Origin of the sequence: Streptomyces sp. NPDC008125 (assembly GCF_042957125.1) — a bacterium.
Taxonomy (GTDB): domain Bacteria; phylum Actinomycetota; class Actinomycetes; order Streptomycetales; family Streptomycetaceae; genus Streptomyces.
The window spans coordinates 1-57,093 of sequence record NZ_JBIBHR010000002.1 but is presented as its reverse complement, the minus strand read 5'-3'; the positions used below and the strand labels follow the sequence as shown (position 1 = coordinate 57,093).

Genomic DNA, 57,093 nt, shown 5'->3' with positions numbered 1-57,093 from the left:
ACGTGCTGAACGAAGCGGCGCTCCTCACGGCGCGCGGCAACAAGAAGCTGATCGACAACTCCACCCTGGACGAGGCGATCGACCGCGTCGTGGCCGGACCGCAGAAGCGGACCCGGATCATGTCCGAGAAGGAGAAGAAGATCACCGCGTACCACGAGGGCGGACACGCCCTGGTCGCGGCGGCTTCCCCCCAGTCGGACCCGGTGCACAAGATCACGATTCTCTCCCGCGGCCGTGCCCTCGGTTACACGATGGTGCTCCCGGAGGAGGACAAGTACTCCACGACCCGCAACGAGATGCTCGACCAGCTCGCGTACATGCTGGGCGGGCGCGCGGCCGAGGAGCTGGTCTTCCACGACCCGACCACGGGTGCCGCCAACGACATCGAGAAGGCCAGTGCCACGGCCCGCGCGATGGTGACGCAGTACGGCATGACCGAGCGGCTCGGCGCGATCAAGTTCGGCGGTGACAACACCGAGCCCTTCGTGGGCCGCGAGATGGGTCACCAGCGCGACTACTCGGAAGAGGTCGCCGCGCTCGTCGACGAAGAGGTCAAGAAGCTCATCGAGACCGCGCACAACGAGGCGTGGGAGATCCTGGTCGAGAACCGGGACATCCTCGACACCCTGGTCCTCCAGCTCCTGGAGAAGGAGACCCTGGGCAAGGAGGAGATCGCGGAGATCTTCGCCCCGATCGTGAAGCGTCCGGCCCGCCCGGCGTGGACCGGTTCGGCCCGGCGCACTCCGTCGACGCGACCGCCGGTGCTCTCGCCGAAGGAGCTCGCCCTGACGAACGGCTCGGCGAGCGCCAACGGCTCGGCGAGCGCCAACGGCTCGGCGAGTGCCAACGGCTCGGCGGCGTCCACGGACACCACCGCCGGCAGCAAGGACATCTCCTCGGAGGACCGTCCGGAGAGCTGACCCCGTACCGCACAGGTGTGACGGCCCTCACCCGCCGCCCGCCCGTACCGGAATGGATGCCGCGCCCCCCAGGTTTTAGCCTGGGGGGCGCGGCTTTCCGTTGGGCCGTGCAGGCACCGCGCAGCCGGCGCGCAGAGGAACGAGGCACAGATGACCGACCCGGTGACGCTGGACGGCGCTCACGCGAACAGCCCGTACGGCGAGTTCGACGAGAAGCGGGCCGAGGCCGCCGTACGGGAGCTGCTGATCGCGGTCGGCGAGGACCCGGACCGCGAGGGACTCCGGGAGACCCCGGCGCGCGTCGCGCGGGCGTACCGGGAGATCTTCGCGGGGCTCTTCCAGGAGGCCGAGGACGTCCTGACGACCACGTTCGACCTGGGGCACGACGAGATGGTCCTGGTGAAGGACATCGAGGTCTTCTCCACCTGCGAGCACCACCTCGTGCCGTTCCGGGGGGTCGCGCACGTGGGGTACATCCCGGCGACCTCGGGGAAGATCACCGGGCTCTCCAAGCTGGCCCGGCTGGTGGACGTCTACGCCCGCAGGCCGCAGGTCCAGGAGCGGCTCACCACGCAGATCGCCGAGTCCCTGATGGAGATCCTGGAGCCGCGCGGCGTCATCGTCGTCATCGAGTGCGAGCACATGTGCATGTCGATGCGCGGGATTCGCAAACCCGGGGCGAAGACGATCACCTCGGCGGTACGCGGACAGCTCCGCGACCCGGCGACGCGGGCCGAGGCGATGAGCCTCATCATGGCGCGCTGACGCGTACGGCACTTCGCTCGGCGCGGCCGGGCCTTCAGGCCGCGGCCACGCTCTTGTCGTCGTCGTGGTCCTCGGGGAGCTTGCAGACGCGCTCCAGGAAGAGGGCCGCGGCGATGACGGCGAACGACGCCACCACGGCGGCGCCCGCGTAGATCGCCTGGTCGCGGCGGGGCGGCAGGTCCAGATAGCTCAGCAGGAACACGCCGGTGCCGCCGTACACCCCGGCGACCAGCGCGGCCACCAGGGCGCTGGCCTGGCCGAAAACGAGGGCCCGGGCCGCCATCAGCGGCTCGACGCCCTTGGCTCCGGGGCGGCGTTCGCGCTGGGCGCGCAGCCGGGACCTGAGCGAGAGGGCCGTCGCCAGCAGGACCGCGGCGATGGCCGCGAGCACGATCGGGGCGGCCAGCGGGACGCTCGGCAGGGTGCCGAGGGCGTTCCAGAGGCGCGCACCGGCCCAGGACAGCACGCCCGCGCCGGCGAAGAGCCCGGCCAGCACTCGGAGCCGTAGTTGCCTCACCGATCAAGCCGCCCTTCGCTGCCCGCGGTCCGTCCGCGATCCACCCGCGAGGTGTCCGCGGGGTCCGTCCGTACATGTCTGCCCAGGGCTGTCCGTGGTCCGGGTGGACCGGGGACAGCCCTCAGAGCCTAACGACTACTCGGGCAAGCGGAGTTCCAGGTCGGCCCGGGGCAGCACGCCGTCCCGTCCGATTCCGGCCAGCAGCTCGGCGACCGGGCCGGCGCCCGGCAGCTGCGCCTCGGGGTCCACGTCGTGCCAGGGCGCGAGGACGAAGGCCCGCTCGCCGGCCCGGGGGTGCGGCAGTGTGAGGTGCGGGTCGTCGGAGACCACGTCGGCGTACGCCACGATGTCGACGTCGATGGTGCGGGGACCCCAGCGCTCCTCGCGGACGCGGTCGAAGGCCTCCTCGATGGCGTGGCCGCGCTCCAGCAGCGAGGACGGCGGCAGCGTCGTCTTCACCACGACCACCGCGTTGAAGTACGACGGCTGGGAGCCGGGCTCGACCCCCCAGGGCTCCGTCTCGTACACCGGGGAGACCGCTTTGACCCGGACGCCGGGGGTGTCCTCCAGGGCGTCGATAGCGCCCTGGAGGGTCTCCAGGCGGTTGCCCAGGTTGGAGCCGAGCGAGATCACGGCCCGCTTCGGGTTGGAGAGAGTGATGTCGGCGTCGTCCACCTGCTGGACGACCGAGGCCGGCACCGGCTGGACAGTGGGATCGCTCTGCCCGCGGGCGGAAAATGCTGTCATGCTCGGCTCCGGGTGATGGTGATGGTCACGTCGTCGAAGGGGACCGTGATCGGGGCGTCCGGCTTGTGGACCACCACCTCGACCTCGTGGACTCCCTCGTGCTTGAGGCACTGCTGGGCGATGCGTTCGGCGAGGGTCTCGATCAGGTCGACCGGCTCGCCCTCGACGATGGCGACGACCTCTTCCGCGACGATGCCGTAGTGCACGGTCCGCGAGAGATCGTCGGCGGCCGCGGCGGCCCGGGTGTCCAGGCTCAGGGCCAGGTCCACGATGAAGACCTGGCCTTCTTCGCGTTCCCGGGGGAAGACGCCATGGTGTCCACGGGCCTTGAGGCCGCGCAGCGCGACACGATCCACGCGAATCACTCCTGCTGTTGTTGGTCCACGAGGCGCGGAAACCTTCCTTTCGGAGGGTGCCGGGACCGCGCGCCCCGGCATACCGGCACCGCGCCCCGGCGAAGACGCCTTCTGCCGAATCTACCCGCGAGCACCGACAGAGCGGGGCGTCGGGTAGGTGGGGCAGGTCCGGCGCCCGCCCCTGGTGGGGTGCGCACCGTTGCCGGGGGCGTTGGTGTCCGCGTATACCCGCTGTTCCCGGGGCTCAATCCCCCGCGCCGGGAGTGCCCACAGTGGCGTGAGCGCCGGGTGCGGCCGGTTCAGGCCGGGGACTCCCGCTCCGGCTCCTCGTCGGACTCGGTCAGGACCGGCGACCCGTGGTGCGACCAGAGCTTCCAGCCGTCCGGGGTGCGCCGGAACACGTTGGTCGCGACGACGAGCTGCCCGACCAGCGGGCCGACCGTGTCGTCGCCCTCGGCGGGGCCGCCGCTGAGGATGTTCTCCGTGCAGTTGACCAGGGCGGTGTCCCCGGTCATGGCGACGTCCACGTCGGTCAGGATGAACTGGATGTACTCGGTGTTCGCCATGATGAGCGCGTAGCTGCGCAGGACGTCGCCGCGGCCCCGGAGCGCCGGCCAGCCGGGGTGGACGCAGGAGACCGTGAGGTCCTCGCCGGGCAGCCAGAGGCCGGCGAGGTGTTCATAGTCGCCGCTCTCCATCGCCTCGTAGAAGTCGGTGTTCGCCTGTTCCACGGCGGCGACGTCGGTGGCCGCGTCGGGGATGCCGGGGGTGTCGTCCCCGCCGGAGTCCGCGGGGGGCGTGGTCACGCGGCTCCTTCGAGGGCACGGCACACGCGTACGGCGTCGGCGCTGGCCCGGACCTCGTGGACCCGGACCGCCCAGGCGCCGGCCAGGGCGGAGACCGTGGAGATCGCGGCGGTCGCCGCGTCGCGCTCCCGGGCCGGGGGCGGGGTGCCGTCCGGACCGGCGAGGGTCCGCCCGAGGAACCGCTTCCGGGACGCGGCCACCAGCAGCGGGCGGCCCAGCGCGCGCAGCGCGTCCAGGTGCGCGACGAGCGCCAGGTCCTGGGCGGTGTCCTTGGCGAAGCCGAGGCCCGGGTCGATCACGATGCGCTCGGGGGCGACCCCGCCCGCGACCACCGCGTCCACGCGCTCGCGCAGCTCGGCGACGACCTCGCCCACCACGTCCGTGTACACCGCGCGGGCGTTCATGGACTCGCTGAACCCGCGCCAGTGCATCACCACGAACGGTGCCCCGGTCCCGGCGACCACCCGGACCATGTCCGGGTCGGCCAGACCGCCGCTGACGTCGTTGACCAGTACCCCGCCGGCCGCGACCGCCTGCTCGGCGACGCGGGCCCGCATGGTGTCCACGGAGACGACGGCGCCCTCGGCGACCAGCCCGCGTACGACGGGCACCACCCTGCGCAGCTCCTCGTCCTCGTCGACCCGGCTCGCCCCGGGCCGCGTCGACTCGCCGCCGACGTCGATCAGGTCCGCGCCGTCGGCCATCAGGGCCAGTCCGCGCTTGATCGCGGCCGTGGTGTCGAACCACCGGCCTCCGTCGGAGAAGGAGTCGGGGGTCACGTTGACGACACCCATGACCGCACAGCGGTCCCACTCCGGCAGGCCCTCGACCGTGCCCCGTCCGCGCAAGCTACTCATGCGTCCAGCGTAGAGCGTGGCGGTGCCGGGGCGCGTACGGCTGCCGGCCCCGCCCCTGCGCCGTCAGTCGGCCCGCCCGCGCCCCGTCACTCGGCCCGCCCGGCCGTTTCCTTCGGCGGTACGGCCTCCGTCCCGGCCCGGTCCGCCGCGTCGGCACCGATCGAGCGGCGCAGGGCGGCGTGCAGCCGGTCGGGGGTGAGGGTGCCGAGATAGCGGCCGGACTCCTCGTCGTCCACGACGGCGATCCACCCCGCGTCGTGCCGGAGCATCGTGGCGAGGGCGCTGCGGAGCGGGGCGCCGAGCGGGAGGCGGGCGTCCAGGGGGCGCAGTCCGTCGCGGACGGTGGCGTCCTTACCGGCGGACGACGGTCCGGTCCCGGCGGGCAGCCAGCCCACCGGGCGGTCCTGGTCGTCCAGCACCACCGCCCACCGGGCGCCGTCCCCGGCGATCCGTGCGGTGGCGTCCCGGAGCGGTTCGCCGGGGCGGGCGACCGGGGACCGGTCGAGATCCGCCTCCGCCACGGGGGTGACCGAGAGCCGCTTCAGGCCGCGGTCGGCGCCGACGAAGTCCGCGACGTACGGGGTCGCGGGGGCGCCGAGCACCCGGGCGGGGGAGTCGAACTGCTCGATGCGGCCCTGTCCGTAGACGGCGATCCGGTCGCCGAGACGTACCGCCTCCTCGATGTCGTGGGTGACGAAGAGGATGGTCTTGCGGACCCGTTCCTGGAGTCCCAGGAACTCGTTCTGCAGGTGTTCGCGGACCACCGGGTCGACCGCGCCGAACGGCTCGTCCATCAGCAGGACCGGCGGATCGGCGGCCAACGCCCTTGCCACGCCGACGCGTTGGCGCTGTCCGCCGGAGAGCTGGTCGGGGTAGCGGTCGCCGTGCACGGACGGGTCGAGGCCGACCAGGTCCAGGAGTTCGGCGGCACGCTCGCGGGCCCTGGCGCGTTTCCACCCGAGGAGATGGGGAACGGTGGCGGTGTTCTCCAGGACCGTCCTGTGCGGGAAGAGGCCCACTTGCTGGATCACATAGCCGATACGACGCCGGAGCTCGACGGGGTCGACGGCGGATATGTCCTCGCCGTCGAGGAGCACGCGCCCCTCGGTCGGCTCGATCAGCCGGTTCACCATCTTCATGGTGGTCGTCTTGCCGCATCCTGACGGGCCGACGAGCGTGACGAGTTCACCCTCGGCCACCTCGAAGGAGAGCGAGTCCACGGCCGTCGTGCCGTCGGCGTACCGCTTGGTGACGTTCTCGAACCGGATCATGATTCCCCCTTGTGGCGCGCCCTTTGTGACGGGCGTGTTGCTGGAACGGGACGGCCTCCGTGCGGGTCCGTGGACGAGGATAGGCTCGCCGCCGTGCCCGCCGCCGGAAGGCCCGGGAAGGGCCCGTACCCCGGAATCGGGCCGGCACGGGGGATGGGGAGGTGGGGGCGGATGGCTGCGGCGGACTGCCTGCTGACGAACGACTGGATCTGCGGCGAGTACCTGCGCTCCCGCAGCCAGGAGCTCACGGACGCGACCGTCCAGCACGTCTGGATCACCGCCGTGTCGGTGGCGATCGGCCTGGTCGTCGCGTTCCCGCTGGCCCTGCTCGCCCGCCGGGGGCGGCACTTCGCCGGACCGGTCCTCGGACTGACCACGGTGATCTACACCGTGCCGTCGCTGGCGATGTTCTCGCTGCTCCTGCCCGTGTTCGGGCTGTCCGCCGCGCTGGTGGTCACCGGACTGGTGCTGTACTCGCTGACCATCCTCGTACGGAACATCCTGGCCGGGCTCGAAGCGGTGCCCGAAGACGTCAAGGAGGCCGCCCGTGGCATGGGGTACGGGCCGGTACGGCTGCTCTGGGAGGTCGAAATCCCCCTTGCGCTCCCCGCGCTGATGGCCGGTCTGCGGATCGCCTCGGTCTCCACCGTGGCACTCACCACGGTCGGCTCGCTCGTCGGCAAGGGCGGACTCGGCAACCTCATCCGGGACGCCCTGCCCAGCCTCTTCAAGGCCCAGGTGCTGGCCGCCTCGGTGCTCTGCGTGCTGCTCGCCGTCGCGGCGGACCTGCTGCTGCTCGGGGTGCAGAGGTGGCTGACCCCGTGGACCCGGGCAAGGGCGGGCGCGCCCGCGACGGCCACGACTCGCGCGACGAAGAAGGCGCCGGCGGCGAACGCCGCGACGAAGGAGGTGGGCTGAGCCGTGGGAGTGGTCGCGGACGCCTGGACCTGGCTGGTCACGGGCTCCAACTGGTCCGGCCCCGACGGGGCCGCGCACCGCCTCGCCGAGCATCTCTACGTCAGCGGGCTCGCCCTCCTGGTGGCCTGCGCGATCGCGCTGCCGCTCGGGCTCCGGCTCGGCCACCTCGGCCGGGGCGGCGCGCTCGCCATCAACATCTCCAACGTGGGCCGGGCGGTGCCGGTCTTCGCGGTGCTCGCCCTCTTCATGCTCACGCCGCTGCGCAACTCCGGCTATCTCCCGACCGTGATCGCCCTGGTGCTGTTCGCGGTGCCACCGCTGCTCACCAACACGTACGTCGGTATGACCGGGGTGGACCGCGCGGTGGTGGAGGCCGCCCGGGGCATGGGGATGTCCGGGACGCAGGTCTTCCTCCGGGTGGAACTGCCGCTCGCCCAGCCCATGATCATGTCCGGGCTGCGGTCCGCCGCCGTGCAGGTGGTGGCCACCGCCTCGATCGCCGCGATGGCCGGGCTCGGCGGGCTCGGACGCGTCATCACCGCCGGGTTCAACCGCTACGACACCGCCCAGGTGTTCGCGGGGGCGGTCCTGGTCGCCCTGCTGGCCCTGGCCGTGGAGGGCGTACTGCTGGCGCTCGACCGGCTGCTGTCGCCGCTGCGGCGGCGGGGGCGCCGGGCGTGAACGCTGTCACTCCGAAACCCTCACGCGACAACGTCGACAGACTCAAGATTCTCAACATCCCTGGACGGAGAAGGAACATGAGCAGAACCTCGCGCATAGCGGGTGCGGTCATCGGGACGATCGCGCTGGCCGGGTCGCTCGCTGCCTGCGGGGGCGACAGCCTGGAGAAGGACGGCGGCAAGGACGCCGCCTCCTCCGCCCCGGCGGAGGCGGGGAAGGGCACGCTCGTCATCGGTTCGGCGGCCTTCACGGAGTCCAGGGTGCTCGCCGAGCTCTACTCCCAGATCCTCGCCGACGGAGGCTGGAAGACCTCCATCACGACGGTGGAGAACCGGGAGCTGTACGAACCCTCCCTGGAGAAGGGCGAGATCGACGTCATCCCCGAATACGCGGCGACCCTGGCGGAATTCCTCAACGCCAAGGTGAACGGCGCGAAGGAGGCGGAGAAGACCCCGGTCGCCTCCGGTGACGTGGCGGCCACCGTCGCCGCGCTGGAGAAGCTGGCGACCCCGCTCGGCCTGAAGGTCCTTCCGGCCGGAGAGGCGGTCGACCAGAATGCTTTCGCGGTGACCAAGGAATTCGCCGCGAAGAACAAGCTGACGACCCTTTCGGATCTTGGTAAGTCGAAGATCGAAGTGAAGATCGCGGCCGGCGACGAGTGCGCGGTGCGGCCCTTCTGCGCCCCGGGGCTGAAGGCCACCTACGGCATTGACGTGGCCGGTATCGACCCCAAGGGCGTCGGTACTCCGCAGTCCAAGCAGGCGGTGAAGGACGGGGTGGACCAACTGGTGCTCAGCACCACCACGGATGCCGTCCTGGACGCGTACGACCTGGTCTTCCTGGAGGACGACAAGCACCTCCAGAACGCCGACAACCTCCTCCCCGTGGTGAACGCCAAGGACGCCGGGTCGCCGGAGGTCGCCGGACTGCTGGCCAAGGTCACCGGGGTTCTGACCACGGAGGACCTCGCGGAACTCAACCGCAAGGTCGACGCGGAGCGCGCCAAGCCGGCGGATGTCGCCAAGGAGTATCTGACTTCGAAGAAGCTGATCGGCTGACGGCCCGTCCCCCGGAATCGGGCTCGCGGTGTCGGGCTCGCGGGTATCGGGCTCGCGGGTATCGGACGGACCGGGTGACGCGGACCGGTTTACGCGGGCCGGTACCGGCGGCCGGTTTCCGGCGGTGGTTTCCGGCGGTGGTATCCGGGGCGACCGCCCGGCGGCCGGAGATTTTCCGACGGGATCTCCGGCCGCCGGAAAGCGGGAGCAATGAGGCGCCCGGCGTTGTTCGACGCGGTGTCAGGTAACCGCAGGAGAACAAAGAGCCGGGCGGGCTCCCGTACGCCCATCGCACGCGGTAAATTCCAGCCATGCCCCGTGGACGCCATCGCCATTCGCCACCCCTGCACAAGTTGCTGCCGCCCTCCGCGGTGGCCGGAGTGTCGGTCGCACTGGCCGCGGGTGCGTGGGCGCCCCTGGACACGCTCCCGCTGAGGCTGCTGGCGACGGCCGCCGCCGCCACCGGTCTCGTCGGCGCCTGCCTGATGCGTACCTGGGACCGGGCCGCCGGACTCCGTGTCGCGGAGCTCCAGCGCGCCCAGGCCGGGGCCGAATGGCGGGCCGAGGAGCGGGCGGCGGAGCTGGAACAGGAGCTGGAGGAGGCGCGCGAACTGCGCACCCGGCTGGAGACCAAACTGCGCTCCAAGCGGATGGAGCTCGCGGGACTGCGCGGGGAGCACGCCGGGCTGCTGCGCCGGTACGCCACCGCCGAGACCGAGCGGGCCAGCGCGCTGGAGGGCCGCAGGCAGCTGGCCATCGAGGCGGCAGCCACCCCGATCGCACTGCCGCCCGCCCGGTCCACGCCGACCCCGTCCGCGTACCTCGCCGCCGCCCGTGCCCTGCGCGACCTGCCCCGCAACGCCGCGCTCCAGGAGGCCCGCCGGACCGCCGAGCCGGCCCGGCAGCAGGATCTCGCCGAGCGCGCCCGGGAGTCCGCCGCGGAGGCGGCCGGGCCGAGGGGCCGTCACGCGGCGGCCGGGGAGTACGGCGACCGTACGGCCGGTGGGTACGGCGACCGGGCGGCCGGCGGCCATGCCGCCTACGGCGGCCACCCCACCGACCACCGGGCCAACGGCACCAGCGGCAACGGCGCGCACCCGGCGGACCTCGCGCCCCCGGCCCCGCGCGCACCACGACAGCCAGGCCTCCGGCAGCAGCCCGGTGAGCAGGCCGCGTTGCCCGCGCCCCGGCCGGCCGGGGCGGCCCCGGTACCGGCCCGTACGGTCCCCGCGGCCTCGGCTCTCGTACCGCACTCCGCGCCGCGCCGGGCGCAGGTGCCGCAGGGCGGGTTCGACTTCTTCGGCACCCAGCCCGGGGACGCGGGCGGAGCGGCCGGGACGGATACGGCGGCCGGTACGGGTACGGCGCCCGGGCCGCGGCAGGCGGCCCGGCCCGTGCAGGCGGCCCGGCCCGTGCAGGAGGAGGACCTCGCGGACGTGGTCGGGGAGGAGGCGCTGGCCGTGCACCGCGGCCACGCCGGTGACCCGCGCGCCGTGGGCAAGGTCATCGACCTCGCGCAGCCGGACGCCCGGGACCGCTCCGGCCCCTCCGGCCTGCGGGGCGCGGCTTCCTGACGAGGACGGTCCCCGGGGCCTGTCCGGGGGCTACTTGTCGATGTCGCCGACGACGAAGAAGAGCGAGCCGAGGATCGCGACCATGTCGGCGACCAGCGTGCCCGGCAGCAGCTCCGTCAGCGCCTGGATGTTGTTGAACGAGGCGGAGCGGAGCTTCAGCCGGTACGGCGTCTTCTCGCCCTTGGAGACGAGGTAGTAGCCGTTGATGCCGAGCGGGTTCTCGGTCCAGGCGTAGGTGTGGCCCTCGGGGGCCTTGAGCACCTTGGGCAGCCGCTGGTTGATCGGCCCGGGCGCCAGCGCGTCCATCCGGTCCAGGCAGGCGTCCGCGAGGTCCAGCGCGTTGACCGTCTGCTCCAGCAGGCACTCGAAGCGGGCCAGGCAGTCGCCCTCGGTCCGGGTGACGACCTTCAGTACGTCCGCCAGCTGCCCGTACGCGAGGTACGGGTCGTCGCGGCGCAGGTCGAAGTCGACGCCCGAGGCGCGGGCGATCGGCCCGGACACCCCGTACGCGTGCACCGCCCCGGCGGTCAGCACCCCGACGTCGCGGGTGCGGCCCCGGAAGATCTCGTTGCCGAGCACCAGGTCCTCGTACACGTCCATCCGCGAGCGTACGGAGGCCACCGCGTCCCGGGCCCGGCCGAGCCAGCCCGCCGGGAGGTCCTCCTTGAGGCCGCCGACCCGGTTGAACATGTAGTGCATCCGGCCGCCGGAGACCTCCTCCATCACGGCCTGGAGCTCCTCGCGCTCCCGGAACGCGTAGAACATCGGCGTGATGCCGCCGAGTTCGAGGGGGTACGAGCCGAGGAACATCAGGTGGTTGAGGACGCGGTTCAGCTCCGCCAGCAGGGTCCGCGTCCAGACGGCCCGTTCGGGGACCTCCATGCCGAGCATCCGCTCGACGGCCATCACGACACCGAGTTCGTTGGAGAACGCCGACAGCCAGTCGTGGCGGTTGGCGAGCATCACGATCTGCCGGTAGTCGCGGGCCTCGAAGAGCTTCTCGGCGCCCCGGTGCATGTAGCCGATGACCGGCTCGGCGCTCAGGATGCGCTCGCCGTCCAGGACCAGCCGCAGCCGGAGCACACCGTGCGTGGAGGGGTGCTGCGGGCCGATGTTGAGCACCATGTCGGTGCTCTCCGCCGCGCCACCGATGCCGACCGTCGTCTCCGTCATGCGGCCCAGTATTCCTTGCCGGTCACTCCACCCGCTGCACCAGCCAGCCGAAGTCGCCGAGCCCGCCGCGGGCGGTGAGTTCGGCCGCCTCGCCCGCCGCCGCGAGCGCCCGGACGTACCCGGCGGGGTCGGTGGAGGCCAGCGCCAGCGGCGGCCGGCCGCCGGAGACGCCGAGGCGGCCCAGGGCGGTGCGCTGGTCGAGGAGTTCGGGCGCCGGGCCGCCGGAGGGCGCCCCGGCGGCGGCGCAGGCGTCGAGGGCGACATGGGCGGTGAGGTCGCAGGAGCCGTCCGGGACCGGATCCACCTCGCGGCCGGCCCGGAACCCGGTCAGGGTGCCGAACGGCGGCCGGGCACCACGTACGTGCGCGTAGTCCACGGCCACCGCGCGCCCCGCCGCCAGCGAGCCGACCGCCTCGGCCCACGCCAGGTCGCGCGGCAGCCCGATCTCGGCCCGGTCGCCGGGACCGGCCGGAGTCCACCAGCGCTCCAGCCACCGCGCGTCCGCGCCGGACACCGGGCCGCCCAGCCGCTCCGCGCCGTCAAAGGCCCGGACCAGGACGTACCGGGCGGTGCCGTCCGCGTCCACCTCCACGACGTCGAGCGGCACGTTGTCCAGCCACTCGTTGGCGAAGAGCAGTCCGGTGACGCCCTGCGGCAACCGCGCGCACCACTCGATCCGGTGATCCAGGCCCGGCGGACGGTCCGCGAGCTCCACGGCGTACGCGGTGATCCGCAGCCCCGCCGGAGCGGCGGCCAGCACCCCGGCGGCCAGCTCCCCGCGCCCCGCGCCCACGTCCACCAGGCCGACGGTGTCCGTACCCAGCCCGGCGGCGGTCTCCGCGAGCAGCCGGGCCACCGCCGAGGCGAACAGCGGGGAGGCGTGGACCGAGGTACGGAAGTGCCCGGCCGGGCCCTCCGGCCTCCGGTAGAACCCGCCGTCGCCGTACAGCGCGGCCCGCGCCGCCGCACCCCATCCGAGCCATTCTTCCGTCACGGGGCAAGTCTCCGGCATCGCTCTCCCGCTCCTCTCCACCTTGGGGAGTACGGGCCGCCGTACCGGATCGGCCCTCCGGTTGACCCCGGGTACCCGCGCCCTTCCCTACGCTGGCAAGGTGCAGCGCCTCTACGACTTCCTCCGCAGACACCCGACGGGCGTCGACTGCTTCTGGGCGGTCGTCCTGCTCGGGCTCTCCGGGGTGGCCTACGTGGCCGGGCCCCCGGCAGGGCTGCGGGAGCGGGTCTGCTCGGTGCCGGTCATCCTGGGGCTCTGCGCCGTGGTGGCGCTGCGCCGCCGGATGCCCGAGCGGATGCTGCTGCTCGCCCTCGGGATCGGGATCGCCCAGGTGGCGCTCGGCGTCGAGACGGGCATCGCCGACTTCGCGCTGCTGGTGATCATTTACACCGTCGCCGCGTCCGGGAAGCGCTGGGCGTCCCGGCTGGCGCTCGCCTGCGGCCTGGGCGCCGCCGGGATCTCGCAGGCGCGCTGGCCGGAGCAGCAGGGCGGCTGGGTCCAGCAGGTCTTCGTGGTGGTCGTGCTGACCGTGCCGTTCGTGCTCGCCTGGGTGCTCGGCGACTCGCTGCGGACCCGGCGGGCGTACTTCCGGGCACTGGAGGAGCGGGCCGCCCGGCTGGAGCGCGAGCGCGAGGCCCAGTCCAAGGTCGCCGTCGCCGCCGAGCGCGCCAGGATCGCCCGCGAGCTCCACGACGTCGTCGCCCACAACGTCTCCGTGATGGTGGTCCAGGCCGACGGCGCCGCCTATGTCATGGACGCGGCGCCCGACCAGGCCCGCCAGGCCCTGGAGACCATCTCCACCACCGGCCGCCAGGCCCTCGCCGAGATGCGCCGGCTGCTCGGGGTGCTGCGCACCGGAGACACCGAGACGAGCGGCGAGTACGTCCCCCAGCCCGACGTCGAGCAGATCGACGAACTCGTCGAACAGGTCCGCAAGGCCGGCCTCGCCGTCGACTTCACCGTCGAGGGCACCCCGCGCCCCCTGCCCAGCGGCGTCGAGCTGACCGCGTACCGCATCGTGCAGGAGGCGCTCACCAACACCCGCAAGCACGGCGGCCCCGGCGCCGGGGCCAGCGTGCGGCTGGTCTACTTCGACGACGGCCTCGGGCTGCTCGTCGAGGACGACGGACGCGGCGCCCCGCACGAGCTGTACGAGGACGGCGGAGCGGACGGCGCCGGCCACGGCATGATCGGCATGCGGGAACGCGTCGGCATGGTCGGCGGCACCCTCGACGCGGGTCCGCGCCCCGGCGGCGGCTTCCGGATCAGCGCGCTGCTCCCGCTGAAGCCGGGCCCGTGACCCCCACTCCACACCCCACGAGACAGGACCCCCGACCCATGGCAGTCATCCGCGTGATGCTCGTCGACGACCAGGCGCTGCTGCGCACCGGCTTCCGCATGGTGCTCGCGGCCCAGCCGGACATGGAGGTGGTCGCCGAGGCGGGCGACGGCGCCGAGGCGATCGAGGTGCTCCGCGCCACCGCCGTGGACGTCGTCCTCATGGACGTCCGCATGCCGAGGCTGGACGGGGTGGAGGCCACCCGCCGCATCTGCGCGCAGGAGAATCCGCCGAAGGTGCTGATCCTGACCACCTTCGACCTGGACGAGTACGCCTTCACCGGGCTCAAGGCCGGGGCCAGCGGCTTCATGCTCAAGGACGTGCCGCCCGGGGAGCTGCTGAACGCGATCCGCTCGGTGCACAGCGGGGACGCCGTCGTCGCGCCGTCCACCACCCGGCGGCTCCTCGACCGGTTCTCCCCGATGCTGCCGAGCGCCACCGCCGGCCCCGGCGAGAAGCGCGTGGAGCGGCTCACCGAGCGGGAGCGCGAGGTGATGCTGCTGGTCGCCCAGGGGCTGTCGAACGGCGAGATCGCGGGCCGGCTGGTGCTCTCGGAGGCCACGGTGAAGACGCACGTCGGCCGCATCCTCACCAAGCTCGGGCTGCGCGACCGGGTCCAGGTCGTCGTCATGGCCTACGAGTCGGGGCTGGTCCGCGCGGGCGGCGCGCGCTGACCCGGCTCCTCAGGGTTGTCCCGCCAGGAATATCGGGACAACCCTTACCGCAGCACGCCCTCCAGGAAGTCGCTGCCGAGCCGGGCGACGACCGTCAGGTCCAGCTGGTGCAGTACGTACCGGCCGCGCCGCCGCGTGGTGACCAGGCCCGCCTTCTTCAGCACCGACAAGTGCCGGGAGACCTCGGGGGAGGTGATGCCGTGCGCGTCGGCCAGCTCGCCGGTGGTGTGGGGGGCGCGGGCCAGATTCCGGCAGAGCCGCAGCCGCTGCGGGTGGGCCAGCGCCTCCAGTCGCAGCCGGACGAGCTCCACCGAGGCGGGCGAGGGCAGCTCGGGCCGGTGCACCGGGTAGAGGATCACCGGCCGCCACGCCGGGGCGTGCCCGATCATCAGGTGCGGCCAGCCGAAACCGGTGGGGACGAAGGTGATGCCGGGCTCGACCCCGGGGCCGGTCGCGGTGGTCCGGGCCGCGTTCAGCTTGTCGACCACGATCCGGTCGCCTTCCTCGCTCAGCGAGAGCGCCGCCGAGACCGCCCCGACCGCCTCGCCGAGCCCCTTGCGGCGGAGCAGCTCCGTCTTGTGGCGGGCGTCGGCCACCAGCGGGATGCGCGCCCGGTTCCAGGTGTCGGCGAAGAACGCCTCCTCGCAGTCCTCGAAGAGCCGCCGGAGCCAGGCGCGTACCGAGCCCGGGTCGGCCAGCAGCCGTTCGGTGAAGTCGGTCTGCCGCGGGCCGCGCGCGGCGGCCATGTCCCGCGCCCGCTCGGCCGCCGCCGCGTTCGTCAGCGGGGACGCGATGCCCGTGCCGTAGAAGGTGCAGGAGGTGAACTCCAGCGCGGCGGAGACGAACTGCTCCTCGCTCAGCCGGTCCAGGGTGTCCATGTCCTCGGCGAGGGTCGCGCCGGCCCGGCCGCTGCCGCCCGGGAGACCGGCGAACGGCACGAAGATGTCGGAGAAGGTGTTCCGCCAGAGGAACTCCGCCTCGTGCAGCCGGTCCGCGAGGTCCGGCGGGAGCGCGGCGGCGGTCGCGGTGACCCAGCCGTGCAGTCCGGGGTGGTGCCCCGGCTCCGAGAGCGCGTGCAGCGCCATCCCCAGCTCGGCCAAGGGGGAGGTCTCGAAAAGGATGCGGTCGGCGGGCAGCCCGGCGATGTCGATGGTCACGCTCACCGGACCATGGTGCGGGGTGCCGGCCCGGTCGTGCACTTCGCTTGACGGGAGACGTCAATCGGCGCGGCGCGCCCGGCCGTGCGTTCCGCTTGACGGGAGACGTCAATCGGCGCGCACGGCCGGGCGGGGCCGCGCAGGCTGAAGCCATGGACGCGATACAGCAGCAGATGTACGACACCTGGCGCGCGAGCCGGCGCGGCGAACGCCCGCCGCCCCCGCCCGGCAGCCACGACCGGGAGGTCCTGCGCGACCTCCGCCGCCGGTACCGCGCCCACCGCGAGGCGGAAGCCCGCAGGCGGGCCGGGGCCTGGCGGGGGTGGTGACGGCGGCGGCCCCGCCGGCCGCCCCGGACCGGCTCAGCCCAGGCGGGCGACGAACGCGCGCACCGCTTCCTGTACGTCCCCGGCCGTCCACTCCAGCCCCGGCGCGTTCACGGTGACCTCGGTGTACGCGACCCCGGGCGGCAGTTGGGAGCCCGCGGACCAGCGGCGGAAGAGGGTCGTGCCGGTCTCCTCGGCCTGGCGCACCGACGCCTCGTCCAGCACTTCGGTGGAGTACGGCAGCCAGAGGTGGAACTGGTGGGTGTGCGGGGGCTCGGGGCGCAGCCGGAACCACGGCACCGCCGACTCCGCGAACGCCTCCGTCAGCGCGGCGGCGACCACCTTGGCATGGGCCACGTACGCGGGCAGCCGGGGCAGCTCGTTCTCCAGGCCGATGAGGGCGGCGAGCGCGGCCGGGTACTGCTGGAAGAGCTGGCCGCCGTAGCGGTGCCGCCAGGTGCGGGCCTCCTCGACCAGCGTCCGGGGGCCGGCCAGGGCCGCTCCGGACATGCCGCCGAGCGACTTGTAGAAGGAGACGTAGACGCTGTCGGCGAGACCCGCGATCTCCGGCAGACCGCGCCCGAAGTGCGGGGTGCACTCCCAGAGCCGGGCGCCGTCCAGGTGCACCACGGCGTCCCGCTCCCGGGCCGCCGCCACGACCTCGGTCAGCTCCTCCCAGGCCGGCAGGGTGAAACCGGCGTCCCGCAGCGGCAGCTCCAGCATCAGGGTGCCGAACGGCTCCGCGAAGTCGGCGACCTCCTCGGCGGTGGGCAGCCGGGGCGCGGTCGTCGGGTACACCGTCCGCAGCCCGCTCACCGCGCCGAGCGCCCCCCTCTCGTGGACCTCGGGGTGGGCGAGCGGGTGCAGGGCGACGGTGGCGTTGCCAGTTCGCGCCGCCCAGCACCGCAGCGCGACCTGCTGGGCCATCGTGCCGGTCGGGAAGAACGCCGCCGCCTCCATGCCCAGCAGCCCGGCCACCCGCTTCTCGACCTCGGCGACGACCCCGTCGCCGTAGATGTCGGCCGGTTCGTCCGTGTCGTACACCGATCCGGCGCCCGCCGCGAGGGCGGCTAGCTGGTCGCCGAGCGTGCCGTCGGAGGAGGTGCGCGCCAGGACGCGGTGCGAGGCTTTCCAGGCGGTCAGCCGGCGCTGCCGCATCTTCTCTTGGTCCGTTGCTGCCATGCGACGATCATCGCCCCGCCGGTCCGGGCGGCCCACCCGGGGGTTTCGCGGGCCGTCGGGGGACACCCGGCACCAGGGCCGGGATGGGGCCCGGGAAGTTACCCACAGGCTGTGGACAGAGCGGAGCCGGTGCGGGGCGCTGGCGTAGCATGCAGAGGAATCGTCCGGTACCCCCCGCGGACTGGAACGGAAGGCCATAGCCGCGTGAACACGACATCTCCGAGAGATCCTCTCGACGCCAGGGACCGCCCCGCCCGCCTCACCGTGGGCGTCGTCGGAGCGGGCCGCGTCGGCCCCGCCCTCGCCGCCTCACTGCAACTCGCCGGGCACCGCCCGGTCGCCGTCTCCGGTGTCTCCGACGCCTCCCGCCGCCGGGCCACCGCCCTGCTGCCGGACGTGCCGCTGGTGACGCCCGCCGAGGTCCTCGCCCGCGCCGACCTGGTGCTGCTCACCGTCCCCGACGACACCCTGCCCGGCCTGGTCCAGGGGCTCGCCGACACCGGCGCCGTCCGGCCCGGCCAGCTCCTGGTCCACACCTCGGGGCGGTACGGCACCCGGGTGCTGGACCCCGCGCTGCGCGCCGGGGCCCTGCCGCTCGCCCTCCACCCCGCGATGACGTTCACCGGCACGCCCGTGGACGTCCAGCGCCTGGCCGGCTGCTCCTTCGGGATCACCGCGCCCGAGGAGCTGCGGCTCGCCGCCGAGGCCCTCGTCATCGAGATGGGCGGCGAGCCCGAGTGGATCGAGGAGGAGGCCCGCCCGCTCTACCACGCGGCCCTCGCCCTCGGCGCGAACCACCTGGTCACCCTGGTCGCCGAGGCGATGGAGCTGCTGGCCAAGGCGGGGGTCTCGGCCCCCGACCGGATGCTCGGTCCGCTGCTCGGCGCCGCGCTCGACAACGCCCTGCGCTCCGGCGACGCGGCCCTCACCGGCCCGGTGGCGCGCGGCGACGCGGGGACGGTCGCCGCGCACGTCGGCGAGTTGCGCGCGCACGCCCCGCAGATGGTCGCGGGGTACCTCGCGATGGCCCGCGCCACCGCCGACCGGGCCCTCGCGCACGGTCTGCTCAAGCCGGAGTCCGCCGAGGACCTGCTCGGTGTCCTCGCGGACGGCACGCGCGGCACCGGCCGCCCGGCCGGCTCCGCACCCACCGACGACGAAGACCCGGGGGAGCCCCGATGACCGCCACACCCACCCGGGCGGGCACCGCCGTCCTGCTGCACACCGCCGGGGCACTGGAGGCGCTGGAGCGCCCGGCGGGCGCGCGCCGCGTGGTCGTCATGACGATGGGCGCACTGCACGACGGCCACGGCACCCTGATCCGGGCCGCCCGCGAGGCGGCGGGAGCGGGCGGCCAGGTCGTCGTCACCGTCTTCGTGAACCCGCTCCAGTTCGGCGAGGCCGCCGACCTGGAGCGCTACCCGCGCACCCTGGACGCCGACCTCGCGGTGGCCTCGGCGGCCGGCGCTGACGTGGTCTTCGCCCCTTCGGCCGAGGAGGTGTACCCGGGCGGCGACCCGCAGGTCCGGATCACCGCCGGGCCGATGGGCGAGCGCCTCGAAGGCGCCTCGCGCCCCGGGCACTTCGACGGGATGCTCACCGTCGTCGCCAAGCTCCTCCACCTGACCCGCCCGGACGAGGCGCTCTTCGGGCAGAAGGACGCCCAGCAGCTCGCGCTGGTCCGCCGGATGGTCCGCGACCTCAACTTCGGCATCGGGATCACCGCCGTACCCACCGTCCGGGACGCCGACGGCCTCGCGCTCTCCAGCCGCAACCGGTTCCTGTCGCCGGCCGAGCGGCGTACCGCCCTCGCCCTGTCGGCCGCCCTCTTCGCCGCCCGCGACCGGCTCGCCGCCCAGCAGGCGCTGCGCGAGCGCGCCCTGGCCACCGGCGGCCCGGCACGGGAGGGAAACAGCTCCGGTCCGGAGGGCACCGGCACCGACCGGGTCGCCGGGCTCAACGCGCTCGGCGAGTCCCGCCTCGCCGCCGACGCCCAGGCCGTGGCGCTCGCGCCGCACGGCAGCACGGCCGAGGCCGTCCGGGCCGCCGCGCGCGCCGTCCTGGAGGACGCCGCCCGGGCCGCCGAGCCACTGGTACTCGACTACCTCGCCCTGGTGGACCCGGCCGACTTCACCGAGGTCCCCGACGACCGGGACGGCGGCGAAGCCGTCCTCGCCGTCGCCGCCCGGGTCGGAGCCACCCGTCTGATCGACAACATCCCCCTCGACCTGGGAGCCCCCTCGTGACCGGAATACGGCTGACCGCCCCCGAACCCGGCTGGACCATCGACGCCGACGTGGTGGTCATCGGCTCCGGCGTGGCCGGGCTCACCACCGCCCTGCGCTGCGTCGCCGCCGGACTCGACACCGTCGTCGTCACCAAGGCCCGCCTGGACGACGGCTCCACCCGCTGGGCCCAGGGCGGCATCGCCGCCGCGCTCGGCGAGGGCGACACCCCCGAGCAGCACCTCGACGACACCCTGGTCGCCGGCGTGGGCCTCTGCGACGAACCGGCCGTCCGCACCCTGGTCACCGAGGGCCCCGGCGCGGTGCGCCGGCTCATCGACACCGGCGCGTTCTTCGACACCGACGAGAGCGGCGACATCGCCCTCACCCGCGAGGGCGGCCACCACCGGAACCGGATCGTGCACGCGGGCGGCGACGCCACCGGTGCCGAGGTCTCCCGCGCCCTGGTGGAGGCGGTACGCACCCGCGCCCTGCACACCATCGAGAACGCCCTGGTCCTGGACCTGCTCACCGATGCCGACGGCCGTACGGCCGGGGTCAGCCTGCACGTCATGGGCGAGGGCCAGCACGACGGGGTCGGCGCGGTCCGCGCCCCCTCCGTGGTGCTCGCCACCGGCGGTATGGGCCAGGTCTTCTCCGCCACCACCAACCCGCCGGTCTCCACCGGCGACGGCGTGGCGCTCGCCCTGCGGGCCGGAGCGGAGATCTCGGACCTGGAGTTCGTCCAGTTCCACCCCACCGTCCTCTTCCTGGGCGCCGACTCCGAGGGCCAGCAGCCGCTGGTCTCGGAAGCGGTACGCGGCGAGGGCGCGTACCTCGTCGACGACGCCGGTACGCGCTTCATGACCGGGCGGCACGAGCTGGCGGAGCTCGCCCCCCGCGACATCGTCGCCAAGGCCATCACCCGCCAGATGCGGCTGCGCGGCACCCAGCACATGTACCTCGACGCCCGGCACTTCGGCGCCGAGATGTGGGAGCGCCGCTTCCCCACGATCCTGGCCGCCTGCCGCGAACACGGCATCGACCCGGTCACCGAGCCGATCCCGGTCGCGCCCGCCGCGCACTACGCCTCCGGCGGCGTCCGTACCGACCTGCACGGACGCACCACCGTGCCCGGCCTGTACGCCTGCGGGGAGACCGCCTGCACCGGCGTGCACGGCGCCAACCGCCTCGCCTCCAACTCCCTCCTGGAGGGGCTCGTCTTCGCCGAGCGCATCGCCGCCGACATCGCCGAGCGCCGCCCCGCCCGCACCGAGGCGGTCCACCCCGGGGCCGGTCCGCGCGCCGCGCTGCTCGACCCCGGGACCCGTACGACGATCCAGCGGATCATGACCCGAGGCGCCGGGGTGCTCCGCTCCGCCGAGAGCCTCGCCGCCGCCGCCCGGGAGCTGGAGGCGCTGCACGACGGCGCCGCGGGCGCCGGCGCGCCCGACGGGAAGGCCGCCGTTCCGGGCGTCGAGGCGTGGGAGACCACCAACCTCCTGCTGGTCGCCCGGGTCCTGGTCGCCGCCGCCTCCGCGCGCGCGGAGACCCGGGGCTGCCACTGGCGCGAGGACCACCCCGACCGCGACGACGAGAACTGGCGCGCCCACCTCGTCGTACGCGTCGGCGTGGACCGGACGCTCGCCGTGCGCCGTACGGAGGGCGCCGACTTCGACCCCGTACGCCCGTAACCGACCGCGATCCACAGCACCACCGCCCCCGCACCACCGCCCCCGCACCACCGCCCCACCGCACCGCACCGCCCGAAGCCCCCGAGGAGCCGCGACCGTGAGCACGCCCGAAGAGAACCGCCCGACACCGGTGGACGTTCCGCTGATCCACATCGGGGCCCCCGCACCGTCCGCGGGCGGCTGCGGCGACGACTGCGGCTGCGCCTCCGACGAGTACGACCCCGACGCCCTGGAGTGCGGCCTCGACCCCGCGCTCGCCGAACTGCTGGCCGAGGCCGGACTCGACCCCGTCCAGGTGGAGGACGTCGCGCACGTCGCCATCGAGGAGGACCTGGACGGCGGGGTGGACGTCACCACCGTCGCGACCGTCCCGGAGGACGCCGTCGCCACCGGTGACTTCACCGCCCGCGAGGACGGCGTCGTCGCCGGTCTGCGCGTCGCCGAGGCCGTGCTCTCCATCGTCTGCACCGACGACTTCGAGGTCGAACGCCACGTCGAGGACGGGGAGCGCGTCACCGCGGGCCAGAAGCTGCTGACGGTCACCACCCGCACCCGCGACCTGCTCACCGGCGAGCGCGGCGCGCTCAACCTGCTCTGCCGCCTCTCCGGCATCGCCACCGCCACCCGCCGGTGGGCGGACGTCCTGGAGGGCTCGAAGGCCCAGGTCCGCGACACCCGCAAGACCACCCCGGGGCTGCGCGCGCTGGAGAAGTACGCGGTCCGCTGCGGCGGCGGCGTCAACCACCGGATGTCGCTCTCCGACGCGGCTCTGGTCAAGGACAACCACGTGATCGCGGCCGGCGGCGTCGCCGAGGCGTTCAAGCGGGTCCGCGAGGAGTTCCCGGAGCTGGCCATCGAGGTGGAGGTCGACACCCTCCAGCAGGTCCGGGAGGTGCTGGAGGCCGGTGCCGACCTGATCCTGCTGGACAACTTCACCCCGGGCGAGACCGAGGAGGCCGTCGCGCTCGTCGCCGGACGCGCCGTGCTGGAGTCCTCCGGCCGGCTCACCCTGGACACCGCCCGCGCCTACGCCGACGCGGGCGTCGACTACCTCGCGGTCGGCGCGCTCACCCACTCCTCGCCCATCCTCGACATCGGCCTGGACTTCCGCGAGGCCGCCACCGGTGAGGCCCACGCCTGATGCTGCTCACCATCGACGTCGGCAACACCCACACCGTCCTCGGGCTCTTCGACGGCGAGGAGATCGTCGAGCACTGGCGGATCTCCACCGACTCCCGGCGCACCGCCGACGAGCTGGCCGTGCTCCTCCAGGGGCTGATGGGCATGCACCCGCTGCTCGGCGTCGAGCTGGGCGACGGCATCGAGGGCATCGCGATCTGCTCCACGGTCCCCTCCGTCCTGCACGAGCTGCGCGAGGTGACCCGCCGCTACTACGGCGACGTGCCCGCCGTCCTCGTGGAACCCGGCATCAAGACCGGCGTACCGATCCTCATGGACAACCCCAAGGAGGTCGGCGCCGACCGCATCATCAACGCGGTCGCCGCGGTCGAGCTGTACGGGGGCCCGGCGATCGTCGTCGACTTCGGCACCGCCACCACCTTCGACGCGGTCTCCGCGCGCGGCGAGTACACCGGCGGTGTCATCGCCCCGGGCATCGAGATCTCGGTCGAGGCGCTCGGCGTGAAGGGCGCCCAGCTCCGCAAGATCGAGCTGGCCCGCCCGCGCAGCGTCATCGGCAAGAACACCGTCGAGGCCATGCAGGCGGGCATCGTCTACGGCTTCGCGGGCCAGGTCGACGGCGTGGTCGCCCGGATGAAGCGCGAGCTCGCGGACGACCCGGACGACGTGACCGTCATCGCGACGGGTGGCCTTGCGCCAATGGTGTTGGGCGAGGCCTCCGTCATCGACGAGCACGAGCCCTGGCTGACCCTCATCGGGCTCCGCCTGGTCTACGAGCGCAACGTCGCGCGGATGTAGCCGGGCGGCGTCGTCGCAGGCGAGCACCCCGGCGCACCTGCGACGACGTCGCCCGGAGACGGCGCGGCGGCACCGGTACGCGCCGCGCCACAGGTGACCAGTTAAGAGGATTTTGTCCCTTTAGCACGTACTGTCGCGCCATGCCCACGCCCTACGGTTCACGAGGCGGCATGGCGTTCGGTGCGGACGAGCTGCGGGTACTCCGACGCGCTCTCGCCGTTGCCCTCCACCCCATGCCCTTGCCCGACGAGGATGTCCAGGACTGCCTGCGGCTCGCGGGAGCGGTGGACGATGCGGTCGGCGAGGCGGGCCGGCTCCGCGCGTTCCTGCTCGCCGACCTCGCCCGCTACCGCGCCGCCCTCCCCGGCTCCGTCACCGGCTACCTGGAGCTCCTCCAGGACGCCCTGGCCGCCGGTTACGACCCCAGGGCGGACGACCTGGCCGCCCTGCGGGCGCTGCGCGGCAGACCGGTCGCGGCGCTGCTCCTGGAGCGCTGCCAGGTGCTCGCCGAACGCTCGGTGCGGGCCCGGCTGGCGGGCCGCGGCGCCGCCCTCACCGCGCCGGGCCCCCGTAGCCGGCTGCTCGCCCTGCCGGGCGGCCGGGCGGCGGCCGAACCCCAGCGCCCCGCGGGCCCGGCCGCGCCGTCCCGGCCGCCCGCGCCGGGCGACCGCCCGATGCCCAAGCCGTCCGAGGTCTTCCCGCCGCGCCGCCGCCCGGTGCCGCCGCCGGAGGAGCAGCGCGCCGCCGGCTGACCGCCCGGCGCGTTCCCGTACGCAACGGGCTGTCCGGCAATCCCCGGTGGGTGCGCGACGGCAGCTGCGGCACCTCGCCGTGTTGTCGGAGCGTCCGCGTACATCCAGCGCGCGGACGCCCCCGCGCCGTGGGACGCACCGCGTCCGACGCCGTGCACCGATCCACCGCGGATCACGGGACAGCCCTCACGGCGGTCCGGCCCCGACCCACCGGGAGGGGCACTGCGGGCCGCCGTACCGCGCTCGCTACTCTGGACGGCATGGACTACGTGAAGGCGCTCATTCCGCCTGTCGTGATGGCCGCATTCTTCATCCGCCTCGTGATGACGATGGTGAAAAGCCAGGGTGGGCCGAACAAGGCCAAGGAGGACGCGGCCGTGGACGCCGCCCTCGCCCGCGCCGAGGCCGCACGCCAGACCCCGGCCGCCGAAAGCGCCTGAGCGGCGCATTTCCCGGGCACCCCGGTCGGTTTCGTCGGCCGGTTACACCCACGGGGTTTCGCAGGCCGGATTCCGCCCGCCGGTTTCGCCTCGCTCCCGGGGGCTCCGGTGGAACCGGCGCGTGCACCCGGGGGCGTATGCGGCGGCCGTATACGAGGCCGGTGAGCGGTGCCGCCCACGGTGTTCGTATGCGGTGTTCGTGAGTGGCCGCGCCCGGGACGGTATCCGGCGCCCCGCCCGGTGCCGACCGTGATTCGTCCCGCGTTCCGGCGTTTGCGGGCCCGTTTTCCCCGGTGCGGGTATCCCCGGGGCCGCGGGTATACCCGCGGCGCGAGTCATGCGTGTCTTCCCCGGACACAACCGACCGCGCGGACGGTTATCGGTCCCGTTGACCGGCGCGCGGGACGTAATTCGCGCCCCCCGTGTCACGTACACAACCCGGCGCACTCCAAGAGCGCACGACGCGCATCGAGTCGTGCGCCTTTTCTGTCCCCTCCGGGGTTCTCCGGGTTCGGGCCTCCCAGGAAAAATAACTACGCATTTCGGACATCTCGCATTAAGGTGGCCGTGTGCCCCGTCAATTGGGAGAGCTGGAAGACGCCGTGATGACGCGCGTCTGGCAATGGAACCGTCCCGTCACCGTGCGAGAAGTCCTGGAAGACCTTCAGCGCGAACGCTCGATCGCTTACACGACCGTCATGACGGTTATGGACAACCTTCACCAGAAGGGGTGGGTCCGCAGGGAAGTCGACGGCCGGGCTTATCGGTATACGGCCGTCTCCACGCGCGCCGCCTACTCGGCCGCACTGATGAACGACGCCTGGTCGCGGAGCGACAACCCCGCCGCCGCCCTCGTCGCCTTCTTCGGAATGATGTCCGCCGAGCAGCGGGAGGCCCTCAGGGACGCCGTGCGGATCGTTTCTCCTGGCGCGGCCGGCGCGGCGGAGCAACCGGCGCCGCCTGTGGGCCCGGCGGGCGGTACGGGCGGCGGCCCGTCCCGGGAACCGGCCGACGGCCCGGCGGAAGTCCCCGTCGGCCCCGGCTCCGAACTCCCCGCCGAAGTCTCCACCGGATCCACCCCTGAAGTCCCCGCCGAAGACCCGGTCGACGGCACGGCCGAGGACGGTGGGCGATAGCGTCGGGACATGTCTGCAGACCTGACGCAAAACGAGCCGGAAACCGAAGGTGAAACCGACTCGGCGGTCGAAAAGCCCGCCATCACCGTTCGCCGTGCCAGGACCAGCGATGTGGGCGCGGTGCGCCGGCTGCTCGACGGCTACGTGACCGACGGCATCCTCCTGGACAAAGCGACGGTCACCCTTTACGAGGACATCCAGGAGTTCTGGGTCGCGGAACGCGACCAGGACGCCCGGGTGGTCGGATGCGGCGCCCTCCACGTGATGTGGGAAGACCTCGCCGAAGTACGAACTCTCGCCGTCGATCACCGGGTCAAGGGCACCGGAGTGGGGCACCAGGTTCTCGACAAGCTGTTGCAGACCGCGCGCTGGCTCGGGGTCCGCCGGGTTTTCTGCCTGACCTTCGAAGTCGACTTCTTCGCCAAGCACGGGTTCGTGGAGATCGGCGAGACGCCGGTCGACACGGATGTCTACAGTGAGCTGCTGCGTTCCTATGACGAGGGTGTCGCCGAGTTCCTGGGTCTCGAACGAGTGAAGCCGAACACCTTGGGCAACAGCCGGATGCTTCTGCACCTGTGATCGGTAGAAGTGTGCCGATCCCGAAGGCGATCCCTATGTCCGATACGCGCCCGTTTCCCGTGTTCCCCGGGTCCTGAACCTCTCCCTGGGGTTTGTGTTTTCCCGGGAAAAGCGGTTTCCTTTCCGCGTACTCCATTTTCGATGAAAGGATATCTCGTGGCGCAGAAGGTTCAGGTCCTTCTTGTTGACGACCTCGACGGCGGCGAGGCGAACGAGACCGTCACGTTCGCGCTGGACGGCAAGACCTACGAGATCGACCTCACCACGGCCAACGCGGACAAGCTCCGTGGCCTTCTCGACCCGTACACCAAGAGCGGACGCCGCACCGGTGGCCGTGCCGCCACGGGCCGCAAGGGCCGTGCGCTCGGTGTCGGCACGGGCGGCAACAAGGACACTGCCGAGATCCGGAAGTGGGCCCGCGAGAACGGCCACAACGTGAACGACCGCGGCCGCGTTCCCGCCGAAATCCGCGAGGCCTACGAGCAGGCCAACGGCTGACCCGAAGGCCTGGCGGCCGGCGGACCGGACCGGGAACGCCTCAAACGGACCCGGTGGCATTCCGTCGCCGCCATATCCACCAGCCGTACGAGATCGGGAGTATCCCCACCCCTGCTCCCGAGATCCGCGAGGGCCGGAAGGAAAAGGTCCGCGCCCCGCGGCGGCTCGGGGGGCCGCAGCCAGGACGCGGCTCCCGGCGGAGGGGGCCACGGTGCCCCGTGCGGTGCCGGTGCGGTGATCCCGCCACCGGCTCCGATGCCCACGAGATCGAGCGCGATGCCGCCCCACTCCAGCCAGTCGAGCAGCCCGGGCAGTTCCTCCGCGCTCCCGGCCGCCACGAACAGCAGCATCCGCCCCTGCGCCACCGCCACGGGGCCGGTGCGCCCGAACCTGCGCAGCACCGCGCGACCCGCGGCGGCGGGCAGCTCCAGTACGTCGAACCGCACCCCGGTCGGCAGCTTCAGCGGCCGGCCCCGGTCGGTCGCCCAGCCGAGCACCTCCTCGTACCACCGCTCCATGGCCGCGGCCGTGTGCTCCGTGTGCTCCGTGCGGTCGTCCTTCCGGCGCGTTCCCGCGTCCGGGTCCGACCGGCGACCCGACGGGACCAGTGCCGACGTGTCGGCCCGCTGCGGGGCACGAGGGGGCGGGACGATGGGGCTCATGTGCGATGAACCGCCGGACCGCCTTCCGGGTTACGCGGGGACTTCCGCCGCCGTGCGAGGGTCTCCGGCCGGCGGCCTCGGGGCAAAGGCGGATGTCACGCGTCGTGTGCGGAACGCCACGAAGGGTTCCCGTCAAGGGCGCGCGAGGGAGCGTCCGGCGCCACGCGGTTGTTCGCCCGTAGCGGAGGGAACGGGCACGCGCCGCATGGACTGTCTGTAATTGCGGGTAAGACATCACTGGTGGGAGGGGGCGGCAGGAGGACCGGGGCGTCTCACGTTCGCCACCGGCGTAGTGGTGACAGGGGTATCTGCCTGGCCTGCGGGAACATCGTCTCGCACCATCGGGTTGGAGCAGGTGTCGGCTGATCGGCAAGGTTTTCCCGCTGCGGCGGGGGTGATCCGGTCGGCAGTTGGAATGAGCGGTCCCCGCTTGCGGGACTAAGCTGCGGAAGGACAGGGAGGGGACCGACCCCTAACTGCCTGACCGCTCTGAGGAGCGATTAACGATGTTCGAGAGGTTCACCGACCGCGCGCGGCGGGTTGTCGTCCTGGCTCAGGAAGAAGCCCGGATGCTCAACCACAACTACATCGGCACCGAACACATTCTCCTGGGCCTTATCCACGAGGGTGAGGGTGTCGCCGCTAAGGCCCTGGAGAGCCTCGGGATTTCGCTCGAGGCGGTCCGCCAGCAGGTGGAGGAGATCATCGGTCAGGGCCAGCAGGCCCCGTCCGGCCACATCCCCTTCACGCCCCGAGCGAAGAAGGTCCTGGAGCTGTCGCTCCGCGAGGCCCTCCAGCTCGGCCACAACTACATCGGCACCGAGCACATCCTGCTCGGCCTGATCCGCGAGGGCGAAGGCGTCGCCGCGCAGGTCCTGGTGAAGCTGGGTGCCGACCTCAACCGGGTGCGCCAGCAGGTCATCCAGCTGCTCTCCGGTTACTCCACCAGCAAGGAGGCCGCCACCGCAGGCGGTCCCGCCGAGGGCACCCCCTCCACCTCCCTGGTGCTGGACCAGTTCGGCCGCAACCTCACCCAGGCCGCCCGCGAATCCAAGCTCGACCCGGTCATCGGGCGCGAGAAGGAGATCGAGCGGGTCATGCAGGTGCTGTCCCGCCGGACCAAGAACAACCCGGTCCTCATCGGCGAGCCCGGCGTCGGCAAGACGGCCGTCGTCGAGGGCCTGGCCCAGGCGATCGTCAAGGGCGAGGTGCCCGAGACCCTCAAGGACAAGCACCTCTACACCCTGGACCTCGGCGCCCTGGTCGCCGGCTCCCGGTACCGCGGTGACTTCGAGGAGCGCCTGAAGAAGGTCCTCAAGGAGATCCGCACCCGCGGCGACATCATCCTGTTCATCGACGAGCTCCACACCCTCGTGGGTGCGGGTGCCGCCGAGGGCGCGATCGACGCCGCGAGCATCCTGAAGCCGATGCTGGCCCGTGGTGAGCTCCAGACCATCGGTGCGACCACGCTCGACGAGTACCGCAAGCACCTGGAGAAGGACGCCGCTCTCGAGCGCCGTTTCCAGCCCATCCAGGTCGCGGAGCCGTCGCTGCCGCACACCATCGAGATCCTCAAGGGCCTGCGCGACCGCTACGAGGCCCACCACCGCGTCTCCATCACGGACGAGGCGCTGGTCCAGGCCGCCACCCTGGCCGACCGGTACATCTCGGACCGTTTCCTCCCGGACAAGGCGATCGACCTGATCGACGAGGCCGGCTCCCGGATGCGCATCCGCAGGATGACCGCGCCGCCGGACCTCCGCGAGTTCGACGAGAAGATCGCGGGCGTCCGCCGCGACAAGGAGTCGGCGATCGACTCCCAGGACTTCGAGAAGGCAGCTTCCCTCCGCGACAAGGAGAAGCAGCTGCTGGCCGCGAAGACCAAGCGCGAGAAGGAATGGAAGGCCGGCGACATGGACGTCGTCGCCGAGGTCGACGGCGAGCTCATCGCCGAGGTCCTGGCGACCGCCACCGGCATTCCGGTCTTCAAGCTGACGGAGGAGGAGTCCTCCCGTCTGCTGCGCATGGAGGACGAGCTCCACAAGCGCGTCATCGGCCAGAAGGACGCCATCAAGGCCCTTTCCCAGGCGATCCGCCGTACGCGGGCCGGCCTGAAGGACCCGAAGCGCCCCGGTGGCTCGTTCATCTTCGCCGGCCCGTCCGGTGTCGGTAAGACCGAGCTCTCCAAGACGCTCGCCGAATTCCTCTTCGGCGACGAGGACGCGCTGATCTCCCTCGACATGTCGGAGTTCAGCGAGAAGCACACGGTTTCCCGCCTGTTCGGTTCGCCCCCCGGCTACGTGGGCTACGAAGAGGGCGGCCAGCTCACCGAGAAGGTGCGCCGCAAGCCGTTCTCCGTCGTCCTCTTCGACGAGGTCGAGAAGGCCCACCCCGACATCTTCAATTCCCTGCTCCAGATTCTGGAAGACGGTCGCCTGACCGACTCCCAGGGCCGGGTCGTGGACTTCAAGAACACGGTCATCATCATGACGACCAACCTCGGGACCCGGGACATCTCGAAGGGCTTCAACCTGGGCTTCGCGGCCCAGGGCGACGTCAAGACGAACTACGACCGGATGAAGGTCAAGGTCAACGAAGAGCTCAAGCAGCACTTCCGGCCCGAGTTCCTGAACCGTGTCGACGACACCGTCGTCTTCCACCAGCTCAGCCAGGAAGACATCATCCAGATCGTCGACCTCATGGTCGCCAAGGTGGATGAGCGTCTCAAGGACCGTGACATGGGCATCGAGCTCAGCACGGACGCGAAGAACCTGCTCGCGAAGAAGGGTTACGACCCCGTGATGGGCGCCCGGCCGCTGCGCCGGACGATCCAGCGCGAGATCGAGGACATCCTCTCCGAGAAGATCCTCTTCGGCGAGCTGCGCCCCGGCCACATCGTGGTCGTCGGCACGGAGGGCGAAGGCGACGAGAAGAAGTTCACCTTCCGCGGCGAGGAGAAGTCGGCCCTGCCCGACGTCCCGCCGGTCGAGTCGGCCGCCGGTGGCGCCGGCCCGAACATGACGAAGGACGCGTCGTAGTTCCAGGCGTGAGTGTGTGAGTCAGTCGAGGGGCTGCCCCGGACCGGTTATCGGTCCGGGGCAGTTTCTGTGTGCGGGGCGAGCTTCTTCGTGCGCGGGGCGATCGGGGTCAGCGCGCTGTCACGGTCAGGCGGGCGTCTTCCAGACCCTCGGCCCCGACCAGTGAGCCGCCGTTCAGGAGTACCTCGATGTGCAGGGTCGGCCACCCGCGCAGCGGGCTCACATCGATCGTCGTACCCGCTCGACCGCGCAGGGTGAGCCGTCGCAGGTCCGGGAACAGGTCACGCAGCGGACGCAGATCGGCGCCGGAACCCGGGCCGACCATGAGGGAGAGTGCGGACAGCTGGGGCAGCGGCTCCTCGTGCCGCGGCCAGGGTCCGTCGAGGGCGTGCGTGAGGCTCACTGCCGTGACACGCGGGGCGGCCCGGAGCGCGGTCATGAGGGAAGCAGGTGAGGAGACCTTCCGCAGGCGCAGGAGCTGGAGCGAGGTCCACTCGCCCAGGTTGTCCAGTTCTACGGCGCCGGATGCGTCGAGGGCCAGCTCCCGCAGGCCAGGGAGGGGCGGAAGCTCGCTCAGGTGTCCGATGGCCGACGCCAGTTTCAGTTGCAGGTGGTGGAGCCATGGCACTTCCCTGAGGACCGTGAGCCGGTCCATCGGCACGTGGTCGTCGCGGAGAATCAGTCGCCGCAGGGCGGGCCAGTCCTTGAGGGGCGCGAGATCGGTGACGCCGGGGCACCCGTCGACAGCGAGCCGCCGCAGGTGTTCGCTGTCGTGGAGCACCGAAAGGTCGGTGAGCAGCGGGTTGCGCAGATGGGTCAGGGACTCGGGGCGGATGTGCCGCAGCCCGTGCCGCAGGTCGCCTTCCTCGAACGGGCCGTCGAGGGTGAGGACGAGGGCCCGCCCGGCGGGACCCAGGTGAGGCAGGGCCAGCAGCTCGGCACGGCTGCCGATGGACAGATGGGCTCCGTCGAGGTTCCCCCCGGCCAGGACGTCCCGGGCGAATTCCTCGGTGGGGAAGTTCGGCCACTCGGTGGACAGTTCCGCCGCCGACGCGGGGGAGGCCGCGACCCATGCGCGGGCGTACGCGAGAGCCTCCCGTCCGCCGACCGCCCCGAGCAGCCAGACGGTGAACCGCCCGTCGCCGGGATCGGCCGGGAGAGCGGACGGATCCGGCAGATGGGCCAAGGCATCCGCGCCGAGAGATCCGAGCAGGTCCGCCATCTCCAGTGAGCTCGGCGGGAAGAGTTCGGTGAGCGCCGCGCGTATCCGCTCCCGCGTCCCGTCGTCCAGCCACGTCGCCTGCTGGGCACAGAGGGCGGCCAGTACGCGCACCGCTGCCACGCCGTAGGCACCGAGCGCGTCCTCGTCGTACGACTGCGCCTGGTCCAGCAGCCCGTTGACCAGTGCGGAGAGCTGGCTCCGTCCGCAGTGTCCGGACGCCAGCGCGATCACGTCCGCCCACGACTCGTCGTGGGCGACCCGCAGCAGTTCGTTGATCTGGTCCGACTCGACGAATTCGGCTGCCGCCAGGTAGTCCTGGAAGGTGCGGTGGGCGAATTGGTAGCTGTCGTCCGCCCGTTCCTGGAGAAGACCGCTGCGGTTGAGCAGGTGGGTGAGGATCGCGTCCGTCGTTCCTTGTTTCCGCACCCGTTCCATGCCCGCCAGCGCCCGGTCCAGCTGGCGCAGGGCCTGGTCCCGGGAGAACTCCGTCTGGCCTTCGCGCACCAGCCAGATCGCGATCCGCTGGAGGAGCAGCATCTGCTCCTCCACCTCCATGGTGATGCCCTCGGGGTCCGTGATGCCCCGCCGCTGGTCGCGGTTGCCCAGGAGCATGCCGAGAGCGGACCGGTAGAGCTTCCAGCGGGTATTCGGCAGGAAGCCCTCTTGGCGCCGGTGCAGGGCGCAGATCACGGCGCAGAGCAGGGGAGTGCGGGCCAGGTCACTCAGCGTGCGGTTGCCGCGGAACTGGCGGGCCAGGTCCCGTTCCAGTTCGTGCAGCCGCCCGTGGTCGTCGTCGTCCAGTCGGGCCGCCTTGTGCCAGGCGGCCACGAAGGCCTGGATGTCTTCGTCGCGCAGTGGCAGCAGCCGCAGTTCCTCGAAGCCCTCGGCGGCCAGCCAGTCGGGTTCGACGGCGAGCGGGCGGACGGTGGCCACGCAGCGGGTCTGCGGATAGCGGGCGAGAAGGCGGGTGAGCCAGGTGTATGCCTCCTCCCGCTCTCCGGGGGGCACCTCGTCCAGCCCGTCGACCAGAAGGAGGCCACGGCCGGATTCCAGCACCCGCCCGGCCCAGCCGTCCGGAGCTGTGTCCACGGCCAGCCGGGCGGCTTCCGGGAGACCTGCGGGGGCGGGCAGCCGCTCTTCGCGTGCCCGGAGCGTGCGCAGCGGGACGACGAAGGGAATGAGGCGGTTGAGGGCCGCCAGCCGGGGCGGCAGTGTTCCGGCGACGGAATGGGCGGCCAGCCACCACAGCAACGTCGTCTTTCCGGCCCCCGCGTCTCCCCGGAGCAGTACCCGGGGGCGGTCGGTCAGCAGATCGTCGATGCGGCGGGGAGTGGGATCAGTACCGCGTCCACGAGGCACTCGGACTCTGCCGGCCTCCCTGCCTGTCCACCGCCCGCCCGTCTCGGCTTCCAGGCTCAGATACGCGGTGTCCAGGTCCCACTCGGAGTCGCGACGGCCCAGTTCGTCCAGCCCGAAGATCCTGGTGCGGCGGTAGGCCGCGCCGAGGGCGTCCGCGTACTCCTCCTCGTACCGGATGTCGGCCGGGTAGGTGCCGTGAACCTGTTCCGTGCGGGGCTCTGACGCGGTGGTCTGCTCGTACGCCTGGCGGAAGCCCGCCGACTCCAGCACGGGGCGCAGCGAGACGCACTCCACCCGTCGTCCGTCGCGGCGGGGCGGTATCCGGCGGGCGAGGCCGAGGAGGACCGCCCCGGCGAAGACCGGACCGCCGGAGAGGCCGCTCAGCAGGGTTTCGCCGTCCTCGTCCGCGACCGGGGGCGGGCTGTCCAGGTCGCAGGCCAGGAGGTTGCGGAGGAGCCCTGCCAGAGGCACCACGGTGGCGGTGTACTGGTCGGCCTCCAGATGGCGCCCGGAGCCGTATCGCTGGATCTCGGGGAAGCCGGTGATCTCGCAGCCGGGGAGTGCCTGGGCCGAGGCGAGCACACCGAGGCGCACCGGCGGGACGGGTGGCAGCGGGCCGTCGGCCAGCAGGAGCGCCGCGTCCTGCTCGGCGTCCACCCAGAGAACGCGGCAGGTCACGGGTACGGGCAGGTCCGGGTGCGCGACCGACGCGCTCGCCTCGCCCCCCAGCACGTGCGCGCAGGTCAGCACCAGCCGGTCCGTGAGGAGCACCCCGCTGCCCTGGCGGGCGGACTGGACGACGACGGTGCGGTCCGTGGGGCGTACGGGGCGTGGACGACGCACGTGCCGCATACGCGGGACCGGAGGAAGCACCCCGCTCATGCGCCGTCGCGTCCCCGTCCGAAGTGGGCGGTGCTGCCGCCCGGGGCGTCGTTGCCGATCTCCAGGGGGCCGGAGCCGTCGGCCTTGCGGGGGCTCAGGGTGAAGGCGACCTTGTGCGTGATGCCGGTGGTGCGGGAGGCGTCGGCGCCTGCCTCCACCACCCAGGCCTTGACCTTGCCGCCCGCCTTGGCCTCCTTGCGGAGCTCCAGGGTGAACTCCATCTGGATGTCGCCCACGCCGAAGACGACGGGGCGGCCGGTGGCGCGGGCCGCGGCCTCGATGAGCTGGTCGCGGACCGATTCGACGGCGTCGGCCAGCTCGATCCGGTCCACGGGGTGGTTCTCGTCGGTACTCATGGCAGCCCCCGGTCCGGTACCGCCTGCCCGGCGGCGGGATGACGTGGCGTGCCGAAGGTCCCAAAGCGGACATCCCTTGGTCCCAGCGGCGGTGACAAGGCGCACAGGCCATTTCGAGCCTACTAGGTGGGCTCGTAGCGGTGCCCGGGATCGCCGGAAGGTCTTTGGTCCCGGAGGCGGTCGGGACCTTGGGAAGTCGAAACGATCTGCCGTGATTCTGGGGTTGTATCCGATTCCGACCGGCTTCACCTGGTGTTCAGCGGTTCGCGACGGGAGGTTTCCGGGGCCCGCGCGGCTTCTCCGGCGGGACGTCCCGCCCCCGATTCCCGGTGTCCGGTCTACGGCTTTTCCTCGTAGATGGGGTACTTGAGCATCGTTCCAGGGCGGGTTACCAATGTGGAGCAAGCCCGGACAAACGCTCGGGTTTCACCCTCGGACAGAACGACCGGGGGCCCCCATCTTCGGAGGACCTACTCGTATGTCGAAGCGCGTTACGACCCCCACCCGCCCGTCCACCTCTCGTGTCCGCGGCGCTGTCCTGGCCGCCGGTCTGGGAGCGTCGATGGTCCTGGGTGCTGGCGCGGCGTTCGCCTCCGGCACCACGGGCACCGTCGCCCTCACCAGTGCCACCACCGCCGACGCGGTCGCCAAGCAGGCGTCCGCCCAGACCAAGGCCGCTGTGGACGCCAAGAAGTCCGCCGCGGAGCAGGCCGACAACGCCAAGAAGGCCGCGGCCGCCAAGCAGGCCGCCGCGAAGAAGAACGCCGCCTCGTGGCAGGTCCCGGTGAAGCACTACACCCTGAGCGCCACCTACGGCACCGGCGGCGAACGCTGGGCCCACAAGCACTCCGGCCAGGACTTCGCGGTGCCGATCGGTACCGCCGTCCACGCCGCCCACGGCGGTACGGTCGTCAAGGCCGGCCCGAACGGTGGCGGCGACGGCCCGGCGTACGGCAACGCGATCGTGATCAAGCACGCCAACGGCAAGTACACGCAGTACGCGCACCTGTCGAAGATCGACGTCCGTATCGGCCAGACCGTGAAGACCGGCCAGCTGATCGGCCTCTCCGGCAACACCGGTAACTCCAGCGGCCCGCACCTGCACTTCGAGGTCCGGACCACGGCCAACTACGGCTCGGCGATCAACCCGGTCAACTACCTGCGGACCGTCCACGTGTCCGTCTGACCGACCGGTACCGCGCCCAGCGCTGAGCACGGCTGATCCACGAAGCCCCGGGACTGTTCCAGTCCCGGGGCTTCGCCGTACCCGGAGCGACCGGGCCCGGACGTATCCAGCGCCGCGGCAGCGGTCAGGTCAGCGGCAGCCGGTAGAGGCCGCTCGCCAGGGGCTCCACCAGTCCGTCGGCCACCAGGCCGTCCAGGGCCCGGGCCCGCTGCACCGGCTCGTCCCACACCGCGTCCAGGGCGGCCTGCGAGACCGGGGCGACGGAGTCGCGCAGCACCGCGAGGAGCCGTCCGCGCACCTGCCGGTCCGTACCGGCGTACGCCTGGCCCCGGCGGGCCGGGCCCTGGTGCGCGGGCTTCCCGGCGAGCAGCCAGGCGCACTGCGAGGCGATCGGGCAGCGCGAGCAGTCCTCGTTCTTCGCGGTGCAGACCAGCGCGCCGAGCTCCATCGTCGCCGCGGCCCAGGCCGCCGCCCGCTCGTCCTCCTCGGGGAGCAGCGCGCGGGCGAGCTTGCGCTCGGCGGCGGTGGTCGCGTTCGGCGGGTACTGGATGCCGGTGGCCGCCCGTGCGAACACCCGGCGGACGTTCGTGTCGAGCACCGCGTGCCGCTGTCCGTACGCGAACGAGGCGACCGCCGCCGCCGTGTACTCGCCGATCCCGGGCAGCGCCAGAAGCTGGGCGTGTTCACTGGGTACGTCGCCGCCATGGCGTTCCGTTATGGCCTGCGCCGCGCCGTGCAGGCGCAGCGCGCGGCGCGGGTAGCCGAGCCGGCCCCAGGCGCGGACCGCCTCGCCCGGCGCCTCGGCGGCCAGGTCGGCCGGGCGCGGCCAGCGGGCCAGCCACTGCTCGTACACCGGGACGACCCGGTTCACCGGGGTCTGCTGGAGCATGAACTCGCTCACCATCACGCCCCAGGCGCCCGCCTCGGGGCGGCGCCAGGGCAGATCGCGGGCGTGCTGCTCGAACCACCCGATGACGGGGGTGTGGAGGAGGGAAGCGGGGGGCGTGTGTGTCGAAGTCGTGGCAGTCATCGCACCTACGATCCTGGCACGGAAGGCCCGGCGACGGTCACGGGCACGGGGGTGTCGCCCCCGGCGAGAGCCTCTGGGCGAACAACGCCACCCGTTCTGTCCCCTCTGTGCCGGTCTTTCGCGGTTGCCCGGTGTGTGCGCCGCGCGGTACGCCCTCAGCACCTTCTCAACAGGCCCTCGCGGAATGATGATCCGTAAAAGTTGACGATCGGAGCGGCGGGTGGGGCGGGAGTTGGCCGCGATCTCTCGTACAGTTTGCGACGTGGGATCTCTGCGCAAACCGGTCGGCCCGCTTCCCTCCAGCATCTACTGGCGACGGAGGGTGGTAGCGGCGATTCTGGTTGCGCTCCTCGCCGCTCTGCTCGCCTGGGTCTTTCTGCCCGGCGCGGGCAGGAAGAGCCCGCCCGATGCCAAGCCCGGCAGCTCCGAGCCCGCGCAGTCGATCACCCCCGGCCCCTCCGACTCCGGGCCGGCGATCAGCCAACAGCCCGGTGGGCGGCACGAGTCGGGCGGTTCCGGCGAGACCGGTGGCGGTTCCGACGGGTCGTCCGACGGGTCGGCCGACGGGTCGAACGGTGACGGCGGCGATCCGGGCGCGAGCCCCCCGGCCGGCGCGGAAGCCTCCTCGGGCACGGCCGACGGCTCCACGGCTCCGACCGGCGGCACGGCGGGCGTTCAGGTCCCCGCGAGCTCCGCGCTCCCGGACTGCCGCCCCGCCGCCGTGCAGTTGAGCGTGCGCACCAAGGTGACGTACGACCCCGAGGAAACCCCGAAGTTCGAGCTGATCGCGAAGAACACGTCCACCGGCGACTGCAAGGCCGACCTCGGCCCGAAGGCCGTGGTGCTCACCGTCACCGACGCGAGCGGGGACGACGACGACCAGGTCTGGTCCTCGAAGGACTGCCCGACCGCGTCCGGCAGCCTCTTCTTCAAGGTCCCGGCCGGGCAGACGGTGATCCGCACGATCGACTGGAACCGCGCCAGGAGCGCCCCGCACTGTGCGACCCCGCAGACAGGGAAGGCCGCCCCGGGGACATACCTCCTGGAGGCCGAGGCTCCGGGAGAGCCGATCCAGCGCGCGTCCTTCGTCCTCGCCAAGGACTGACCCCGGCCGTCGGGGCCGTCACGCCGAGGCCCGGCCCGTAACGCCGAGCCGTGCGGGCCGGGCCCGCTCCGGGGTCAGACGTACCGTTCCAGGATCGAGGACTCGGCGAGCCGGGAGAGGCCTTCGCGGACGCTGCGCGCCCGCGCCTCGCCCACGCCGTCCACGGTCTGCAGGTCGTCCACGCTCGCCGCGAGCAGCTTCTGCAGTCCGCCGAAGTGCTCCACCAGCCGCTCCATGATCGCGCCGGGCAGCCGCGGCACCTTCGCCAGCAGCCGGAAACCGCGCGGCGAGACGGCCGAGTCCAGCGTCTCGGGCGAACCGCTGTACCCCAGCGACCGGGCCACCACGGCGGGTTCGAGGAGCTCGGGGTGGCTCAGCGCGTCCAGCTCGGTCAGTGCCTCGCCGACCGTGCGGGACCGCTTCGCCGTCGGCTCGGGGACGTAGTCGCGTACGACGAGCTCCCGCTCCGGCTCCACGCCCGCGATCAGCTCGTCCAACTGGAGCGCCAGCAGGCGTCCGTCGGTGCCGAGCTCGACCACGTACTCCGCGATCTCCGTGGCGATCCGGCGGACCATCTCCAGGCGCTGCGCGACGGCCGTCACGTCCCGGACCGTCACCAGGTCCTCGATCTCCAGCGCGGAGAGCGTGCCGGCGACCTCGTCGAGGCGGAGCTTGTACCGCTCCAGCGTGGCGAGGGCCTGGTTGGCGCGGGACAGGATCGCGGAGGACTCCTCCAGCACCCGCCGCTCGCCGTCGACGTACAGCGCGATCAGGCGCATCGACTGGGAGACCGAGACGACCGGGAAACCGCACGACTTGGAGACGCGGTCGGCCGTGCGGTGACGGGTGCCGGTCTCCTCGGTGGGGATCGAGGCGTCCGGGACGAGCTGGACGCCCGCCCGCAAGATCTTGGTGATGTCCTTGTCGAGGATGAGCGCTCCGTCGAGCTTGCACAGCTCGCGCAGACGGGTCGCGGCGAACTCGACGTTCATCACGAAACCGCCGGTGCACATCGACTCGACGGTCTTGTCCATGCCGAGGACGATCAGCCCGCCGGTGTTCCCCCGCAGGATGCGCTCCAGCCCGTCACGCAGGGCCGTTCCGGGCGCGACCGCGCTCAGCGAAGCGCGCATCAGCGCTTCGTTACCGGTGCCTTGGCCGGACTTTCCGGGCGATGATGCCCGGTCGTTGGCTGCCACTGCACTCCTCCGGTCACAGGTTTGCGGTGCCCTTGCGTCCCTCGTGCCGCGCGTGCGAGCGGGCGAGACCAGGGCAAAGTCTACCGGCGCGCGCCGTCCTCCTGTGGTGCCTCCGAACGAGACCGGCGCGGCAGCACCCTGAGAGCATCACCCATGTCGGCCACTTCTGTGACCTTCATACCGGCCGGGACCTTGCCCGGATCGCTCGGGACCAGGGCGTGCGTGAACCCGAGGCGGTGCGCCTCGGCCAGCCGGCGCTGCACGCCGGTGACCCTCCGCACCTCTCCGGCGAGACCCACCTCACCGATGGCGACCAGGTTCTTCGGGAGGGGGGTGTCGCTCGCCGCGCTCGCCAGCGCCAGCGCGATCGCCAGGTCCGCGGCGGGCTCGGTGAGCTTCACCCCGCCCACCGTCGCGCTGTAGATGTCCCGCTTGCCCAGCGCGCTGATCCGGCCCCGCTGCTCCAGCACCGCCAGCATCATCGAGACCCGCGAGGTCTCCAGACCCGAGGTGGTGCGGCGGGGCGACGGGATCTGCGAGTCGACCGTGAGCGCCTGCACCTCGGCGACCAGCGGCCGCTTGCCCTCCAGGGTGACGGTCAGGCAGGTGCCGGGCACCGGCTCGTCGCGCCGCGTCAGGAAGAGGCCCGACGGATCGGCGAGACCGGTGATCCCCTCGTCGTGCAGCTCGAAGCAGCCGACCTCGTCGGTCGCGCCGTAACGGTTCTTGACGCCCCGGACCAGCCGCAGCCGCGCGTGCCGGTCCCCCTCGAACGAGAGCACCACGTCGACCAGGTGCTCCAGCAACCGGGGCCCGGCGATGGCACCGTCCTTGGTGACGTGGCCCACCAGCAGGGTCGCCATGCCCCGGTCCTTGGAGGCGCGGATGAGCGCCCCGGCGACCTCGCGGACCTGCGCCATGCCGCCGGGCGCACCGTCGATCTCCGGCGACGCGACCGTCTGCACCGAGTCCAGCACCAGCAGGGAGGGCTTCACCGCGTCGAGGTGGCCGAGCACGGCCGAGAGATCGGTCTCCGCCGCGAGGTAGAGGTGGTCGTTGATCGCCTTGATGCGGTCGGCGCGCATCCGGACCTGACTCGCGGACTCCTCCGCCGTGACGTAGAGGGTGCGGTGCTCCTCGCTCGCGGCCTTCGCGGCCACGTCGAGCAGCAGGGTCGACTTGCCGACCCCCGGCTCCCCGGCCAGCAGCACCACGGCACCCGGGACGAGCCCGCCGCCCAGCACCCGGTCCAGCTCGCTCACACCGGTCGAGCGGGCCGTCGCCTGCCGGCTGTCCACCTGGCCGATGGGCAGCGCAGCGGTGGAGACCCGGCCGGCCGCGGTGGTGCGCACGGCGGGCGCGCCGCCGAACTCCTCGACGGTGCCCCAGGCCTGGCACTCCGGGCAGCGGCCGAGCCACTTGGCGGTCGTCCATCCGCACTCCGTGCAGCGGTAGGACGGACGGTCCTTCGTGGACTTCGTACGGGCAGCCATGCCGTCACCTTATGGCCCGGCCAGGACAATGGGGTTTCCGGAGGGCCGCGGGCGAGCGCGGACCCGTTGTGGGAGGGGACCGCATGACCAGCACCAGCACACCGTTCGACGAGGCCGAGCGCCTGAAGTGGGCGGGCCTGGCCGACGCCTACGCCGCGTCCTTCGCCCGGCTCTGCGCCCGTACCGTGCCCGACCTGCTGGACGCGGCGGGCGTGAGCGGGGGTGCCCGTGTGCTGGACGTGGGCACCGGCACCGGGGCGGTGGCCGTCGCGGCGTGCGCGCGGGGCGCGGTGGTCACGGCCGTGGACGCGGAACCGGACATGGTGAAGAGCGCCACCGAGGCGGCCCCGGCGGCCGACGTGCGCGTCGCGCTCCTGCCCGAGCTGCCCTTCGCCGACGGCGAGTTCGACGCGGTGGCCGCCAACTTCGTCCTCAACCACGTCGGGCGCCCCCGCAAGGCGCTCGCCGAACTGCGCCGGGTGACCCGCCCCGGCGGCCGGATAGCCGTCACCATCTGGGGTGCCGACGCCGGGGCGGGCCAGCGGCTGCTGGGCCGGGCGGTCGCCGCCGCCGGAGCCCTCCGCCCGCCGGAGGTGCCCCCGCTCGCCCCGGAGGAGGCGTTCGAGCAGACCCCCGAGGGTCTCGCCGCGCTGCTGGCGGGGGCCGGGCTGACCGACGTCTCCTGTACCGCCCTCGCCTGGGACCACCGGGCCACCGTCGAGGAGTGGTGGAGCGGGGCCGCGTCCGGAGTGGCGACGATCGGTCGCATCGTCACCGCCCAGACGCCCGCCACGGTGGCGGAGATCAAGCGCCACTACGAAGCGCTCAGCGCGGAGTTCGCGCTCCCGGGCGGCGAGGACGAGAAGCTGCTGGTGCTGCCGCACCGCGCGCTGCTGGCGTCCGGCCGGGTGGGGTAGGTGTCCGCCGGACGCCGCCCGGCTGTGCGTACGCCTCGTGGGCTCCGGGTGGGAGCCCACGGGGGCGCACGGGAGCGTGTGAGCCCGCGTGGGGCGGCGTGAGAGCTCCGGGAGCGCTGGGGGCGCACAACGGCGCACGTGTCGGAATGGGGAGTTCCTGTCCCCTTTCGAGCGATCGTTCACCCATAGGGGTTAAAAGTCCGGAAGGGGCGCCGAGGGGGTGCCCTCCTCTGCTTACGGTCGCAAGGTGACGAGCAGCAGGCTGGAGCCCCCCGCGCACACCACCGGCGCACCCGGATCGCACCGTCGCGCCCCCCACCTCCCGACGCAGCGCCCGCCCGCACGTTACGAGCCGTACCTCGACGGACTCTTCACCTACTGCCTCTCCGCCCTCTGCGACCACGAAGCCGCCACCGACGCGCTCGGAGCCGTACTCGCCGTCGCGGAACGCCAGGACGGCCGGTGCCCCACGGGCCAGGAGGAACGTAAATCCTGGCTGTACGCGCTGGCCCGGTGGATGTGCCTGCGGGCGCTCGCCGAGCAGAAGCGCGGCCGCCAGGCCCACCGGAGGACGCCCAGGGACTCGGGCCGGGGGGCGCGCGAGGAGCGCGGTGCCGTCCTCGCGGACGCCCTCGCCCTGGCCGCCCCGGCCGAGGCTCCCGCTCCGGGCCCGGTCGCCGGCACTGCCGGGGCCCCGGCTGCCGGCGCGGTCACCGGCACGTCCAGGACATCCGCCGGAAGTCCTGCCGAAGCCCCTGCCGGGACGCCCGCCGAAGCCCCCGCACAGGCTCCCCGGGCCACCCCCGAGGAGGCGGTCGTGCCGCCCGCGGAGGAGTCCCCCGCCTCCGAGGCCCGCCGCCGCGAACTCGCCCGGCTCGCCTGGCCGGAGGCGGCCGGCACCACGCCCGACCAGCGGGAGGCGCTCGAACTCTCCGTACGCCACGGGCTCACCCCCCGGGCCGTCGCCTCCGTGCTCGGACTCGACCCGGCCACCGCCCGCGAGCTCATCGCGGCGGCGGCCTGCGAGGTCGAGCGGACCCGGGCCGCGCTCGCCGTCGCGGAGTACGGCACCTGCACCGCCGCCCGCCGCCTCACCGGCAACCGCCAGTCGCTGCTCTCCGCCCCGCTGCGCCGCGAACTCGTCCGCCACGTCGACGACTGCCCGGGCTGCCGGCGGGCCGCCGAGCGTGCCGGGGCCACCGGCCCCTGGCCCGGCGTGGCCGTGGCCCCCGCCGCCGGGCTGCCCGTCGTGGAGGCGCCCCGCCCGTCCGTGCGCGTGGCCATGGTGCACGCCCAGCGCTCGCGCGCCGGTTCCCCGCGCTTCGACCGGGCCGGCTACCCGCTCGACCCGAAGGACCACGCGGCCCGCCGCGACCGGCTGCGCGCCCGGCTCATGACGACGACGGTGGTCGCGACGGTCGTCGCCGCCCCGGTCATCGCCCTGTGGGCGGCGGCCTACCGGGGAGCGCCGTGGGCCGGCGACGGGCACGGGGGCGCCTCGGCCGCCGCGACCGAGATGGACGCGGTCGGCGACTCGGCCGGGACCTTCGCGGACGGCCGGGACGGATACGGCCGCCACGACGGGTACGACCGGCGCCGCGGACACGGTCGGCCCTCGGAGGGAGGCGGCGGTGACGGGCGCGGCGGCGACGGGCACGCGCAGGACGTCCGCGCCGGTGTCCGGGACGGCTCGCCGGACGGGGTCCTCGCCCCGGACGTCACCGCCGAGGTGATCGGCGCCGAGACCACCGGCGGCGCCCACCGCCGGGCCGGGGCGCTGACCGTCGCCGCGCGGACCTCCGGCGGTGTCACCAGCCTCCGGCTGACGGCCTCGGGGGGCGCCCCCGTCGTCTGGGCGGCCCGTACCGACGCCCGCTGGCTGCGGCTCGACCACACCGCGGGCACGCTCGCTGCCGGGCGCAGCATCACCGTGCACGTCCTGGTGGACCGGGCGCGGGAGCCGCGCCACCCCTGGCGGGCCCGGGTCGTCCTGGCGCCCGGGTCCCAGCACGTACGGATCGAGGGCCGTGGCCGTGTCCCCGCGTTCACCGGCTTCCCGGCGGGCGGGCCGCTCCACCACGCGGCGCCCGCCGTGCCGCCCGGCCCCACGCCGCCGGCCGCGCCGACGCCACCGGTGGCGCCCACGCCCGTCCTCGCGGCCTCGTCCGGAAAGACCCCGGACCCGGCGGACTCCGCCGGGCCGCCGCCGGGCACCTCGCCGGACCCGGCAGGTACGAGCGGCGCGGCGGAACCGTCCGGCCCGTCATCCGCCCCGTCCGAACCGTCCCCGTCCGAACCGTCCCCGCCCGACTCGTCCCCGTCCGAACCGTCCCCGCCCGCCGGCTCGCCGAGCGGCTCCCCGGCGGGCTGAGGAGCCGGCGGGCCGAGGAGCCGGCGGGGAACCGCCGGCCCGGGGAACCGCCGGCCCGGGGAACCGCCGGCCCGGGGAACCGGCGGATCGGGACGCGATACCGGCCCGGCCTCAGGCCGGGGTCACCGGGTCGGCCGGGTGCGGGGCCATCGGCAGCAGCGAGGCGAGCCGCTGCTCGCAGAGTCCGACCAGCCGCGCGTACGCCTCCTCGCCCATCAGCTCCGTGAGCTCGGGGCGGTACGTCACGTACACCGGGTCACCGGCGCCGTGCGCGGAAGTGGCCGAGGTGCACCACCAGTGCAGGTCGTGACCGCCCGGGCCCCAGCCCCGGCGGTCGTACTCGCCGATGGAGATCTGGAGCACCCGGGTGTCGTCGGGCCGGTCGATCCAGTCGTACGTACGCCGGACCGGGAGCTGCCAGCAGACGTCCGGCTTGGTCTCCAGCGGCTCCTTGCCCTCCTTCAGCGCCAGGATGTGCAGCGAACAGCCCGCGCCACCGGCGAAGCCGGGGCGGTTCTGGAAGATGCAGGAGCCCTTCCAGCGGCGCGTCTGGCGCTCACCGTCGTCGTCGATGCCGACCCACCCCGTCGACGTACCGACGTCGTGGAACTGCCACATCTCCGGGGTCAGCCGCTCGACGTGTCCGGCCACCCGCTTCTCGTCGTCCTCGTCCGAGAAGTGCGCGCCCAGCGTGCAGCAGCCGTCGTCCGCCCGGCCCGCCTGGATGCCCTGGCAGCCGCTGCCGAAGATGCAGGTCCACCGGGAGGTCAGCCACGTCAGGTCGCAGCGGAACACCTGCTCGTCGTCGGCCGGGTCCGGGAACTCCACCCACGCCCGGGGAAAGTCGATCCCCTTCTCGTCGGACCGGTCGGGTCCGTTCTGTTCCGTCCGCTGACTCTCCTGATCCTGATCCTGCTTCGTCCTGGGCTTCTTCGTCGCTTTGCCCGGCTTCGTCTTGTTCGTCTTTGGCACGCGCCAAGCGTAAGTCCCTTTCGGCGTAGCGTTCCGGCTATGAGACTCGGAGTCCTCGACGTGGGGTCGAACACGGTTCATCTGCTGGCGATGGACGCCCACCCCGGCGCCCGGCCGCTGCCCGCGCACTCGCACAAGACGGAGCTCCGCCTCGCCCAGCTCCTCGACGCGGACGGGGCGATCGGCCGCGAGGGCGTCGACCGGCTGGTCGCCACGGTGGCCGAGGCGGTCCAGGCCGCCGAGGACAAGGGGTGCGAGGAGGTGCTGGCGTTCGCCACCTCGGCGGTACGCGACGCCACCAACGCCGACGAGGTGCTGGGCCGGGTTCGCGCCGAGACCGGGGTCGACCTCGCGGTCCTCAGCGGCGAGGAGGAGGCACGGCTGACCTTCCTGGCCGCCCGCCGCTGGTTCGGCTGGTCGGCGGGGAAGCTGCTGCTGCTCGACATCGGCGGCGGTTCGCTGGAGATCGCCCTCGGACTGGACGAGGAGCCCGCGGCGGCCGTGTCGCTGCCGCTCGGCGCCGGCCGCCTCACGGCCGGCTGGCTGCCCGGCGATCCCGCCCGCCCGGCCGACCCGGCCCGGCTGCGCGAGCTGCGCCGGTACGTCCGCGCCGGCATAGCCCGCACGGTCGGGGAGTTCAGCCGCCACGGCGGGCCCGACCGCGTGGTCGCCACCTCGAAGACCTTCAAGCAGCTCGCCCGGATAGCCGGGGCGGCCCGCTCCACGGAGGGGCTGTACACCCGGCGGACCCTCTCCGCCGCCGCCCTGGGGGAGTGGGTGCCCAAGCTGGCCACGATGACCGCCGAGGAACGCGGCCGCCTCCCCGGCGTCTCCCCGGACCGGGCCGGCCAGCTGCTCGCCGGGGCGCTCGTCGCCGAGGGCGCGATGGACCTTTTCGGGATCACCGAGCTGGAGATCTGCCCCTGGGCGCTCCGTGAGGGCGTCATCCTGCGCCGCCTCGACCACCTCCCCGCCGAACGGATCGCGCTGAGCTGACGCCGACGGGCGGCGGGCGGGGCCCACGGGCGGGCCGCCCACGGCCGTCCACGCGGGGTCATGGCCCTTCTCACTTTCGCCCCCGCCCTCTCGGCGGCGCGCGATCGGGCCCGTACGCTGTCCAGGTGGCAGATCCAGCGGTGCGCATCCCCGATGCGAAGGTCGCCCTGTCGACGGCCTCGGTCTATCCGGAGTCGACGGCGACGGCCTTCGAGATCGCCGCGCGCCTGGGGTACGACGGTGTCGAGGTCATGGTGTGGACCGATCCGGTCAGCCAGGACATCGAGGCGCTGCGCCGCCTCTCCGACTACCACCAGGTCCCGATCCTCGCCGTGCACGCGCCCTGTCTGCTGATCACGCAGCGGGTCTGGTCCACCGATCCGTGGGTCAAGCTCCAGCGGGCGAGGTCCGCCGCCGAGCGGCTCGGCGCCTCCGCCGTCGTGGTCCACCCGCCGTTCCGGTGGCAGCGCCACTACGCCCGCGACTTCGTCGACGGGATCTGGCGCATGGCGAACGAGACCGACGTCCGGTTCGCCGTCGAGAACATGTACCCCTGGCGCTACCGGGACCGCGAGATGCTCGCGTACGCCCCGGACTGGGACGTCACCCACGACGACTACCGGCACTTCACCGTCGACCTCTCGCACACCTCGACGGCCCGTACGGACGGCCTCGCCATGGTGGACCGGATGGGCGACCGGCTCGCCCACGTCCACCTCGCGGACGGCAAGGGTTCCGGCAAGGACGAGCACCTGGTGCCCGGCCGGGGCGACCAGCCCTGCGCGGAGCTGCTGGAGCGGCTGGCGCGCACCGGCTTCGACGGTCACGTGGTCCTGGAGGTCAACACCCGCCGGGCCATGTCCTCCGCCGAACGCGAGGCGGACCTCGCCGAGGCGCTCGCCTTCACCCGGCTCCACCTCGCCTCGGCCAAGCGGACGCCCCGGCCGTGACCTGCCGTTCCACGCCGGAGGGCGCTGCTCCGGACCGTTCCACGCCGGAGGGCGCTGCTCCGGACCGTTCCACGCCGGAGGGCGCTGCTCCGGACCGTTCCACGCCGGACGGTGCCGCCCCGGACCGTTCCACGCCGGACCGCACGGGTTCCGTCCCCGAGGGGCCCGCCGCCCCCCGCCGCAGGGGCCGCCCCTCGCGTGCCGCCGCCCAGGACGGTCCGGACGCCCGGACCCGCATCCTGGAGTCGGCCCGTACGGAGTTCGCCGAGCGCGGCTACGACAAGGCGTCGATGCGCTCCATCGCTCGGGCCGCCCGGGTCGACGCGGCGCTGGTCCACCACTACTTCGGGACGAAGGACGAGGTGTTCGCGGCAGCCGTGGAGCTCTCCTTCGAGCCCGCCCTCGTCGTCCCGCAGATCCTGGGCGGCCCGCTGGAGGGGGTGGGGGAGCGGATGGCCCGCTACTTCGTCTCCGTGTGGGAGAACCCCGTCAGCCGGGCGCCGCTGCTGGCGATCGTCCGGTCCGCGCTCACCCACGAGGCGGCGGCGAAGGTGCTGCGGACCTTCGTACTGCGGCGGCTGCTGGAGCGGATCGCGGCAGAGCTGGCCGTACCCGACCCGACGTTCCGTGCCGAGCTGGCCGCCTCGCACCTGGTCGGCATCGCGATCCTGCGGTACGTCGTACGGACCGAGCCGCTCGCGTCGGCCGACCCGGAGCGGATCATCGCGATGGTCGCGCCCACCATCCAGCGCTATCTGACCGAGGACGGCCCGCACGCGCAGCCGGACCCGGTGGACCCGGCGGCGGGCGCACCCGGTGGCACGGATTCCGGCGGGGCCGAACCGACCGCTCCGTGAGCAGCGCGTCCCGCTATCCGGACAGGCTGTCCAGATCCTGGAGGCGGGGCGTACGCTCGGAGAAGTCTTTTCCGTCGAAGTAGACAGTCTTTCTTTATCTGTCGAAGGAGCGAGCGACGATGCCGCAGCTGAGGTCCCGCACTGTCACCCACGGTCGCAACATGGCGGGCGCGCGCGCCCTTATGCGGGCGTCGGGCGTAGCGAGCGAGGACATCGGCAAGCCGATCATCGCCGTCGCGAACTCCTTCACCGAGTTCGTCCCCGGCCACACCCACCTGTCGCCGGTCGGCCGGATCGTCTCCGAGGCGATCCACGCCGCGGGCGCGGTGCCGCGCGAGTTCAACACGATCGCGGTGGACGACGGCATCGCGATGGGGCATGGCGGCATGCTCTACAGCCTGCCTTCGCGCGACCTGATCGCCGACTCGGTCGAGTACATGGTCGAGGCGCACTGCGCGGACGCGCTGATCTGCATCTCCAACTGCGACAAGATCACCCCCGGCATGCTGATGGCGGCCCTCCGCCTCAACATCCCGACGATCTTCGTCTCCGGCGGACCCATGGAGTCCGGCCGGGCCACCCTCGTCGACGGCACCGTCCGCACCCTCGACCTCGTCGACGCCATGTCCGACGCGGTCAACGACAAGATCTCCGACGCGGACATGCTCCGTATCGAGGAGAACGCCTGTCCCACCTGTGGCTCATGCTCCGGCATGTTCACGGCCAACTCCATGAACTGCCTCGCCGAGGCCATCGGCCTCGCCCTCCCGGGCAACGGCTCGACGCTCGCCACCCACACCGCCCGCCGCGCCCTCTACGAGAACGCCGGCCGCACGATCGTCGAGATCACCAAGCGCCACTACGAGCAGGACGACGCGACCGTCCTGCCCCGCGCCATCGCGAGCCGCGCCGCGTTCGAGAACGCCATGGCCCTCGACATCGCCATGGGCGGCTCCACCAACACGATCCTGCACCTCCTCGCCGCCGCTCAGGAGGCCGAGCTCGACTTCGGCCTGCCGGAGATGGACGAGATCTCGCGCCGCGTCCCCTGCCTCGCCAAGGTCGCACCGAACGTCGCCAAGAGCCGTACGTACTACATGGAGGACGTCCACCGCGCCGGTGGCATCCCCGCCATCCTCGGCGAGCTGCACCGCGGCGGACTCCTCAACGAGGACGTCCACTCCGTCCACTCCGCCTCCCTCGCCGACTGGCTGAAGAACTGGGACGTGCGCGGCGGTTCGCCCGCCCCCGAGGCCGTCGAGCTGTGGCACGCCGCCCCCGGCTGCGTCCGCTCCGCCACCGCCTTCTCGCAGTCCGAGCGCTGGGACACCCTCGACACGGACGCCGCCGAGGGCTGCATCCGCTCCGTCGAGCACGCCTACTCCGAGGACGGCGGTCTCGCGGTCCTCAAGGGCAACCTCGCCGTGGACGGCTGCGTCGTGAAGACCGCCGGAGTGGACGAGTCGATCTGGACCTTCGAGGGCCCGGCCGTCGTCTGCGAGTCTCAGGAGGCGGCCGTCGAGAAGATCCTGCTGAAGCAGGTCGAGGAGGGCGACGTGGTCGTCATCCGCTACGAGGGCCCCAAGGGCGGCCCCGGCATGCAGGAGATGCTCTACCCGACCTCGTACCTGAAGGGCCGCGGTCTCGGCAAGGCATGCGCGCTGATCACCGACGGCCGGTTCTCCGGCGGTACGTCGGGCCTGTCGATCGGCCACGCCTCCCCCGAGGCGGCCTCCGGCGGCACGATCGCGCTGGTCGAGGACGGCGACCGCATCCGCATCGACATCCCGAACCGCTCCATCGAGCTGCTCGTCCCGGACGCCGAGCTGGCGGCCCGCCGTGAGGCGCTGAACGGCGTGTACGCGCCGAAGAACCGCGAGCGCAAGGTCTCGGCCGCGCTGCGCGCCTATGCCGCGATGGCGACCAGCGCGGACCGGGGCGCCGTGCGCGACGTCTCCAAGCTCGGCTGAACACCACGTACGCGGAACGCCCGGCCACCCCGCGAGGGGGGCCGGGCGTCGTGGCGTTCCGGGGCCGGACCCGCCGGGGCGGCCGGATGCGCGGCCGGCCGCCCACAGCTCGGCCGGATCCGCCTGCTGTCACTCACCAGGCGGCCGGGTCGTTCCCGTCCACCGCGAACACCGAGCCGTCCGGCGCCGTGCCGACGACCCACCGGCCGGCCGCGACGGGCGCGGGCGGCCAGGAGGCCTGGTCCAGCTTCCCGGCGGGCAGCCGGGGCGCCGTCTGCCCGAGCAGCTTCTCCCGGCGGGTGTCCACCGCGAGCAGCCGTCCGTCCGCCGCCGTGAGGTACAGGCGGTCTCCGCGCGCCGGCACCGGGGCGGACACCAGCCCGACCCCGGTCTCCAGCCGCCACCGTTCGGTGCCGCCGCCGTCGGCCGAGGCCCGTGTGTCCAGGGCCACCAGCGTGCCGCCGGGCGCCAGCAGGTAGGCGGTGTCGCCCTCGACGACGATCCTCGGATCGGCCATCCGCAGCGGCAGCGCGATCCGTTCCGCCTTCCGCGCCCCGGGGTCGTACCGCACCAGGGCGTCCGCGGTCGTGTCCGCCCTCTCCTCCTTCAGGACCAGTGATCCGCCCGACGTACCGACCGGCTCCAGCATTCCGTCCAGCCGCCGTTGCCACCGGACCCCGCCGGCCGCGTCGATCGCGGTGACGAGGGTGGTGGTCCCCTCCGCCGTGTTCTCGTAGAGGTAGGAGACCCCGGTCGCCGGGTCGTGGAATCCGAGGCCCGGCAGGGCGTGCCCGGCGAAGCGGTGGCTCCAGCGGACCACCCCCGTCCCGGCGTCGATCCCCTCGACGGCACCGTGGGCTCCGATCCGGAGCAGCGTGGCACCGGCGCTCAGGAGGAGTCCGGAGGAGACGGCCGGGTCCGTCGACCAGACCTCCTTGCCGTCCCCGGGGCGGTAGGCCCGCACGGTGCCGTCGGCACCGCGGACCAGGACCGGACCGTTCTCCGCGGCCAGTGTCCTCTCGCCCGCGGAGGCGTCCCGCCGCCAGAGGACATGTCCGTTCGCGGGGTCGAGGCGCGCGACGCCGTAACCGGGCGCGGAGCAGTAGAGCGCGCCGCCGGACGTGGCCGCGTCCCCGCCCGCGCCGTCCGTGAAGCAGTACGGGATCGAGCCCGCGGCCCCCGGGAGGACGGTCCGCCACGGGACGAACACGGCCACCGCTTCCGGCCCGGTCGTGCCCCGCCCCGCTCCCGGCGACGTGCCGGGGAGCACCCCGCCGTACACGGCGCCCCCGCCGACGAGGGCCAGCAGCACGGCGGCGCCCACCATCCACCCCGCGCGCCGCCACCGCCCCGCGGCGGGCGGGGCGGGGCGCGCGGCGGCGGGCGCGTCCCGCGCGTGGGTCGCCTCGGTGCCGGGCGCAGGCCCGGCGCCCCCGGCGGCGCCCTCCGACGCGCTGTCCCGCTCCGCGGTGCCGTCCACCCGCGCGTCCGGCCCGCCGGTGCCGGGTGTCTCCGCCCCGGTCACCCGTTCCGCCGGCACCGGGCTCCGCTGGGCCGGCACGAAGGCGGCAGCGTCGTACGACGGCGGCAGCAGGGCCGCCATGATCTCGTCGGGGGTCGGCCGCAGCGCGGGGTCCTTCGCCAGGCACTGCCCGACGAGCTTGGCCAGGTCCTTCGGTACTCCGGTCAGGTCCGCCTCGTCGTGCACCACCTGGTACGCCACCAGATACGGGCTGTCCGAGTCGAACGGCCCCCGCCCGGTCGCCGCGTGGACCAGTACCGCGCCCAGCGCGAACACGTCGGCGGCAGGACCGACTTCGCGCGGGCGCTGGAACTGCTCGGGTGCCATGTAGGGGGGCGAGCCGATCAGCTTCCCGGTCTCCGTGCGCAGCTCGCTGTCGTACGGACGGGAGATCCCGAAGTCGATGACCTTCGGCCCGGAATCCGGCAGCAGTACGTTGCTCGGCTTCAGATCGCGGTGGATGACCCCGGCCCGGTGGATGTCCCGCAACGCCTCGGCGAGCCCGGCCGTGAGCCGCCGCAGTTGCGCCGGGTTCATCGGACCGTTCCGCTTCACCTGCGCGGAGAGCGTCGGCCCGGGGACGTACAGGGTCGCCATCCACGGCAGTGCGGCCGCCGGATCGGCGTCGACGACGGGCGCGGTGAAGGCTCCGCTGACCCGGCGGGCAGCCGCCACCTCCTGCCGGAAACGGGCCCGGAACTCGGGGTCCGCGGCGTACTGCCGGTGCACGATCTTGATCGCCAGCGGGAGCCCCGAGGCGGACGTGGCAAGGTGGACCACCCCCATGCCGCCCTCTCCGAGCCGTGCCTCCAGGCGGTACCGGCCGGCGTACTCGGGCCGTTCCGCTTCCGGACCCGGCCCGAATTCCCGCAGCGGTGCCATCACCCACCCCCGTGTGTTCGACCGCAAGCGCGACGCACGGAGCCTATTCGATGCTTCGTCCTTGTCGCGCAAGGGTTGTTAGCCTGCGCGTCACCTGTACCGAACACAGCCGGGGGAGGGCCTCATGGCCACTGAAGAGAACGTCGTCGAAGCGGTCGCACCATCGAACGGAACCGAACGGGCGGGCGCCGCCGCAGTGCTTCAGGAGCCGGTCGTGCCGGAGAGCGCGGTGACCCTGGGCGTCGAGCCGGTCGGCGTCGTGCCGCTCTCCTCGTACGAAGTCCCCCGCTACCCGATCGCGCCGGGCTACCGGGTCTACGTCCGCACCGGACCGGGCACGAGCTACCCCGCCCTCCGGCTGCTGCCCTACGGGGTGAGCGTCGGGATCTACTGCCAGAAGGTCGGCGAGCGGGTCACCGGCCCGTACGGTTCCTCGGCCCTCTGGGACTGCATCGCCGACGGCGAGTTCGTCTCCGACGCGTACGTGCACACCGGCAGCGACGGCTGGGTCGCCAGCCGCTGCGCCTGAGCCGATCCGGCCGGGCCGGCCCGCCGGGCGTGGGGGCACCCCGCCGGCCGGCCCGCGCGGAATAATCGACGGTGTGAGCGAGAAGAGCGTGACCACCGGAACCGACGGAACGACCGGCGCGAGCCCGCACGGCGGAACGGCCCCCGGCCCGCAGCCGGAGACGCTCCGCTTCTTCGGCACCACCTGGGTCGGCCACGACGGCGGATACACGCTGCGGCGCGTCGGCGTCTCGGCCGGATCGCTGGTCGCGGCCGTCGGCTCCTGCGTGGTCCTGCGCTTCGCCTTCAGCGGTCTGGAGATCGCCGGGACCGGCCGCTTCCTCGACGTCCTGGTCGTGCTGATGTTCGCCGTGTGCAGCGCCGTCGCCTTCCGCAAGACCTGGGAGGGTTACCGCGGTCGCCCGGCGGACCCGGGCCGCGAGGACAACCTGCGGGGCCTCAGGACGATCGGCTTCGTCGGCTCCCTGCTCGCGTACTTCGTCCGCTCGCTCCGCGAAGCGCCCGGCGAGACGCTGCTGCGCACCGAGTACGAGGCCGCCCTCGCCCGCTACACCAAGCGCCGTACGACCCGCACCGGCAACCCGGCGACCCGCAAGGACCGCAAGGGCAGGTAGGCCGGCGAGGGCCAGGTAATCCCTGTGGGGGCGGGTAGGCCCGCGAGGGCAGGTACGGGCCGGTCCCGTACCTCCGACTCCCCGAAGGACGTGTCGCATGCCGCCCGTACAGCCCGCCACTCCGTCGCCCGCCCCCGGACCGGTCCGCGCGCTCTCGTTCAGCGGGGCCGCCGCCCTGTACGCCGCCGCCCGGCCCGGCTATCCGCCGGAGGTGTTCGCGGCCCTGGAGGAGGCGACCGGACGCGCCCTCTCCACGCTGAGCGCGGTCGACGTGGGCGCGGGCACCGGCATCGCCACCCGTGAACTCGTCCGGCGCGGCGCCCGCGTCACCGCCGTCGAGCCGGGCGCCGGAATGGCCGCCGAACTGCGCCGGTCCCTGCCCGAGGTGCCGGTGGTGCGGGGCGACGGCAACCGCCTCCCGTTCGCCGGCGGCTCCGCCGACCTCGTCACGTACGCCCAGTCCTGGCACTGGACCGACCAGGCCCGGTCCTGGCCGGAAGCCGTCCGCGTCCTGCGCCCCGGCGGGGTCCTCGCCCTCTGGTGGAACGTCGCCGACCACCAGGCCCCCTGGGTCGCCGAACAGGACGCGCGCATCCGCCGCCACCTCGGCGCGGACCACGGCGTGCACGCGACTCCCGCCCGCGGCACTCCCTCCCGTGCCGTGGGCCTGCCCGAGCAGGGGCCCGTGGGCCGGCTGCTGCCCTGGTCCCGCCGGGTGAGCCTCCGTACCCACCTGGACAACCTCGCCAGCCACTCCGCGTTCCTGGTGCGGGGCGAGGAGCACGCCGAGGCCGACCGCCGGTTCTTCGCCGAGGAGGGCGCCCGCCTGCTGGAGCTCTTCCCCGACGGCACGGTGGAGGAGCGGTACGTCGTCGACCTGACGACCGTCACGGTCTGAGGACCCCGCCCACCGCGCAGACGGAGGACGGACGGCGGAAGGTGGATGACGGATCATCGGCATCCGGCCCGGAGGCCCGGCGTTCCCGGGACTCCGGGCTTTCCCATGTCTTGACGCGGGGATCGCCGCGGCGCATATTCATCACATGATGAATAATCGGCGCACCGGCGGGCCGGACCCCGCGCCACCACCCCCCGGGGCCCCGGCGCCCGCAGCCGTCCGTGCCGAGTGCCTCACCGTCGTACGCGGCGACCGCACCGTGCTGCGCGGCCTCGGCTTCACCGTCGAACCCGGCAGGATCACCGGTCTCCTCGGTCCCTCCGGCTGCGGCAAGAGCACGCTGATGCGCGCGATCGTCGGCACCCAGGCCCAGGTCACCGGCGGCCTCGACGTCCTGGGCACCCCCGCCGGACACCCCGGCCTCCGCTCGCGCGTCGGGTACGTCACCCAAGCCCCCTCCGTCTACTCCGACCTCACGGTCCGCCAGAACCTGGAGTACTTCGCGGCCGTGCTCCTCCCCGGCCGCGCCCACCGCACCACCCGCCGCGCCGCCGTCGCCCGCGCCCTCGACGACGTGGACCTCAAGAGCCACGCCGACGCCCTGGCCGGCCACCTCTCCGGCGGGCAGCGCAGCCGTGTCTCCCTCGCCGTCGCCCTGCTCGGAGAGCCCGAACTCCTCGTCCTGGACGAACCGACCGTCGGCCTCGACCCCGTCCTGCGCCGCGACCTGTGGCACCTCTTCCACGCACTCGCCGCCGACCGGGGCACCACGATCCTGGTCTCCTCCCACGTCATGGACGAGGCCGAGCGCTGCCACCGGCTGCTCCTGATGCGCGAGGGCGCCCTCCTCGCGACGGGAACCCCGGAGGAGCTGCGCACCCGTACCGCCGGCACCACCGTGGAGGAGGCCTTCCTCCGCCTCGTCGACGAAGCGTCCGCCCAGCCCGAGGAGCCCGCGCGATGAGCAGCGACACCCTTCCCGCCGCCACCCCCGCCCCGGCCCGGCCCCTCACCCCGGCGCGCACCCTCGCCACGGCGGGCCGCGTCCTGCGCCAGCTCCGCCACGACCCCCGCACCATCGCGCTGCTGCTGGTGATTCCGGTCGTGATGATCGTCCTGCTGCGGTACGTCTTCGACGGCAGCCCGGGGACCTTCGACTCCATCGGCGCCTCGCTGCTCGGGATCTTCCCGCTCATCACGATGTTCCTGGTGACGTCCATCGCCACCCTGCGCGAACGGACCTCGGGGACCCTGGAACGCCTCCTCGCCCAGCCGCTCGGCAAGGGCGACCTGATCGCCGGCTACGCCCTCGCCTTCGGGGCGGTCGCCGTCGTCCAGACCCTGCTGGCCACCGCCGTCTCCGTCCGGCTGCTCGGCCTCGACGTCGTCGGCTCGCCCTGGCTCCTGATGCTGGTGGCGCTGCTCGACGCCCTGCTCGGCACGGCGCTCGGCCTCTTCGTCTCGGCGTTCGCGGCCTCCGAGTTCCAGGCCGTCCAGTTCATGCCGGCGGTGATCTTCCCGCAGCTCCTGCTCTGCGGCCTCTTCACCCCGCGCGACCGGATGCAGCCCGTCCTGGAAGCGATCTCGAACGTCCTCCCCATGTCGTACGCCGTGGACGGCATGAACCAGGTGCTTCACCAGCCCGAGGTCACCGGCGACTTCGTCCGGGACGTGGCCGTGGTCGCGGGCTGCGCCCTGCTGGTCCTCGGCCTGGGAGCGGCCACCCTGCGCCGCCGTACCGCCTGAGCCTGTCCGCCCTGCGGTCACCCGACCGGCTCCGGGCGTGCCCGGTGCGAGGATGACCGCGACGAGCACGGGACGGAGTCCGGAGCACACCGTGTGCCGAGAACCGTGAGCACAGCCCGGAGGGTGAACCGCATGACCCAGACAGTCGCAGTCCTCGGCACCGGCAAGATCGGCGAGGCGCTCCTCAGCGGAATGATCCGGGCCGGCTGGCGCCCGGCGAACCTGCTGGTCACCACCCGCCGCGCCGAGCGCGCCGAGGACCTGCGGAACCGGTACGGAGTCGAGTCGGTCGGCAACGCGGAAGCGGCCAAGAACGCGGACATCCTCATCCTCGCGGTGAAGCCCCAGGACATGGGCACCCTGCTGGACGAGCTCGCCCCGCACCTGACGGCCGACCGCCTCGTCATCAGCGCCGCCGCCGGCATCACCACGGCGTTCATCGAGGACCGGCTGCCGTCCGGCACCCCGGTGGTCCGGGTCATGCCGAACACCCCCGTGCTCGTGGACGAGGGGATGTCCGTCCTCTCCGCGGGCAGCCACGCGACGGGCGACCACCTCGCCACCACCGAGGAGATCTTCGGCGGGGTCGGCAAGACGCTCCGGGTTCCCGAGTCCCAGCAGGACGCGGCCACCGCCCTCTCCGGCTCGGGTCCGGCGTACTTCTACTTCCTGGTCGAAGCCATGACCGACGCCGGCATCCTCCTCGGCCTCCCGCGCGCCCAGGCCCACGACCTGATCGTGCAGGCGGCCATCGGCGCCGCGGTGATGCTCCGCGACAGCGGCGAACACCCGGTCAAGCTCCGCGAGGCCGTGACCAGCCCGGCCGGCACCACCATCAGCGCCATCCGCGAGCTGGAGAACCACGGGGTGCGCGCCGCCCTGATCGCCGCCCTCGAAGCCGCCCGCGACCGCAGCCGAGAGCTCGCCTCCGGCCAGGGCTGACCCGCTACGGCGCCCGGGAGCAGACCCGTTCGACCCCTGTGGGGCCCGCACCGCGCCGCGTGGTGCGGGCCCCGCGGAGGGGGGCCGTCCCCGGGGTTGACACGCCGAACTCCGATCCGTAGTGTTCTCCGAGTTGTCCGACGTGAGCGCCGACTCCGGTCGGTCCCCGGACAGCCATTCCGCACCACCACTCAACAAGGCCCGGCTTTCCGTCGCGTGCCTTTGCGTGTGCTTGTGTGAAATGAGGATTGCCCGTTCGAGAGAACAGCCCCGATTAGCGTCGGGGCCCGGGAATCCGCTAATGTCTCACTCGTCGGAAGGGCCCGCAACGGCCCGGAGGACAAGCCCGCTGACTGGGAATCAGGCCCGAAAGGATCTGATAGAGTCGGACTCGCCGGAAAGGGAAACGCGAAAGCGAAGAACTGGAAAGCGAAAATCGCTTGACCCGCTTCGACCGGGAATCGGACAGATAAGAGTCTGATAGAGTCGGAAACGCAAGAACGAAGGGAAGCGCCCGGAGGGCCCCGGTGAAACGGGACCGAAGGAAGCGTCCGTTCCTTGAGAACTCAACAGCGTGCCAAAAGTCAACGCCAGATATGTTGATACCCCGGCCTGCTTCGGCAGGTTGGTGGTTCCTTTGAAAAGTCCTACCGGCCTTAACGGTCCGGTGGGCAACAACAGCGAGGACGCTGTGAACGACCGGTCCTATTCCGACCTGGTCGTTCCGCTCTCGTGTTGTGATCCCGATTACGGGAAAACATTCACGGAGAGTTTGATCCTGGCTCAGGACGAACGCTGGCG

At 73.0% G+C, this 57,093-nt stretch carries 52 protein-coding genes and 1 pseudogene (1 of these 53 only partly in view); 35 read left to right on the top strand and 18 right to left on the bottom strand.

The genetic code is table 11. The features are described from left to right. Together ftsH and folE are read left to right on the top strand one after the other, a co-directional pair. A protein-coding gene (gene ftsH / locus ACFZAX_RS02985; RefSeq protein WP_390958516.1) for an ATP-dependent zinc metalloprotease FtsH crosses the window boundary here: on the top strand, positions 1-920 show its final stretch. The gene continues 1,150 nt to the left of window position 1, outside the view; the window shows 920 of its 2,070 coding nt (coding positions 1,151-2,070); its start codon lies beyond the left edge, outside the window; it ends in the stop codon at positions 918-920. A 150-nt stretch (positions 921-1,070) separates the two neighbouring features. Further along, positions 1,071-1,685: a GTP cyclohydrolase I FolE gene (gene folE / locus ACFZAX_RS02980; protein WP_390958514.1), complete on the top strand. Its 615-nt coding sequence runs from the start codon at positions 1,071-1,073 to the stop codon at positions 1,683-1,685. A gap of 34 nt (positions 1,686-1,719) precedes the next feature. Here the strand turns inward: folE and ACFZAX_RS02975 are convergent, their stop codons facing one another. From ACFZAX_RS02975 to ACFZAX_RS02950, 6 genes are all read right to left on the bottom strand, one after another. Beyond that, positions 1,720-2,202: a DUF3180 family protein gene (locus ACFZAX_RS02975; RefSeq protein ID WP_390958512.1), complete on the bottom strand. Its 483-nt coding sequence runs from the start codon at positions 2,200-2,202 to the stop codon at positions 1,720-1,722. Between the two features lie 135 nt (positions 2,203-2,337). Continuing rightward, positions 2,338-2,949: a 2-amino-4-hydroxy-6-hydroxymethyldihydropteridine diphosphokinase gene (folK, locus tag ACFZAX_RS02970; RefSeq protein ID WP_327177175.1), complete on the bottom strand. Its 612-nt coding sequence runs from the start codon at positions 2,947-2,949 to the stop codon at positions 2,338-2,340. After that, complete coding sequence (gene folB, locus ACFZAX_RS02965) at positions 2,946-3,305, bottom strand: dihydroneopterin aldolase (RefSeq protein ID WP_390958510.1); 360 nt, start codon at positions 3,303-3,305, stop codon at positions 2,946-2,948. The genes folK and folB overlap by 4 nt, the downstream gene beginning before the upstream one ends. 299 nt (positions 3,306-3,604) lie before the next feature. Next, entirely contained in the window at positions 3,605-4,111 is a 507-nt protein-coding gene (locus ACFZAX_RS02960) for a nuclear transport factor 2 family protein (protein ID WP_390958508.1), read from the bottom strand. Continuing rightward, entirely contained in the window at positions 4,108-4,968 is an 861-nt protein-coding gene (gene folP, locus ACFZAX_RS02955; RefSeq protein WP_390958507.1) for a dihydropteroate synthase, read from the bottom strand. Before folP ends, ACFZAX_RS02960 begins: the two co-directional genes overlap by 4 nt. An 86-nt stretch (positions 4,969-5,054) precedes the next feature. Beyond that, positions 5,055-6,239, bottom strand: a complete 1,185-nt coding sequence (locus ACFZAX_RS02950; protein WP_390958506.1) for a betaine/proline/choline family ABC transporter ATP-binding protein — start codon at positions 6,237-6,239, stop codon at positions 5,055-5,057. A gap of 171 nt (positions 6,240-6,410) precedes the next feature. On the opposite strand from ACFZAX_RS02950, the gene ACFZAX_RS02945 reads away from it, so the two are divergent. The 4 genes from ACFZAX_RS02945 to ACFZAX_RS02930 all read left to right on the top strand — a co-directional run bounded on the left by ACFZAX_RS02945 (position 6,411) and on the right by ACFZAX_RS02930 (position 10,470). Then, a complete protein-coding gene (locus ACFZAX_RS02945; protein WP_390958504.1) occupies positions 6,411-7,157 on the top strand; it encodes an ABC transporter permease subunit in 747 nt (248 codons plus the stop codon). A 3-nt stretch (positions 7,158-7,160) separates the two neighbouring features. Then, entirely contained in the window at positions 7,161-7,838 is a 678-nt protein-coding gene (locus ACFZAX_RS02940; RefSeq protein WP_390958502.1) for an ABC transporter permease subunit, read from the top strand. A gap of 77 nt (positions 7,839-7,915) precedes the next feature. Further along, complete coding sequence (locus ACFZAX_RS02935; protein WP_390958499.1) at positions 7,916-8,896, top strand: glycine betaine ABC transporter substrate-binding protein; 981 nt, start codon at positions 7,916-7,918, stop codon at positions 8,894-8,896. A gap of 311 nt (positions 8,897-9,207) precedes the next feature. After that, entirely contained in the window at positions 9,208-10,470 is a 1,263-nt protein-coding gene (locus tag ACFZAX_RS02930; RefSeq protein WP_390958497.1) for a hypothetical protein, read from the top strand. 30 nt (positions 10,471-10,500) lie between these two features. On the opposite strand, the gene ACFZAX_RS02925 is transcribed toward ACFZAX_RS02930, so the two are convergent. Both ACFZAX_RS02925 and ACFZAX_RS02920 read right to left on the bottom strand, forming a co-directional pair. Further along, a complete protein-coding gene (locus ACFZAX_RS02925) occupies positions 10,501-11,643 on the bottom strand; it encodes an NADH-quinone oxidoreductase subunit D (RefSeq protein WP_390958495.1) in 1,143 nt (380 codons plus the stop codon). A gap of 22 nt (positions 11,644-11,665) precedes the next feature. Next, entirely contained in the window at positions 11,666-12,637 is a 972-nt protein-coding gene (locus tag ACFZAX_RS02920) for an SAM-dependent methyltransferase (protein ID WP_390958493.1), read from the bottom strand. 118 nt (positions 12,638-12,755) lie between these two features. Between ACFZAX_RS02920 and ACFZAX_RS02915 the strand changes: the two genes are divergently transcribed. Next, positions 12,756-13,955, top strand: a complete 1,200-nt coding sequence (locus ACFZAX_RS02915; RefSeq protein ID WP_390958492.1) for a histidine kinase — start codon at positions 12,756-12,758, stop codon at positions 13,953-13,955. Between the two features lie 38 nt (positions 13,956-13,993). After that, positions 13,994-14,668, top strand: coding sequence for a response regulator (locus tag ACFZAX_RS02910; RefSeq protein ID WP_390958490.1), 675 nt, complete (start codon positions 13,994-13,996; stop codon positions 14,666-14,668). A gap of 44 nt (positions 14,669-14,712) precedes the next feature. On the opposite strand, the gene ACFZAX_RS02905 is transcribed toward ACFZAX_RS02910, so the two are convergent. Beyond that, positions 14,713-15,825 (bottom strand): DUF5937 family protein, encoded by a 1,113-nt coding sequence (locus tag ACFZAX_RS02905; RefSeq protein ID WP_390959217.1) that lies wholly within the window; start codon positions 15,823-15,825, stop codon positions 14,713-14,715. 152 nt (positions 15,826-15,977) lie between these two features. Here ACFZAX_RS02905 and ACFZAX_RS02900 point away from each other — a divergent pair, with 152 nt between their 5' ends. After that, complete coding sequence (locus ACFZAX_RS02900) at positions 15,978-16,154, top strand: hypothetical protein (protein WP_390958489.1); 177 nt, start codon at positions 15,978-15,980, stop codon at positions 16,152-16,154. A gap of 33 nt (positions 16,155-16,187) precedes the next feature. Here the strand turns inward: ACFZAX_RS02900 and ACFZAX_RS02895 are convergent, their stop codons facing one another. Next, positions 16,188-17,333, bottom strand: coding sequence for a beta-eliminating lyase-related protein (locus ACFZAX_RS02895; RefSeq protein WP_390958487.1), 1,146 nt, complete (start codon positions 17,331-17,333; stop codon positions 16,188-16,190). Between the two features lie 204 nt (positions 17,334-17,537). Here ACFZAX_RS02895 and ACFZAX_RS02890 point away from each other — a divergent pair, with 204 nt between their 5' ends. The 10 genes from ACFZAX_RS02890 to ACFZAX_RS02845 all read left to right on the top strand — a co-directional run bounded on the left by ACFZAX_RS02890 (position 17,538) and on the right by ACFZAX_RS02845 (position 26,595). Next, on the top strand, positions 17,538-18,515 hold the full coding sequence (locus tag ACFZAX_RS02890) for a DUF2520 domain-containing protein (RefSeq protein ID WP_390958485.1): 978 nt from the start codon (positions 17,538-17,540) through the stop codon (positions 18,513-18,515). Next, a complete protein-coding gene (gene panC, locus ACFZAX_RS02885) occupies positions 18,512-19,579 on the top strand; it encodes a pantoate--beta-alanine ligase (protein WP_390958483.1) in 1,068 nt (355 codons plus the stop codon). The genes ACFZAX_RS02890 and panC overlap by 4 nt, the downstream gene beginning before the upstream one ends. Beyond that, positions 19,576-21,252 carry an L-aspartate oxidase gene (locus ACFZAX_RS02880; protein ID WP_390958481.1) on the top strand — a complete coding sequence of 559 codons (1,677 nt, stop codon included), beginning with the start codon at positions 19,576-19,578 and terminating at the stop codon, positions 21,250-21,252. The genes panC and ACFZAX_RS02880 overlap by 4 nt, the downstream gene beginning before the upstream one ends. A gap of 97 nt (positions 21,253-21,349) precedes the next feature. Continuing rightward, positions 21,350-22,393 (top strand): carboxylating nicotinate-nucleotide diphosphorylase, encoded by a 1,044-nt coding sequence (gene nadC, locus ACFZAX_RS02875; RefSeq protein ID WP_390958479.1) that lies wholly within the window; start codon positions 21,350-21,352, stop codon positions 22,391-22,393. Continuing rightward, positions 22,393-23,190, top strand: a complete 798-nt coding sequence (locus ACFZAX_RS02870) for a type III pantothenate kinase (RefSeq protein WP_390958477.1) — start codon at positions 22,393-22,395, stop codon at positions 23,188-23,190. The genes nadC and ACFZAX_RS02870 overlap by 1 nt, the downstream gene beginning before the upstream one ends. A 170-nt stretch (positions 23,191-23,360) precedes the next feature. Then, complete coding sequence (locus ACFZAX_RS02865) at positions 23,361-23,942, top strand: hypothetical protein (RefSeq protein ID WP_390959215.1); 582 nt, start codon at positions 23,361-23,363, stop codon at positions 23,940-23,942. 260 nt (positions 23,943-24,202) lie between these two features. Next, entirely contained in the window at positions 24,203-24,382 is a 180-nt protein-coding gene (locus ACFZAX_RS02860) for a hypothetical protein (RefSeq protein ID WP_390958475.1), read from the top strand. 569 nt (positions 24,383-24,951) lie between these two features. Beyond that, positions 24,952-25,518, top strand: a complete 567-nt coding sequence (locus tag ACFZAX_RS02855) for a BlaI/MecI/CopY family transcriptional regulator (protein ID WP_390958473.1) — start codon at positions 24,952-24,954, stop codon at positions 25,516-25,518. Positions 25,519-25,527: 9 nt separating this feature from the next. Then, positions 25,528-26,097: an amino-acid N-acetyltransferase gene (locus ACFZAX_RS02850; protein ID WP_390958471.1), complete on the top strand. Its 570-nt coding sequence runs from the start codon at positions 25,528-25,530 to the stop codon at positions 26,095-26,097. Positions 26,098-26,253: 156 nt separating this feature from the next. Then, a complete protein-coding gene (locus ACFZAX_RS02845; protein WP_390958469.1) occupies positions 26,254-26,595 on the top strand; it encodes a histone-like nucleoid-structuring protein Lsr2 in 342 nt (113 codons plus the stop codon). On the opposite strand, the gene ACFZAX_RS02840 is transcribed toward ACFZAX_RS02845, so the two are convergent. Further along, on the bottom strand, positions 26,574-27,257 hold the full coding sequence (locus ACFZAX_RS02840; protein WP_390958467.1) for an SCO3374 family protein: 684 nt from the start codon (positions 27,255-27,257) through the stop codon (positions 26,574-26,576). The genes ACFZAX_RS02845 and ACFZAX_RS02840 overlap by 22 nt on opposite strands. 506 nt (positions 27,258-27,763) lie before the next feature. On the opposite strand from ACFZAX_RS02840, the gene ACFZAX_RS02835 reads away from it, so the two are divergent. Then, positions 27,764-30,295 (top strand): AAA family ATPase, encoded by a 2,532-nt coding sequence (locus ACFZAX_RS02835; protein ID WP_390958465.1) that lies wholly within the window; start codon positions 27,764-27,766, stop codon positions 30,293-30,295. A gap of 109 nt (positions 30,296-30,404) precedes the next feature. Here the strand turns inward: ACFZAX_RS02835 and ACFZAX_RS02830 are convergent, their stop codons facing one another. Together ACFZAX_RS02830 and ACFZAX_RS02825 are read right to left on the bottom strand one after the other, a co-directional pair. Beyond that, on the bottom strand, positions 30,405-33,728 hold the full coding sequence (locus ACFZAX_RS02830; RefSeq protein ID WP_390958463.1) for an NACHT domain-containing protein: 3,324 nt from the start codon (positions 33,726-33,728) through the stop codon (positions 30,405-30,407). 26 nt (positions 33,729-33,754) lie between these two features. Next, a complete protein-coding gene (locus ACFZAX_RS02825) occupies positions 33,755-34,114 on the bottom strand; it encodes a trypco2 family protein (RefSeq protein WP_390958461.1) in 360 nt (119 codons plus the stop codon). A gap of 478 nt (positions 34,115-34,592) precedes the next feature. On the opposite strand from ACFZAX_RS02825, the gene ACFZAX_RS02820 reads away from it, so the two are divergent. Beyond that, positions 34,593-35,300: a peptidoglycan DD-metalloendopeptidase family protein gene (locus ACFZAX_RS02820; RefSeq protein WP_390958459.1), complete on the top strand. Its 708-nt coding sequence runs from the start codon at positions 34,593-34,595 to the stop codon at positions 35,298-35,300. A gap of 124 nt (positions 35,301-35,424) precedes the next feature. Here ACFZAX_RS02820 and ACFZAX_RS02815 read toward each other — a convergent pair whose 3' ends face one another. After that, on the bottom strand, positions 35,425-36,330 hold the full coding sequence (locus ACFZAX_RS02815; protein WP_390958457.1) for an A/G-specific adenine glycosylase: 906 nt from the start codon (positions 36,328-36,330) through the stop codon (positions 35,425-35,427). A gap of 262 nt (positions 36,331-36,592) precedes the next feature. Between ACFZAX_RS02815 and ACFZAX_RS02810 the strand changes: the two genes are divergently transcribed. Continuing rightward, positions 36,593-37,435 carry a hypothetical protein gene (locus ACFZAX_RS02810; protein WP_390958455.1) on the top strand — a complete coding sequence of 281 codons (843 nt, stop codon included), beginning with the start codon at positions 36,593-36,595 and terminating at the stop codon, positions 37,433-37,435. A gap of 74 nt (positions 37,436-37,509) precedes the next feature. On the opposite strand, the gene disA is transcribed toward ACFZAX_RS02810, so the two are convergent. After that, positions 37,510-38,634 (bottom strand): DNA integrity scanning diadenylate cyclase DisA, encoded by a 1,125-nt coding sequence (disA, locus tag ACFZAX_RS02805; RefSeq protein WP_390958453.1) that lies wholly within the window; start codon positions 38,632-38,634, stop codon positions 37,510-37,512. Between the two features lie 80 nt (positions 38,635-38,714). After that, complete coding sequence (gene radA, locus ACFZAX_RS02800) at positions 38,715-40,127, bottom strand: DNA repair protein RadA (protein ID WP_390958451.1); 1,413 nt, start codon at positions 40,125-40,127, stop codon at positions 38,715-38,717. An 83-nt stretch (positions 40,128-40,210) separates the two neighbouring features. Between radA and ACFZAX_RS02795 the strand changes: the two genes are divergently transcribed. Then, complete coding sequence (locus tag ACFZAX_RS02795; RefSeq protein WP_390958449.1) at positions 40,211-41,044, top strand: methyltransferase domain-containing protein; 834 nt, start codon at positions 40,211-40,213, stop codon at positions 41,042-41,044. Between the two features lie 247 nt (positions 41,045-41,291). Further along, complete coding sequence (locus ACFZAX_RS02790; protein ID WP_390958448.1) at positions 41,292-43,415, top strand: hypothetical protein; 2,124 nt, start codon at positions 41,292-41,294, stop codon at positions 43,413-43,415. A 111-nt stretch (positions 43,416-43,526) separates the two neighbouring features. On the opposite strand, the gene ACFZAX_RS02785 is transcribed toward ACFZAX_RS02790, so the two are convergent. Next, the gene (locus ACFZAX_RS02785; RefSeq protein ID WP_390958446.1) at positions 43,527-44,387 is read right to left on the bottom strand and encodes a hypothetical protein; all 861 of its coding nucleotides are present in this window, start codon (positions 44,385-44,387) and stop codon (positions 43,527-43,529) included. 39 nt (positions 44,388-44,426) lie between these two features. Between ACFZAX_RS02785 and ACFZAX_RS02780 the strand changes: the two genes are divergently transcribed. The 4 genes and pseudogenes from ACFZAX_RS02780 (at position 44,427) to ilvD (ending at position 49,160) form a co-directional block, all read left to right on the top strand. Continuing rightward, positions 44,427-45,383 carry a Ppx/GppA family phosphatase gene (locus ACFZAX_RS02780; protein ID WP_390958444.1) on the top strand — a complete coding sequence of 319 codons (957 nt, stop codon included), beginning with the start codon at positions 44,427-44,429 and terminating at the stop codon, positions 45,381-45,383. Positions 45,384-45,508: 125 nt separating this feature from the next. Then, a complete protein-coding gene (locus tag ACFZAX_RS02775) occupies positions 45,509-46,333 on the top strand; it encodes a TIM barrel protein (RefSeq protein WP_390958442.1) in 825 nt (274 codons plus the stop codon). Positions 46,334-46,497: 164 nt separating this feature from the next. Further along, positions 46,498-47,190 (top strand): annotated as a pseudogene (locus tag ACFZAX_RS02770) (TetR family transcriptional regulator); the annotation flags it as partial. Positions 47,191-47,309: 119 nt separating this feature from the next. Then, complete coding sequence (ilvD, locus tag ACFZAX_RS02765; RefSeq protein WP_390958440.1) at positions 47,310-49,160, top strand: dihydroxy-acid dehydratase; 1,851 nt, start codon at positions 47,310-47,312, stop codon at positions 49,158-49,160. A 133-nt stretch (positions 49,161-49,293) separates the two neighbouring features. Here the strand turns inward: ilvD and ACFZAX_RS02760 are convergent, their stop codons facing one another. Next, positions 49,294-51,564 (bottom strand): protein kinase, encoded by a 2,271-nt coding sequence (locus ACFZAX_RS02760; protein WP_390958438.1) that lies wholly within the window; start codon positions 51,562-51,564, stop codon positions 49,294-49,296. A gap of 124 nt (positions 51,565-51,688) precedes the next feature. Here ACFZAX_RS02760 and ACFZAX_RS02755 point away from each other — a divergent pair, with 124 nt between their 5' ends. The 7 genes from ACFZAX_RS02755 to ACFZAX_RS02725 all read left to right on the top strand — a co-directional run. Further along, a complete protein-coding gene (locus tag ACFZAX_RS02755) occupies positions 51,689-52,093 on the top strand; it encodes an SH3 domain-containing protein (protein WP_390958436.1) in 405 nt (134 codons plus the stop codon). A 73-nt stretch (positions 52,094-52,166) separates the two neighbouring features. After that, entirely contained in the window at positions 52,167-52,706 is a 540-nt protein-coding gene (locus ACFZAX_RS02750; RefSeq protein WP_390958434.1) for a hypothetical protein, read from the top strand. Positions 52,707-52,803: 97 nt separating this feature from the next. Further along, positions 52,804-53,604 (top strand): methyltransferase domain-containing protein, encoded by an 801-nt coding sequence (locus tag ACFZAX_RS02745; protein ID WP_390958432.1) that lies wholly within the window; start codon positions 52,804-52,806, stop codon positions 53,602-53,604. Positions 53,605-53,749: 145 nt separating this feature from the next. Continuing rightward, a complete protein-coding gene (locus ACFZAX_RS02740; protein ID WP_390958430.1) occupies positions 53,750-54,568 on the top strand; it encodes an ATP-binding cassette domain-containing protein in 819 nt (272 codons plus the stop codon). After that, a complete protein-coding gene (locus ACFZAX_RS02735) occupies positions 54,565-55,350 on the top strand; it encodes an ABC transporter permease (protein ID WP_390958428.1) in 786 nt (261 codons plus the stop codon). Before ACFZAX_RS02740 ends, ACFZAX_RS02735 begins: the two co-directional genes overlap by 4 nt. Before the next feature lie 132 nt (positions 55,351-55,482). Beyond that, positions 55,483-56,292 carry a pyrroline-5-carboxylate reductase gene (proC, locus tag ACFZAX_RS02730; protein ID WP_390958427.1) on the top strand — a complete coding sequence of 270 codons (810 nt, stop codon included), beginning with the start codon at positions 55,483-55,485 and terminating at the stop codon, positions 56,290-56,292. A 574-nt stretch (positions 56,293-56,866) separates the two neighbouring features. Beyond that, on the top strand, positions 56,867-57,093 hold a 227-nt coding region (locus ACFZAX_RS02725; protein WP_390958425.1), incomplete at its 3' end, for a hypothetical protein.

Coding starts and splice junctions, on each gene's coding strand:
- folE (WP_390958514.1), top strand. CDS start 1,071: ATGACCGACCCGGTGACGCTGGACGGCGCTCACGCGAACAGCCCGTAC.
- folK (WP_327177175.1), bottom strand. CDS start 2,949: ATGACAGCATTTTCCGCCCGCGGGCAGAGCGATCCCACTGTCCAGCCG.
- folP (WP_390958507.1), bottom strand. CDS start 4,968: ATGAGTAGCTTGCGCGGACGGGGCACGGTCGAGGGCCTGCCGGAGTGG.
- ACFZAX_RS02950 (WP_390958506.1), bottom strand. CDS start 6,239: ATGATCCGGTTCGAGAACGTCACCAAGCGGTACGCCGACGGCACGACG.
- ACFZAX_RS02945 (WP_390958504.1), top strand. CDS start 6,411: ATGGCTGCGGCGGACTGCCTGCTGACGAACGACTGGATCTGCGGCGAG.
- ACFZAX_RS02935 (WP_390958499.1), top strand. CDS start 7,916: ATGAGCAGAACCTCGCGCATAGCGGGTGCGGTCATCGGGACGATCGCG.
- ACFZAX_RS02930 (WP_390958497.1), top strand. CDS start 9,208: ATGCCCCGTGGACGCCATCGCCATTCGCCACCCCTGCACAAGTTGCTG.
- ACFZAX_RS02925 (WP_390958495.1), bottom strand. CDS start 11,643: ATGACGGAGACGACGGTCGGCATCGGTGGCGCGGCGGAGAGCACCGAC.
- ACFZAX_RS02910 (WP_390958490.1), top strand. CDS start 13,994: ATGGCAGTCATCCGCGTGATGCTCGTCGACGACCAGGCGCTGCTGCGC.
- ACFZAX_RS02900 (WP_390958489.1), top strand. CDS start 15,978: ATGGACGCGATACAGCAGCAGATGTACGACACCTGGCGCGCGAGCCGG.
- ACFZAX_RS02895 (WP_390958487.1), bottom strand. CDS start 17,333: ATGGCAGCAACGGACCAAGAGAAGATGCGGCAGCGCCGGCTGACCGCC.
- panC (WP_390958483.1), top strand. CDS start 18,512: ATGACCGCCACACCCACCCGGGCGGGCACCGCCGTCCTGCTGCACACC.
- ACFZAX_RS02870 (WP_390958477.1), top strand. CDS start 22,393: ATGCTGCTCACCATCGACGTCGGCAACACCCACACCGTCCTCGGGCTC.
- ACFZAX_RS02865 (WP_390959215.1), top strand. CDS start 23,361: ATGGCGTTCGGTGCGGACGAGCTGCGGGTACTCCGACGCGCTCTCGCC.
- ACFZAX_RS02860 (WP_390958475.1), top strand. CDS start 24,203: ATGGACTACGTGAAGGCGCTCATTCCGCCTGTCGTGATGGCCGCATTC.
- ACFZAX_RS02850 (WP_390958471.1), top strand. CDS start 25,528: ATGTCTGCAGACCTGACGCAAAACGAGCCGGAAACCGAAGGTGAAACC.
- ACFZAX_RS02840 (WP_390958467.1), bottom strand. CDS start 27,257: ATGAGCCCCATCGTCCCGCCCCCTCGTGCCCCGCAGCGGGCCGACACG.
- ACFZAX_RS02835 (WP_390958465.1), top strand. CDS start 27,764: ATGTTCGAGAGGTTCACCGACCGCGCGCGGCGGGTTGTCGTCCTGGCT.
- ACFZAX_RS02830 (WP_390958463.1), bottom strand. CDS start 33,728: ATGCGGCACGTGCGTCGTCCACGCCCCGTACGCCCCACGGACCGCACC.
- ACFZAX_RS02825 (WP_390958461.1), bottom strand. CDS start 34,114: ATGAGTACCGACGAGAACCACCCCGTGGACCGGATCGAGCTGGCCGAC.
- ACFZAX_RS02820 (WP_390958459.1), top strand. CDS start 34,593: ATGTCGAAGCGCGTTACGACCCCCACCCGCCCGTCCACCTCTCGTGTC.
- ACFZAX_RS02815 (WP_390958457.1), bottom strand. CDS start 36,330: ATGACTGCCACGACTTCGACACACACGCCCCCCGCTTCCCTCCTCCAC.
- radA (WP_390958451.1), bottom strand. CDS start 40,127: ATGGCTGCCCGTACGAAGTCCACGAAGGACCGTCCGTCCTACCGCTGC.
- ACFZAX_RS02795 (WP_390958449.1), top strand. CDS start 40,211: ATGACCAGCACCAGCACACCGTTCGACGAGGCCGAGCGCCTGAAGTGG.
- ACFZAX_RS02780 (WP_390958444.1), top strand. CDS start 44,427: ATGAGACTCGGAGTCCTCGACGTGGGGTCGAACACGGTTCATCTGCTG.
- ilvD (WP_390958440.1), top strand. CDS start 47,310: ATGCCGCAGCTGAGGTCCCGCACTGTCACCCACGGTCGCAACATGGCG.
- ACFZAX_RS02760 (WP_390958438.1), bottom strand. CDS start 51,564: ATGGCACCGCTGCGGGAATTCGGGCCGGGTCCGGAAGCGGAACGGCCC.
- ACFZAX_RS02755 (WP_390958436.1), top strand. CDS start 51,689: ATGGCCACTGAAGAGAACGTCGTCGAAGCGGTCGCACCATCGAACGGA.
- ACFZAX_RS02745 (WP_390958432.1), top strand. CDS start 52,804: ATGCCGCCCGTACAGCCCGCCACTCCGTCGCCCGCCCCCGGACCGGTC.
- ACFZAX_RS02740 (WP_390958430.1), top strand. CDS start 53,750: ATGATGAATAATCGGCGCACCGGCGGGCCGGACCCCGCGCCACCACCC.
- ACFZAX_RS02735 (WP_390958428.1), top strand. CDS start 54,565: ATGAGCAGCGACACCCTTCCCGCCGCCACCCCCGCCCCGGCCCGGCCC.
- proC (WP_390958427.1), top strand. CDS start 55,483: ATGACCCAGACAGTCGCAGTCCTCGGCACCGGCAAGATCGGCGAGGCG.